The organism is Pseudomonas prosekii (genome assembly GCF_900105155.1).
GTDB classification, from domain to species: Bacteria; Pseudomonadota; Gammaproteobacteria; order Pseudomonadales; family Pseudomonadaceae; genus Aquipseudomonas; species Aquipseudomonas prosekii.
Genome location: NZ_LT629762.1, coordinates 3,817,248 through 3,867,500, shown reverse-complemented (window position 1 = coordinate 3,867,500; position 50,253 = coordinate 3,817,248). Strand labels below are relative to the sequence as shown.

Genomic DNA, 50,253 nt, shown 5'->3' with positions numbered 1-50,253 from the left:
GCGGTGCCGACCTGGGTGTTGAAACGGGCCAGACGCAATGCCGCGCCCGCAACATAAATGAAGGCGACCATCCAGCCGACCTTGCCCATGTCACCCAAGGCCCAGCCGAATGCCAGCAAGGCCGGCGCGACGCCAAAGGCAACCATGTCCGACAGCGAGTCGTACTCGGCACCGAAGGCGCTTTGGGTATTGGTCATGCGCGCAACCCGGCCATCGAGGCCGTCGAGCACCATGGCGACGAAAATCGCGATCGCGGCGAAGGCAAAATATTTGCTCGCGTTGACCGAATCGCCGGCGCTCAAGGCTGCCTGGGCACTCATCGAGTTGATGATGGAATAGAACCCTGCGAAGAGGTTCGCAGTGGTGAAAAGATTCGGCAGAAGATAGATACCACGATGCCGGACTTTACGGCCTTCAGCGTCATGCCCTTCCTCGATGTGCTCATCGATGGGCAGCAGACTTTCGGCGTCAGGAGCCTGGTTTGGCTCTTCGGGACGTTCGCTCATGGACATTACCTTGCAACAGGGTGGAAAGTTTCGACAGGTGCCTGCGACCACGGTTCGGCCGCAAACGATGCAGCTTTATACCAGAACCGGCGATCCAAACGAAAAAACGCGGCCTAGGCCGCGTTTTCCGTACAAGACTGCGACTCAGTTTTTGGCTTTGTCGACGATCTTGTTGGCACCGATCCACGGCATCATGGAGCGCAGTTGCTCGCCGATGATTTCGATACCGTGAGCGGCGTTGTTACGACGCTTGGCGGTCATCGAAGGGTAGCCGGTTGCGCCTTCGCTGATGAACATTTTGGCGTATTCGCCGTCCTGAATACGTTTCAGGGCGTTGCGCATGGCCTGACGGGATTCGGCGTTGATCACTTCCGGACCGGTCACGTACTCGCCGTATTCAGCGTTGTTGGAGATCGAGTAGTTCATGTTGGCGATACCGCCTTCGTACATGAGGTCAACGATCAGCTTCAGTTCGTGCAGGCATTCGAAGTAGGCCATTTCCGGCGCGTAGCCAGCTTCAACCAGGGTTTCGAAACCGGCTTTTACCAGTTCAACGGTACCGCCGCACAGAACGGCTTGTTCGCCGAACAGGTCGGTTTCAGTCTCGTCCTTGAAGGTGGTTTCGATGATGCCGGTACGGCCGCCGCCAACGCCGGCAGCGTAGGACAGTGCAACGTTTTTGGCGTTGCCCGAAGCGTCCTGATAGATAGCGATCAAGTCAGGGATACCGCCGCCCTTGACGAACTCGGAACGCACGGTGTGGCCCGGGGCTTTCGGCGCGATCATGATCACATCGAGGTCAGCGCGCGGAACAACCTGGTTGTAGTGGATCGCGAAGCCGTGGGAGAAGGCCAGGGTGGCGCCTTTCTTGATGTTCGGCTCGATTTCGTTCTTGTACAGCGCGGACTGGAACTCGTCCGGGGTCAGGATCATGACCAGGTCGGCAGCAGCAACAGCGGACGCAACGTCAGTCACTTTCAGGCCGTGAGCTTCGGCTTTGGCAACAGTGGCCGAACCTTTACGCAGACCGACAGTAACGTCAACGCCGGAGTCTTTCAGGTTGCACGCTTGAGCGTGGCCCTGGGAACCGTAACCGATGATGGCAACTTTCTTGCCCTGGATGATCGACAGGTCGCAGTCTTTTTCGTAATAAACTTTCATGAAATTCCCCTATATATCCAGGCCGTTCAGGCCATTCACTAATTTGGTTTAGATGCTGAGTACTTTGTCGCCGCGGGCGATACCGGTTACGCCGCTACGGACGGTTTCCAGAATCGATGCGGTGCCGATGGACTGAATGAAGCTGTCGAGCTTGTCGCTGGTACCGGTCAGTTGAACGGTATAAACGCTGGCGCTGACATCGACGATCTGCCCACGGTAAATATCGGTAGTGCGTTTGATCTCGGCGCGCTGGGCGCCAGTCGCCTTGACCTTGACCAGCATCAGTTCGCGCTCGATGTGAGCACTCTCCGAGAGGTCGACCAACTTGACCACTTCGATCAACTTGTTGAGGTTCTTGGTGATCTGCTCGATCACTTCGTCATGCCCAACCGTGGTCAGCGTCAGACGCGACAATGTCGGGTCTTCGGTCGGTGCCACGGTCAGGCTTTCGATGTTGTAGTTGCGCTGCGAGAACAGGCCGACTACACGAGACAGAGCGCCGGGTTCGTTTTCCAGAAGCAAGGAAATAATGTGCCGCATGATTAAGTACGCTCCGTCTTGCTCAGCCACATATCGCGCATGGAGCCGTCTTTGATCTGCATCGGGTAGACGTGCTCACTGGTGTCGACCGAAATATCGAGCACCACCAGGCGATCCTTCATGGCGAACGCTTCCTCCATCTTCGACTTCAATTCTTTCGAATCGGTGATGCGCATGCCGACGTGGCCATAGGCCTCCGCCAACTTGACGAAGTCGGGCAACGATTCCATGTAGGAGTGCGAGTGGCGGCTGCCGTAGCTCATGTCTTGCCACTGGCGAACCATACCCAGAACACCGTTGTTCAGGATGACGATTTTCACCGGCAAGCCATATTGCAGACAGGTAGACAGCTCCTGAATATTCATCTGGATGCTGCCCTCGCCCGTCACGCAGACGACGTCGGCATCCGGGAAGCTCAGCTTGATGCCCATGGCCGCCGGGAAACCGAAGCCCATGGTGCCCAGGCCACCGGAGTTGATCCAGCGGTTCGGCTTGTTGAACGTGTAGTACTGCGCCGCGAACATCTGGTGCTGGCCCACGTCGGAAGCAACATAGGCATCGCCCTTGGTCACTTCGCAGAGGGTTTCGACCACGGTCTGCGGCTTGATGATGCTGCCGTCGCCCTTGTCGTAAGGGAACAGGCCGCGGTCACCGCGCCACTCGTCAACTTGCTTCCACCAACTGGCAACCGAGTCCTTGTTCGGGGTCTCGCCGATTTCCTTGAGGATCGCGACCATTTCGCTCAGGACACTTTCCACCGGGCCGACAATAGGAACGTCAGCCTTGATGGTCTTGGAGATCGAAGCCGGGTCGATGTCGATGTGAATGATCTTGGCGTTGGGGCAGAACTTCGCCGGGCCGTTGATCACGCGGTCATCGAAACGCGCGCCGACTGCAAGGATCACGTCAGCGTGGTGCATCGCCAGGTTGGCGGTGTAGCTGCCGTGCATGCCGAGCATGCCGATGAACTGGCGGTCGGTGCCAGGGTAGGCACCCAGGCCCATCAGCGTGTTGGTCACTGGCAGGTTGAGCATCTTCGCCAATTCGGTCAGCGGCGCGGAGCCACCCCCGAGAATCACGCCGCCGCCGGCGTACATCACTGGACGCTTGGCCGCGAGGAGCATTTCTGCAGCCTTGCGGATTTGCCCCGAGTGACCGCGAACGGCCGGGCTGTAGGAACGCAGCTTGGCTTTTTTCGGGAAGATGTATTCGAACTTCTCGGCCGGGTTGGTCATGTCTTTCGGGATATCGACCACGACCGGGCCCGGACGACCGGACTGCGCCAGGTAGAACGCCTTCTTCATGACTTCCGGGATTTCCGAGGCGTGCTTGATCATGAAGCTGTGCTTCACGATCGGCCGGGAGATACCGATCATGTCGGTTTCCTGGAACGCGTCGGTGCCAACCATGGTGCTAGGCACCTGGCCGGAAATGATCACCATCGGAATGGAGTCCATATAAGCAGTGGCGATCCCGGTAATGGCATTGGTTGCGCCAGGACCGGAAGTCACCAGTACCACGCCGGCTTTACCGGTGGCACGGGCATAGCCGTCAGCCATATGGGTAGCCGCTTGTTCATGACGAACCAGGATGTGGGTCACTTCCGGTTCTTTGAACAGGGCATCGTAGACATGAAGAAGAGCACCACCGGGGTACCCGTAGATATATTTGACGCCTTCGTCACGCAAAAAGCGGACGAGCATCTCACCGCCAGATAAAAGCTCCACGTTGTTCACCTCTAAAACGCCAGAATACCGTCCACTCACAAGAGGACGGGTCTTAATAGGTTTACTTCTCGGCAGAGCATGAGCGACGGTGGTCGCCGACTACGTCAGCACTGACTGAGCAAGTATTGGGATCGTCCCAAGTGTTGCGGGGCTTTCCCACCCAGCGCGAGGTAACGCGTTGCGGGTGTAACAGGTCGGCGCGGGTATGCGCCTCATGATCTGCCGAGTGGGTCTGCTTCTGGCAGTCCCTCTACAGCGGACTTTGGATTCTTCTGTTTCGTCCTCTGCAAGTCAAGCCGTCTATGTGCTTTATTGTGAGTAAGCACATGAGAACGCAAGAAAAAACCCGTAAACCCCATGTGTGTGAGCTTCAATTGCGCAACTTCTGACAAGGAAATGGCATGCGTACCTTTTTCATCACCGCCAGTTTGCTGTTCACCCTGAGCCCGATGACCATGGCGGCGCAGATTTACAAATGGGTGGACGCCCAAGGCGTTACGCACTTTGACGCGCAGCCGCCGCAGGGCCAGCCCTCCACCACGGTGGTAACGCCCGCCGCGCCGACGAGCAAACCGAGCGTGCCGGCCAACAGCAACGTGATTGGCGACCAACAAGGCATCGACAAGACTGTGAAAAAGCAGGTGGCAGAGCAGCAGGCGCAGCTCAAAGTGTTCTGCGAACAGGCGCGGACGAACCTTGCGCAGTTGCAGAACAACCCGCGATTACGTGAAGAGATTGATGGGGAGATGCGCCGTTTGACTGACCAGACGCGGCAGGAGCGCATCATCGAGGCGCAGAAGCAGATTGCCGATAATTGCCAATAACTGCCTATAAAAAACCTGTAGGAGCAAAGCTTGCTCGCGATAGCGATTCAGCCGTCAACACATGTGCTGAACGTGAAACAGCTTTCGCGAGCAAGCTTCGCTCCTACAGGGGATAGGTGTCAGCGCGACGCGGTGATCAGCAGGTCGAACTCTTTGAGCAAGACCTGCAACTGCCGATCCTTGCCCTGCACATCACGCGCGGCGAAGACCATTTCGGCCATTTCCTGAATGCCCGAGGCATTGGGCAACGGCAGATCCTGTTCGAGGATCGCCTTCATGCGCGGCAGGAAAATCCATTGCAGCCACTGCTCGAAGTCCAGCGTGTCGACCGCGAACGGCTCGACACTCGACAACGCTTCAGTGCTCGGCGCGACGTCGTCCCACCAGCCCTGAATCCGCAACTCGCGTTCGATCAGCAACAACTGCTCGGCAATCCTGGGGAAACGTGCGTCCATCACAGCGCAACCTTGGCCTTCTGACGGGCCAGTGCGGCGCCGGCGGAATCGCCCTGTTTCTCACGCGCCTGAGCGATCAATTCCCACAGGTTGGCCTGCAGATCCGCGCGGCCATTGGCGAACGTCAGACCGCGACGAGCGAATTGCTCGGCTTGCGGCGCATCACCTTGAGCCATGCGCACCTGCGCCAGGCGATAAAGCACTTGCGGCTCACGCGGGGCCACACGCTGGGCACGTTCCAGGCTCGAAGACGCGCCATTCAGGTCGCCACCGGCCTGTTGCTGTTGAGCGGTGGTGAGCAACGCGAGTACCGGACCGTCCAGTTGCTCGTCGGCCGACAAACCGCCGCCGCTGCTCGCCGAAGGAATCCCGCTCGGCGTCGATGGCATGCTGTAGCTGCCCTGATTGACCGGCGCCGATTGCACCGGCGAAGTATCAATCGGACCTGGGGTGATCGGCCCCGGAGTGATCGGCGAAGTGCTGATCGGCGCCGAACTCACTGCGCCGCCGCCCGGCACCATCACCACCACACCGGTATCGCCTTGCGGGATCGCCTGGGTCTGGCCTTGCGCAGGACGTTTCACGGTGGTCTGACGGAAACCGCCATTCGCCGAAATCCGCTCACTGTTCGACACCGCGCTGCCGGAGTCCACAACCGGGATCGAACCGCGCTGTACGCTGGAACAACCGCTGAGCAAAGCTACGGCGGTAACCGCTGGAATCAACCACTTGTTCACTTGAAACCCTCTTTGCTTAATTCATCCAGCCCTTGACCCAATCCATCACCGTTTCGCCGGAAGCAGGGCTTTCGCCACCGCAAGCTGCGCCGGGAGGCGGTTCGCTGCCGCGAATATACGGCATCTGCACCGCACCTGGGCAACCGGCATCAGAGCCTTGCCCGGTGCGCGAATCTACCCACGCCTGCACGATGTTGTCCGGTTGCGGCATGTCCAGCGGCAGCGGATCGGCTTTGCGCATGAAACTGGTCCAGACCTGCAAGGCACCGGTGGCGCCGGTGAACGGCGTCTTGCCGTTATCGTCGCGGCCCAGCCAGACCACCGCCAGCAGATCCTGACTGAAACCGGCGAACCAGCTGTCACGCGAATCGTTACTGGTGCCGGTCTTGCCCGCCAGCGTCAGGGTTTTCGGCAACACGTTGTAAACCGAACTGCCGGTGCCTTCACGCATGACCCGCTGCATGGCGCTCTGGATCAGGAAAATCGACGCTGGGTCAAAACGCTGCTGAATCTGGAACGGATAACGCTTGAGCGGCTCGCCTTCCGCAGTGAGAACGCTGCGAATCCCGCGCATCGGCGTATTAAAACCGCCGTTGGCCAGGGTCTGATACATCGTCGCCACTTCCATCGGCGTCAAGGCGCCCGCGCCCAACAGCATCGACGGGAACGCCGGGAATTCCCGCGTCACACCCAGTCGCGCCAAGGTCTTGAGGACGTTCGGCACGCCCAGCTCCAGACCGAGACGCGCGGTCGACAAGTTGTACGAATGCGCCAGCCCCTGATACAGGAACACTGTGCCGTGGGAGCGACGATCGTAGTTCTGCGGTTTCCAGACTTGCCCGTCCGCACCCTTCACCGAAAAAGCGTCGTCCGACAGCCAACTGGTCAAACTGTATTGGCTCGGCTTCTCAAGCGCCGTCAGATACACCGCCGGTTTGATCAACGAACCAATCGGCCGTACCGCGTCGAGCGCCCGGTTAAACCCGGCGAAACTCGCCTGACGGCTGCCGATCATGGCTTGGACTTCACCGGTTTCCGGGTTGGTCACGACCATCGCTGCTTCGACGTCATCCGAACCCTTGCGCCCGGCCAGGCGTTTAAAGGTGTCATTCACCGAGGCCTCGGCTTTCATCTGCAGAATCGGATCGAAACTGGTGAAAATCCGCAGGCCTTCTTCGGTCAAGTCTTCGTCGCGATAGTCATCGCGCAATTGCCGTTTGACCAGATCGATAAAGCCCGGGAACGAGCTGTCCGCGAGCTTGCCGCGCGTGGTCACGCCCAGCGGCATGGCTTTCGCCGCCGCCACTTGTTCGGCCGAGGCGACGCCTTGCTGCTCAAGCACGTCGAGCACCAGATTGCGTCGTTCCAGCGCGCGCTCAGGATTGCGTCGCGGGTTGTAATAGGACGGCCCTTTGACCATGCCCACCAGCAACGCCACTTGGTGCAATTTCAGCTCGGACAATGGTTGGCCGAAGAAGAACTGGCTGGCCAGACCAAAACCGTGCACCGCACGCTGACCGTCCTGGCCGACAAACACTTCGTTGAGGTAAGCCTCAAGAATTTCGCGTTTGTCGTAATGCAGCTCCAGCAGCATCGCCATCATGGCTTCGGTGAGCTTGCGGGTCAGGCTGCGTTCGCTGGTCAGGTAGAAATTCTTGACCAATTGTTGCGTCAGCGTACTGCCGCCCTGGGTCATCTTGCCGCCCGAGGTGTTCACATAAACGGCGCGGGCAATCGACTTCGGCGACACGCCCCAGTGACTGTAGAAATCCCGATCTTCCACCGCGACCAGCGTTTCGAGCAGGTACGGCGGCACCTGATCGATCTTGATCAGAATCCGGTCTTCGAGGTTTTTCGGATAAATCCCGCCGATCATCAGCGGTTCCAGGCGCACCACCGACAGCTTCGAGCCGTTGGTCGCGGACAGCTCGGCCACGTAGTCGCCGGAGAAGCGCACGCGCACCGGCTGAGCTTTTTCCAGGCCTTCATAAAACTGGAAGCCACGGGTGTTCAGGTCGACGGTATTGCCGCTGACCGCCGCCGCGCCGGGGCCGTTGTTCACGGCTTCGCGGCGATAGCCCAAGGCATCGAGTTCGGTAAGGAAGTCTTCCTTGCTGAGCTTCTGACCGGTGAACAATTCCAGCGGCCGTGCGTAAACCTTGGCCGGAATGGTCCAGCGCTTGCCGGAAAACTTCTCCTGGACAATCGCGTCGAGGTACACCGCGAACCCGGCGAGCACGACGAGGCCGACCAGGCTGAGTTTAATGGCCCAGCTCAGCCAGGGGCTCATGCCCTTGGAAGGTGGTTTTTTTTTGCTGCGAGGGGATCGAGTACGAGTCATGGCGGCGGATTATACGCACTTTATTCATCCTCAACAGGAGCCCTCCGAGGTTTGCGTCAGGCGGACTTGCGGCCATAATGGCGACCTTGAAATTTCTCCCACTTTGAAGGATCGCCTGTGAGCCAGTCCCTGATCGCCGCCCTGCAAAACCCGGCCCTCTACCCGCATCCCGTCGACGGGTTCCAGGTTATCGAGACCCACATTTCCTGGGTCATCCTCACAGGCCCGTTTGCTTATAAAGTGAAGAAACCGGTGAATTTCGGCTTTCTCGACTTCACCAACGTCGACGCCCGCGAGCATTTCTGTGGCGAAGAGCTGCGTTTGAATCAGCGTTTGACCAATGATTTGTATCTGGAAGTGTTGCCAATCACCGGCAGCGCCGAGGCCCCGCAAATCGGCGGCGATGGCCCAGCGCTCGATTTCATGCTGAAAATGCGTCAGTTCCCGCAAAGCCAATTGCTCAGCACCCTGCAAGCCAACGGCGAACTGACCACCGCGCACATCGACGAGATGGCCGCGCAAATCGCTCAGTTCCACCTCACTGCGCCGAAAGTCCCGGCTGAACACGACGCCGGCACCCCGGACAGCGTGATGGCGCCAGTGCGGCAGAATTTCGAGCAGATCCGCCCGTTCCTCAGCGACAAGGCTGATCTGCAGCAACTCGACGCCTTGCAAGCCTGGGCCGAAAGCAGCTTCGAACGCCTCAAGCCACTGTTCGCCCAGCGCAAGGCCGATGGTTTTACCCGCGAATGTCATGGCGACATTCATTTGGGCAATGCCACCGTCATCGACGGCAACGTGGTGATTTTCGACTGCATCGAGTTCAACGAGCCGTTCCGCTTTACCGATGTTTACGCCGACACCGGTTTCCTCGCGATGGACCTCGAAGACCGTGGTCTGAAAAGCCTGGCGCGGCGTTTCATCAGCCAGTACTTGGAGCTGACCGGCGATTACCAAGGCCTCGAAGTGCTGAACTTCTATAAAGCCTATCGCGCGCTGGTCCGCGCCAAGGTCAGCCTGTTCAGCATGCCGGCCGAAGCCGATCCGGTGCAGCGCGCCACCACCCTGCGCCAGTACCGCAACTACGCGAACCTGGCCGAAAGCTACAGCACCATTCCTTCGCGTTTCCTGGCAATTACCCACGGCGTATCGGCCGTCGGCAAAAGCCGCGTGGCCATGCGTCTGGTCGAAGCGCTGGGCGCGATTCGCCTGCGTTCCGATGTTGAACGCAAGCGCCTGTTTGGCGAGCAAACGGTACAGAACGATCCGCACGCCGGCATCTATAGCGCCGACGCCAGCGCCAAGACGTACGCGCGCCTGCATGAAATCGCCGCAGTGATCCTGCACGCCGGTTTCCCGGTGGTGATCGATGCGACTTACCTCAAACGCGAGCAGCGTGACGGCGCGGCAAAGATTGCCGAGGCCACCGGCGCGCCGTTCCTGATTCTCGACTGCAACGCGCCGCAAGCCGTGATCGAAACCTGGCTGGCGCTGCGTCAGGCCGACAAACAGGACCCGTCCGACGCCAATCTGGCCGTTATCGCTGACCAGCAAGCCAGCCGTGAAGCGCTGACGCCGGCCGAGATTCTCTGCAGCAAACGGGTTCAGACCAACGAAAGCGGGACCCTCGACACCGTCGTCGCGCAGATTCGTCAGCGCATGCCAGGTCTGTAAGAAACTATTTCGACCGTGGAGCCTGCTCTGGCTTCACGGCCGTCAAATAGTGGCACTATACTGGCGTCATAAAACCAACAGGTGATGTGACATGAGCCAGCCGAAACTTCTCGACACCCCGCTTTATGCCTTGCTGCACAAAGACGACATCACAGGTTTTAACAACGAACGCCCGGCGGACGGCCCGATCGATATGGTCGGTGGCGATTTCCGTGGGCTCGACCTGCGTGAGTTGAACGCTGATGGCATCGACTTCACCGACGCCTACTTCCGTTCCGCCGACTTGCGCGGCATCGACTTTCGCAACGCATCGCTGGAGGGCGCAAGCCTGGCGCATGCGCAAATCTCCGGCGCCTATTTTCCGCCCGAGCTGAGCGCTGACGAAATCCTGATGTCGATGAATTTCGGTACACGCCTGCGCTATCGCACTCGCTGAGACACGACGCTTTCCTTGTAGGAGCGAGCCTGCTCGCGAAAGCGGTTCAGCATTCAATATGCATGTTGGCTGACACGGCGCTTTCGCGAGCAGGCTCACTCCTACAGGGGGATTGCTTTGCCCTCCCTTCCTGCGTCCGCAGAATCCTCCTACGCGTCAAAACTCCCTTTCTTAGAAGCTTTTGCGACAAAAGCGACCAAACAATCACGCTTTTCCTACTGATGGCTACACTCCTCAAAGGCTCGCCCACCCACCATTCGGCCGTCGCAAGGAGGCTTGATGAATGATGAACTGCAACACCTGAAGAATCTGGGCAAGACGTCGGCACAGTGGCTGCACGCCGTGGGCATCCACAGCGCTTCGGACTTGCGCCGCCTGGGGGCGGTGGACGCTTATCGCGCCGTGCGCACGCGCGGGTTTCGGGCGTCGAAGGTGTTGCTGTATGCGATCGAAGGCGCCTTGATGGACGTGCACTGGAACGACATCCCCGCTGAACGCAAGGAAGCCCTGAACAAACAACTCGAAGCGATCTCCTCACGCCACAAGAATTGAACAGGCGCCATCGCCATGTACCTGCTCGGGGAACAACCGGCTTACGCCGACACATTGATCAATCGCCTGCAAAATCTGCCTTCGCGCTTGCTGGAGGGTTTATCGCCCTGTGGCCCGGCCTTGGCGTTTGCGGCGGTCGATGACCTCGCCACACTGCTGCCCGACGATCAGCTGTTTTTGCTCGACAGTGGATTGCTCCACGGCTGCATCGAAGAACGCGCGCTGTTTTACCTGCATGAAGGTGATCTGCTCGGTCTGCGCCAGGACGTCGAATGGCCGTATTGGCGCCTGCGCAGCGATGGGCCGCTGTCGCTGCTTCCCTACGCGCGCGCAGAAGTGTTCCAGCATATTTATGCCGACACCGGGCGCGCGGAGTTATTCCTGCAATACCTGCTCGGCCAGACCGCCCTGCTGACCGACGCGGTCGCGCGCCTGAAGCCGCCGGAGTTTCGCAGCAACAACGGCTTCAAACGCGTGGCCAGCGGCGAAGTGCTGATCCATCAGGGCGATGTGGCGGACCACGTATTCGTCATCATCAGCGGCCACGCCGAGGCCTTTGTCGACGGCCACAAGGTCGGCGACGTGCCCAAGGATGAGATTTTCGGAGCGATGGCGGTGTTCACTGGCGAGAAGCGCAGCGCCAGTGTGATCACCTGCGAACCGAGCACAGTGATGCTGATTCCCAAGGATCAATTTCTCAGCCTGACGCAGAGCAATCCGAAGATCGCCCGCAGCTTGATCGAGAGCATGGCGCGGCGAATCGAGTTGCTGAACCAGCAAGTTACTCAACTGAGTTCGCTGAAGAAACTGGCTAAAGCCCAATGACTACGGACCTTTGAGGCCATCTGCAAATAAATGGAGAATCAGCGGTTGACTTGGTAATGAGAATCGCTATGATTATCACAACTGGTCGCGAGACTGGTCGATATTCTGAAAAGCCCTTGGTTCGGACTCTCAGATTATCTCCTCATCAGGCTAATCACGGTTATTTGACCCGGCTCTTGCCGGGTCTTTTTTTGCCTGCGATTTACCGTCCGGCAACAAGCGGTGAAAGGCTACTTGGCCATTTGCTCACGCATCTGCGCGCAATAGTCCTGCGCCGGGGTGGCCGGGGTGAACCAGACGTAATCGGCCATCGTCGGCGTCACCTGACTGCCGCGCTCCGCCAGCAGCAACACCGTCGGCGCTTCACGCTCGCCGAGGTCGAGCACATGCAGCGGCACGCCTACGTCTTTGCGCGCATGGTAAGCACCGGCGAATAACAGCGACGGCGTCGGCGCGGCGATCAATCGCTCGGCCATGCGCCGGTCACGTTGCTGCTGCACCGCGAGCATTGCTGGCATCTGCGATTTGGGCAGCAGGCCACAATGCGATTCGCTGATCTGCTCCAGCAAGACCTCCTTCACCGCCGGCGCATTGGAACGCGCCCCGCTCAACATCGGCGGCTGCTTATAAAAGGCACGCATTTGCGAGTTATCCAGATTGGCCGCCAGCAACGGATAAGGCTGGCCCAGCGCAAACCGCACAATCGGCCCGTACAAATCCCAGTCCCAACCCGGTTGCCAGACCAGCGCGCTCGGCAAATCATTCGGCAGGGTTGGCGCGCGGCGCACCGCATCGACGCGGGGTTGTTGATCGGGCGTGAGCATTTCCAGCAACAAACTGCCTTGCGGACGGCGCTGCCCCAACGCTTGCAGCAGCCACAATTGCAGTTGATGGTGATCGCGATTGTCATGTTGCTCGCCGACGATCAGCCGCTCGGGTCTGGCCAATCGCGCGAGCAACTCCTGCGCCGTCAGTGACTGACCATTGCGCAGATCGCGAATCTCCCCGGTGATCGGCGGCGGCGCCGCAACATGCTGACAAGCACTTAGCAACAACGCCGCCAACAGCAAAATCCCTCGCATGTTCTCACCTCGTGGCAATGCTCAGCGGGCGATGATCAGCGGATGCCCACGCTCCGGGTGCGGTTGCACCAATACTTCGAGACCGAATACCGCCTTCAGCAGTTCCGGTCGCAACACCTGCTCGGGCGTATCCAGCGCTACCGGGCGCCCGCCTTCGAGCAGCAACACACGGTCACAATAACGCGCCGCCAGATTCAGATCATGCAGGATCACCAACACGGCGGCGCCACGATCGGCGAACTCGCGTACGGCTTGCAACGTGGTGTGCTGGTGCAACGGATCGAGCATCGACGTCGGCTCGTCGAGCAGCAAAGTCTGCCCCGTTTCGCCCGGCCACAGTTGCGCCAACACTCGCGCCAGATGCACGCGCTGCCGTTCGCCGCCGGACAACGCCAGATAGCTGCGACCGCTCAGATGCCCGGCATCGGCAGCGCCCAACGCGGCGGAGACAATTTGCGCGTCGCGCACGCGGCCGCTCTTATAAGGCAAACGGCCCATGCCGACCACTTCCTCGACACGAAAGCCGAAATCCAGCGTCGACACTTGTGGTAACACCGCCAGTTGCTGCGCGCGCTCGACGCCGGTGCAGTGGCGCAACTCACGCTCATCGAGCCAGACGCGGCCTTCATCCGCCAGCAGTTCGCCGCACAGCGCCCCGAGCAACGTGCTTTTGCCGGCGCCGTTGGGGCCGAGAACGCCCAGCACTTCGCCCGGTTTGAGTTCGAGGGTAATGCCCGAGAGCACGGTTTTGCTGCCCCGGCGGATCATCAGGTTTTCCGTGCGCAACATCAGGCAGGCTTCCTGAGCAACAGAAACAGAAAGAACGGCGCGCCGATAAACGCCGTGACAATGCCGATCGGCAACTCGGCCGGCGCCAACGCCAGACGCGCCACCAGATCGGCGAACAGCAGCAAACTCGCGCCGGCCAGCAACGAGGCCGGCAGCAATACCCGGTGATCCGGCCCGGCGAGCAAGCGCACCAGGTGCGGCACCACCAGCCCGACAAACCCGATCATCCCCGCCGCCGCCACCGCAGCGCCGACGCCCAGCGCGGTGCAAAACACCAGTTCACGTTTAAGCCGTTCAACATCAATGCCCAAGTGACCGGCCTCCGACTCACCGAGCAATAATGCATTCAACGCTTTCGCCCGACGCGGCAACCACAGCGCAACGCCAGCCGTGACCAACAGCAACGGCCAGAGCCGTGAGTAACTGGCGCCATTAAGGCTGCCAAGGTTCCAGAACGTCAGCGTGCGCAGCGTTGCGTCATCCGCCAGATAGGTGAACAAACCCACCGCCGAGCCGGCCAACGCGGTCAGCGCGATACCGGCCAGCAACATGGTTGCAACGTTGGTCTGACCGTTCCGCCGCCCGAGCCGATAGACCAAAGCGGTCACGCCGAGCCCGCCGATAAACGCACACAACGACAGCAGATACGGCCCGAAGGCTTCCGGCAAACCGCCGAACGCCGAGCCGCCGACAATCGCGATCGCCGCGCCCAGCGCCGCGCCACTGGAAACGCCGACCAAACCGGGATCGGCCAGCGGATTGCGAAACAAGCCCTGCATCGCCACCCCGGACAGCGCCAACACGCCTCCGACCGCGAGCCCGAGCAGAGTGCGCGGCAGGCGAATTTGCCCGAGGATCAATTCAGCCTGCTCGAGCCCTTGCGGCGCAATCGGCAGACCGATCAGCCGCAGCGACGCGCGCAAGGTATCGAGCAGCGGCAGGCTCACCGGCCCCAGCGCCAACGACAACCAGATCGCCAGCAACAACAGCAGACTCAAGCCAATAAACAACGCGCGGGGTTTGACCAGCGTGGTCATTGGCCGGTCGCGCCGGGATAAAAACCGTCGGACAGCCTTTTCAGCGCCTCGGGCAACCGTGGCCCCAAGCCGCCCACCAACAATGTCGGGTCAAGTTCCATCACGCGTCCATCCTTGGCGGCGCGGGATGAAGACAGGATCGGGTTTTCCTTGAACAGCGCTGCGCGAGCGTCTTCGCCGGTGAGTGCGCGATCGGCGAACACCAGCACTTCAGGATTAAGGCTGGCCAGCGATTCGTTGGAAAAAGGTTTGTAACCGCTGTGCGTCGCCAGGTTATGACCACCGGCCTGTTGCAGCAGCCAATCGGCGGCGGTGTCCTTGCCGGCGATCATCGGTTTGCCGCCCATGTGCCCGAGCAGCAACAACACGCCCGGGGCTTTGTGTTTAACCTGCGCCGCGGTCACGCGGACTTGCTGTTGATCGAGTTGCTGTTGATAACGCTGGAAGGCTTGCGAGGCTTGGTCCTCGGCGCCGAGCAACTTACCGAGGTGCGTGAGGTTGCCCTGCAAGGCTGAAACATCCGGTTTCGCGGAAAACAATTCGACCTCGACCCCGGCGCTGCGAATTTGCGCCAGTACCGGCGGCGGGCCCATTTCTTCGGTGCCGACCAGAATCTGCGGGCGCAGGCTCAAGATGCCTTCCGCCGACAATTGGCGCTGATAGCCAATGCTCGGCAATGTTTTCAGCGATTGCGGATGCTGGCTGGTGGTGTCGACGCCGACCAGTTTCGCCTCGCCGCCCAGCGCGCTGACCCATTCCGACAAGGCGCCGCCGGCACTGACCCAGCGTTGCGGCAACTCAGCCGCAGTCGCCTGATGGCTGACGAGCAGCCCGACACATAAGCCAACGACGCGGGTACTCAGGCGCATGAACAGCTTCCTTGAAAGGTTTTCCCGGGCATCCGGCGGGCAGGCCAAGTATCCTCGGCATCCGGCGAGCGCCCCGTGGGCGGGCGGCCATTTGATAATTGTTTGCATTTGCACGTCAAGCCCGGACACATCCAGTCACGCGGCGCGACACTTGAGGATAGACATGAAGTTTCTTTGCAGAAGCGAGGAATTGGCCGACGCCAGCAGCCGCGGGTTTGATATCGATGGGCAAAAGCTCTTCGCCGTGCGCCGTGGCGCTCAGGTCTACGTCTATCTCAACCGCTGCCCGCACCGTGGCGTGAGCCTGGAATGGACGCCGGACCAGTTTCTCGACCAGAGCAACAGCCTGATCCAGTGCGCCACCCACGGCGCACTGTTTCTGATCGAGGACGGCGAATGCGTTTCCGGCCCGTGCGCCGGGCAATCGCTGACCACGGTGGCCTGCCGCGAAGACGCGCAAGGCATCTGGGTCAGCGTTTAGCCGTTGAGCAACACGTCCAGGCGCCGATCCACGAGCATTTCTTCGTAGTTCAAACGCACGCCATACGCCAGCACTTCCACCCCGCACGCCACCGCTTCACGCAGCGCGTCGGCGTAGGCCGAATCGATTTCTTCGGCAGGACGCACGGCTTCGATGCCGCTGAGATTGACGCAATACAACTGCACCGCGCGAATCCCGTCGCGGGCCAGATGCGCCAGTTCGCGCAGATGCTTGGCGCCGCGCTGGGTCACCGCGTCGGGGAATGCCGCCACCGCCGTGCCGTCGTAACCCAAGGTGACACTTTTGACTTCGACGTAGGCCGGTCCGCTCGGGTACTCGAGGCGGAAGTCGATGCGGCTGCTTTCCTGTCCGTAGGCCACTTCGCGCCTGAGTTCGGTGAAGCCGTTGAGTTCGCTGATCACGCCCGCGCGCAACGCTTCTTCGATCAAACCGTTGGCGCGCCCGGTGTTCACGCAAAACAACCGGCCTTGCGGGGTTTCGCCAATTTCCCAGGTGCCGGGCAATTTGCGTTTAGGGTCGTTGGAGCGGCTGAACCAGACTTGCCCGCCCTCGACCTGGCAATTGAGCATCGAGCCGGTGTTGGGGCAGTGAATGGTCAGCAACTCGCCGCTAACGGTTTCGATATCGGCGAGAAAACGCTTGTAGCGACGGATCAGACGCCCTTCTTCGAGGGGAGGAGAAAAGCGCATCAGCCTTGCCAACTCTTCAAGCCGCGCGCGATGCGCTCTACCGCTTCCTGCAAACGCGGGAGACTTTGTGTGTAGGCAAACCGCACGTGGTGCCCGGCCTGATAACGCCCGAAATCCAGACCCGGAGTGATCGCTACATGCTCGGTTTCGAGGAAGTGCCGGCAGAACGCGAAGGCATCGCCGCCGAACTGGCTGATATCGGCATACAAATAGAACGCGCCTTCAGGTTCGACGGCGATCCCGAAGCCGAGCTCACGCAAGGCTGGCAGCAGGAAGTCGCGACGACGGCCGAACTCGGCGCGGCGTTCTTCGAGAATGCTGATGGTCGCCGGTTCGAAGCAGGCCAGCGCAGCGTGCTGGGCCATGCTCGGGGCGCTGATGTAGAGGTTTTGCGCGAGTTTTTCCAGTTCGCTGACCGCCGCTTCCGGCGCCACCAGCCAGCCGAGGCGCCAGCCGGTCATGCCGAAATACTTGGAAAAACTGTTGAGCACGAACGCGCTGTCATCAACTTCAAGAACGCTGGCGGCATCGGTGCCGTAAGTCAGGCCGTGGTAGATCTCGTCGACCACCAAATGGCCATGCCGTTGCTTGATCGCGGCAGACAAACCGGCGAGTTCGTCGCGAGTGAGGATGGTCCCGGTCGGGTTGGCCGGCGAGGCGACCAACGCACCGACGCTGTCGTGATCCCAATGCCGCGCCACCAGGTCCGGGGTCAGTTGATAACGCACCTCCGGGCCGACCGGCACCAGTTGCGCCGCGCCTTCGACCAGCCGCAGAAAGTGCCGGTTGCACGGGTAACCGGGGTCGGCGAGCAGCCAGTGTTTGCCCGGATCGACCAGCAACGCGCTGGCCAGCAGCAACGCGCCAGAGCCGCCCGGCGTGACGAGAATCCGCTGTGGATCGATGTTCAGCCCGTAGCGCTGTTGATAAAAACCGGAAATCGCTTCGCGCAACTCGGGAATTCCGCGCGCGGCGGTGTAACGGGTCTTGCCTGCCGTCAGCGCAGCCTGCCCAGCCTGGATGATCGGCTCGGCGGTGGTGAAGTCGGGTTCGCCGATTTCCAGGTGAATCACGTCGTGACCGGCGGCCTGCAATTCATTGGCCCGCGCCAGCAACGCCATCACGTGAAACGGTTCGATCGCACGACTGCGCGCACTGTAGGGCTGAGCCATTAGCCTTCCTTCAACGGTGAAAAGAACCGATTCTACCCATGCACTGGAACGAGCGAGAACCTAAAGCGGTCAGAGCCGTTAGAACCGGGGTCATGAACGACACAAGCGAGTGTCTCAGGTTTGACTAAAATCAATATTTGATCAGGCCTCCATCACCACCAGACAAGGCTTTGCAATCATTTGCAAGCACCGCGCGCCACTACTGCGACATCCGGGAGTAGCGCGGCCCGTTTTGATCTGGTAAGTTCGCCCGCTTGCAGCCGCAGGGCCGGCAGGTGTCGGTGATGGAGCAATCCTGCGCAATGGATTACAAGAGTAGAGGCGGTCCATTTCATGCCCACCCAAGCAAAGCAGCAAAACCAGTCGATCAGCGGCTTCGAACCCTACAAAGAAGTTAAGGGCGAGGAGTACATGGGCAAGCCCATGCGCGCTCACTTCACCAAGATCCTGAATAAGTGGAAACAGGACTTGATGCAGGAAGTCGACCGTACGGTTGATCACATGAAGGACGAAGCGGCCAACTTCCCTGACCCGGCAGATCGTGCCAGCCAGGAAGAAGAATTCAGCCTTGAGCTGCGCGCCCGTGACCGTGAGCGCAAGTTGATCAAGAAGATCGACAAAACGCTGCAATTGATCGAAGACGAAGAATATGGCTGGTGCGAGTCCTGTGGCGTCGAGATCGGCGTCAAGCGACTGGAAGCCCGCCCTACCGCCGATATGTGCGTTGACTGCAAGACCCTGGCGGAAATCAAGGAAAAGCAAGTCGGCAAGTAATGGCGACTTGAACCAATAACGGAGCGTGCGAACGCTCCGTTTTTGTTTGTGAAATTCGTTGTGTCTTCAAAATCGCCATCGCGAGCAAGCTTTGCTCCTACAGGGCAGGGGCGCGGTGTCGCGCTTTTGTGGGAGCCGAGCTTGCTCGCGATGGCGGCTTCGAGCCGTGCTCAAAACGATTGAACAGCCTAATATCGGGGCTTATGACCACTATTACCTCTCCCCCCTACATCGGTCGTTTCGCTCCCACGCCCAGTGGCCATTTGCACTTCGGCTCGCTGGTCGCCGCCCTCGCCTCCTACCTCGATGCCCGCTCGGTGGGTGGTCGCTGGTTGATGCGCATGGAAGACCTTGATCCGCCACGCGAAGAACCGGGCGCGCAAGCGGCGATTCTCGATGCGCTGCACAGCTACGGTTTTGAATGGGACGGCGAACTGGTGCGCCAGAGCGAGCGTCATGACGCCTACGCCGAAGTGCTCAATCGCCTGTTCAACCATGGTTTGGCCTACGCCTGCACGTGCTCGCGCAAACAACTCGAGCCTTATCACGGCATCTATCCAGGCCTGTGCCGCAACGCCGGACATACCAGCGAAAACGCCGCCATTCGCCTGCGCGTGCCAGAGCTGGAATACCACTTCACCGACCGCGTGCAAGGCGAATTCCGCCAACACCTGGGCCGCGACGTTGGCGATTTCGTGATTCGCCGTCGCGACGGGCTCTACGCCTATCAACTGGCGGTAGTCCTCGATGACGCTTGGCAAGGCATCACCGACATCGTCCGTGGCGCCGATTTGCTCGACTCGACGCCGCGCCAGCTCTATCTGCAAGAACTCCTCGGCCTGCCGCAACCGCGTTACCTGCACGTGCCGCTGATTACCCAGCCGGACGGCCACAAACTCGGCAAATCCTACCGCTCGCCGCCGCTGGCCGCCGATCAGGCAACGCCGCTGTTGCTGCGGGCATTGCGGGCGCTGGGGCAAAATCCCGGCAGCGAACTGGCTTACGCCTCGCCGCGCGAACTGCTGAACTGGGGCATCGCGCACTGGGATGCCACGCAGATCCCGCGCACACTGACGCTGCCCGAGGCGCAACTGCTGTGATGGCGCTTGCAGTAGCGCCGCCATCCGTTACCATCGCCGCACGTTTTCGGGCACGCGCATAAACAAGAGAGGCCGGGATGTACATCTATCGCTTGGTCCTGCTTTTGGTAGTGGGGATTTACCTGTTCTCCCCGGCCATCATGGATTGGTGGATCGACGCCACTGGCGCCTGGTATCGCCCTTATCTGCTCTGGCTGATTCTGATCGTCGTGACCTTCATCCTGCAGAGCCAAAAAGATGCCGATGAGCTTTAGCCTGACCCAGATGATCCTGATCAGCGCCGCGTACCTGGCGGTGCTGTTCGGCGTAGCCTGGATCAGCGAACGGGGCATGATCCCGCGCGCGATCATTCGCCACCCGCTGACCTACACACTGTCGCTGGGGGTTTACGCCAGTGCCTGGGCGTTTTACGGCACGGTGGGTCTGGCCTATCAGTACGGCTACGGCTTCCTTTCGAGTTATCTCGGGGTCTCCGGCGCGTTTCTGCTGGCGCCGGTGTTGCTGTACCCGATCCTGAAAATCACCCGCACCTATCAATTGTCGTCGCTGGCGGACTTGTTCGCGTTTCGCTTTCGCAGCACCTGGGCTGGCGCGCTGACCACGATTTTCATGTTGATCGGCGTGTTGCCGCTGCTGGCGTTGCAGATTCAAGCGGTGGCCGACTCGATCAGCATCCTCACCCGCGAACCGGTGCAGCACCGCGTCGCCCTGAGTTTCTGTGCGCTGATCACCTTGTTCACGATTTTCTTCGGCTCGCGGCACATTGCCACGCGCGAAAAACACGAAGGCCTGGTGTTCGCGATTGCCTTTGAATCAGTGATCAAGCTGATCGCCATCGGCGGCGTGGGCCTGTACGCGTTATACGGCGTGTTCGACGGCCCGCAACAGCTGGAATTGTGGCTGCTGCAAAACCAGACCGCCCTCGCCGCACTGCACACGCCGTTGCAAGAAGGGCCGTGGCGCACGCTGCTGCTGGTGTTTTTTGCCTCAGCGATTGTGATGCCGCACATGTATCACATGACCTTCACCGAAAACCTCAACCCGCGCTCGCTGGTCAGCGCCAGTTGGGGCCTGCCGCTGTTTCTGTTGCTGATGAGCCTGGCGGTGCCGCTGATTCTCTGGGCCGGTTTGAAACTCGGCGCCACAACCAATCCCGAATACTTCACGCTGGGTATCGGCATCGCCGCCAACAGCAAGGCTTTGGCGTTGCTGGCGTACATCGGCGGGTTGTCGGCGGCCAGCGGGCTGATCATCGTCACCACGCTGGCGTTGTCCGGGATGGCGCTCAACCACTTGGTGCTGCCGCTGTATCAACCGCCGGCCGAAGGCAATATCTACCGCTGGCTGAAGTGGACCCGCCGCGCGCTGATCGTCGCGATCATCATGGCCGGTTATGGCTTTTATCTGCTGCTGGGCGCCGAGCAGGATCTGGCCAACCTCGGCATCGTCGCGTTCGTTGCCACGTTGCAGTTCCTGCCGGGCGTGTTGTCGGTGCTGTACTGGCCGACCGCCAACCGGCGCGGTTTTATCGCCGGCCTGCTCGCGGGAATCCTAGTGTGGCTGGTGACCATGCTAATGCCGCTGGTGGGCAATCTGCAGGGTTTCTACATTCCGCTGCTGAACATGATTTACGTGCTCGACGACACCAGTTGGCACATGGCGGCGATAGCCTCGCTGGCCGCCAACGTGTTGATGTTCACCTTGATTTCGTTGTTCACCAACGCCAGCCCGGAAGAGGCCAGCGCCGCCGAAGCCTGCGCCGTCGACAACGTTCGGCGCCCGCAGCGCCGCGAGCTGCACGCCGCTTCACCCCAGGAATTCGCCACGCAACTGGCCAAACCGTTGGGCGCGAAAGCCGCGCAGAAGGAAGTCGAGCAAGCCCTGCGCGATCTCTATCTGCCGTTCGACGAGCGCCGTCCTTATGCCTTGCGCCGTTTGCGCGACCGCATCGAGGCCAACTTGTCCGGTTTGATGGGCCCAAGCGTTGCCCAGGACATGGTCGAAACCTTCCTGCCTTATAAGGCGGGCGGCGAAAACTATGTGACCGAAGACATTCACTTCATCGAAAGCCGGCTCGAGGATTACCACTCGCGCCTGACCGGTCTCGCGGCCGAACTCGATGCGCTGCGCCGTTACCACCGGCAGACGTTGCAGGAATTGCCGATGGGCGTCTGCTCGCTGGCCAAGGATCAAGAGATCCTGATGTGGAACAAAGCCATGGAAGAGCTGACCGGGATTGCCGCGCAGCGGGTGGTCGGCTCGCGCCTGAGTACGATTGGCGATCCGTGGAAAGAACTGCTCCAGGGTTTTATCAATCTGCCCGACGAACATTTGCACAAACAGCATTTGGCCCTCGACGGCCAGACCCGCTGGCTGAACCTGCACAAAGCGGCCATCGATGAACCGCTGGCGCCGGGCAACAGTGGCTTGGTGCTGCTGGTGGAAGACCTCACCGAAACCCAGATGCTCGAAGACAAACTGGTGCACTCCGAGCGGCTGGCGAGCATTGGTCGACTGGCGGCGGGCGTCGCCCACGAAATCGGCAACCCGATCACCGGGATCGCGTGCCTGGCGCAGAACCTGCGCGAGGAGCGCGAGGAAGACGCCGAGCTGACCGAGATCAGCGGGCAGATTCTCGAGCAGACCAAACGCGTGTCGCGCATCGTCCAGTCGTTGATGAGTTTTGCCCACGCCGGCAGCCATCAGCACAGCGACGAACCGGTTTGTCTGGCGGAAGTGGCGCAGGATGCCATCGGCCTGCTGGCCCTCAACCGGCGCAATTTCGAAGTACAGTTCTACAACCTGTGCGACCCCGACCACTGGGTCGAAGGCGATCCGCAGCGGCTCGCCCAAGTGTTGATCAATTTGCTTTCCAACGCGCGCGACGCCTCACCGCCACACAGCGCAGTGCGGGTCAAAAGCGAAGCCGGCGAACATACGGTCGATTTGATCGTCGAAGACGAAGGCAGCGGAATTCCGAAGAACATCATGGACCGATTGTTCGAACCCTTCTTCACCACCAAGGATCCTGGCGAAGGCACCGGTCTGGGCCTTGCACTGGTCTATTCCATCGTTGAAGAGCATTATGGACAAATCACCATCGACAGCCCGGCTGATGTTCAAAGCCAACGCGGCACCCGTATCCGGGTGACATTGCCGCGTCATGTCGAAGCGACGTCCGCTGTGAACTGAGACCGTCGAGAGTATCGAATCAATGCCGCACATTTTGATCGTCGAAGACGAAACAATTATCCGCTCCGCCTTGCGCCGCCTGCTGGAACGTAACCAGTACCAGGTCAGCGAAGCCGGATCCGTGCAGGAAGCACAAGAGCGTTTCAGCATTCCCACGTTTGACCTGATCGTCAGTGACCTGCGCCTGCCTGGCGCACCGGGCACCGAGTTGATCAAGCTCGGCCAAGGCACTCCGGTGCTGATCATGACGAGCTACGCCAGCCTGCGTTCGGCCGTCGATTCGATGAAGATGGGCGCGGTGGATTACATCGCCAAGCCTTTCGATCACGACGAAATGCTCCAGGCTGTCGCGCGTATCCTGCGTGATCGTCAATCGGCGCCAGTCGTCGGTGAGCCGGTGGTCGGCAAAGCCAGCACTGGCGCAGCCAAACCGGGCATCGATAACAGCAACGGCGAGATCGGCATCATCGGCTCGTGCCCGCCGATGCAGGATCTTTACAGCAAGATCCGCAAAGTCGCGCCGACCGATTCCAATGTACTGATTCAGGGCGAGTCCGGCACCGGTAAAGAACTGGTGGCGCGCGCCCTGCACAACCTGTCGAAACGTGCCAAGGCGCCGATGATTTCGGTGAACTGCGCGGCCATCCCGGAAAGCCTGATCGAGTCCGAACTGTTCGGTCACGAAAAAGGCGCATTCACCGGCGCCAGCGCCGGGCGTGCGGGGCTGGTGGAAGCGGCGGACGGCGGCACGTTGTTCCTCGATGAAATCGGCGAATTGCCGCTCGAAGCCCAGGCCCGTCTGCTGCGCGTGTTGCAGGAAGGCGAAATTCGCCGGGTCGGTTCGGTGCAGTCGCAGAAGGTCGATGTACGCCTGATCGCTGCAACGCACCGCGACCTCAAGAGCCTGGCGAAGATCGGCCAGTTCCGTGAAGACCTTTATTACCGCTTGCACGTTATTGCCCTGAAACTGCCCGCCTTGCGCGAGCGTGGTGCCGACGTCAACGAAATCGCCAATGCCTTCCTGGCGCGGCAGAGCGCGCGGGTCAACCGCACCGATCTGAAGTTTGCCCCGGATGCCGAGCAGGCGATTCGTCACTACAGCTGGCCGGGTAACGTTCGTGAACTGGAGAATGCGGTCGAACGCGCGGTGATCCTGTGCGAAAGCCCGGAAATCTCTGCCGAGCTGCTGGGCATAGACATCGAACTGAGCGATCTGGACGATGACGATTTCATCGGCCTGCCGCCGCAACAAGGCACCGCCGCCGGTAACAGCAGCCATGAGCCGACCGAAGACCTGTCACTGGAAGACTACTTCCAGCACTTTGTCCTCGAGCATCAGGACCACATGACCGAGACCGAACTGGCGCGCAAACTTGGGGTGAGCCGCAAATGCCTGTGGGAACGCCGCCAGCGCCTGGGCATTCCGCGACGCAAAACCGGAGTGGCCAGCGAGAGCTGAACGGCACCTGTCGAGTGTGCGGGTAACACGTGACTTGCTGGAAAAACTGTTACCTCAGTTTTTTCCACGTAACAGAACCGGGGCTTACGGTAACGAAGCCCCGGTTTTTTATGCCTCGAAAAACCCTCGAAAACCGTCTAAGCCCTTGTTTTGCTGGGCATGGCAAAAGTTGGCACGCACCCTGCTATATGTTTGGTACAAGAACAATAACAAGCAATGCACAAGACAATAAAAATAAGACGAATCGACTCACGCACAATAAAAACAAGACGGCGAGAGGCGCAGCTAACTGATTCTTTTGGAGAGGCGTTGTATTTGGGGCTTGCCCCACGACCAGGCCGAGAACAACAAAAACTGTCCTAAGACAGAGCCTGAACTGGTTGGATCGCAAGATCACTGCAGCACAGCGACCAAAGCAATCCGTTTGCTCTTGGCTCCCGATTGGGAGGGTCATGAAGGAAAATCTTCATGGCGAGGGCACTTAACAAAAACAAAAAGCCCGAAACCAATAATAAAAATAGAGCATGCAACTACTTCTTGGGGAGCTTCGGCTCCCCTTGTAGTTTCTGCGATTTGATTAAAATCGCGCTTTTGACCTGCGTTTTTCCCTTGTAGCTTGCGGCTTGCAGCTCATATCTGCTGTGTCCTACACCATCCCTCGACTAAATGCTAGAATCCCGGCCCATCATGCGGTCATTCCTGGTTATGGCCGAACATTCCTTCAAACAGTGCATCCCATGCTGAAGAAGTTGTTCCAGTCACTCCGTTCTCCCAAGCGTCCTACGCAACACATCCGCAGCACGCCTGAAGTGCTCAACAGCGGCCAACATTCGCTGCAGAAGGGCCAATTCAGCCGTTACGCGGTGAATATCGTCGAACGCCTGCAGAACGCCGGTTACCAGGCTTATCTGGTCGGCGGTTGTGTGCGAGACATGATGCTCGGCATCACGCCGAAAGATTTTGACGTAGCCACCAGTGCCACCCCTGAACAGGTACGGGCCGAATTCCGCAACGCGCGGATCATTGGTCGTCGCTTCAAACTGGTGCACATCCACTTCGGCCGCGAAATCATTGAAGTCGCGACCTTCCGCGCCAATCACCCGCAAAACGATGAAGAGGAAGACAGCAACCAGTCTTCCCGCAACGAGAGCGGGCGCATTTTGCGCGACAACGTTTACGGCACGCTGGAAGAAGACGCGCAACGCCGCGACTTCACCATCAACGCCCTGTATTACGATCCGGTCAGCGAGCGCATTCTCGATTACGCCAACGGCGTGCACGACATCCGCAATCACCTGATCCGCCTGATCGGCGATCCGAAGCAGCGTTATCAGGAAGACCCGGTGCGCATGCTGCGAGCCGTGCGTTTCGCCGCGAAGCTGAATTTCGGCATCGAAAAACACAGCGCTGCGCCGATTCGCGATCTCGCACCGATGCTGCGCGAAATTCCTTCGGCGCGGCTGTTCGAAGAAGTGCTCAAGCTGTTCCTCTCCGGCCACGCCGCAGACACCTTCGAAATGCTGGTCGACTTGCAGTTGTTTGATCCATTGTTCCCGGCGAGCGCCGAGGCCCTGGAATACAACCCGACGTACACGCACACGCTGATCAGCGAAGCTTTGATCAACACTGACCTGCGGATCAAGCAGAACAAACCGGTGACCCCGGCGTTCCTGTTTGCCGCCCTACTGTGGCCAGCGCTGCCGGCGCGCGTGTTGCGCCTGCAGGAACGTGGCATGCCGCCGATTCCGGCAATGCAGGAAGCGGCGCACGAGCTGATTGCCGAACAGTGCCAGCGCATTGCGATTCCAAAACGTTTCACCATGCCGATCCGCGAAATCTGGGATATGCAGGAACGTCTGCCCCGCCGTAGCGGCAAGCGCGCCGACCTGTTGCTCGACAACCCACGGTTCCGCGCCGGTTACGATTTCCTGTTGCTGCGCGAAAGCGCCGGCGAGCAGACCGATGGCCTGGGCGAGTGGTGGACCGATTATCAGGACGCCAACGACAGCGAACGTCGCGACATGATTCGTGACCTCAGCGGCAAGGACGACGGCACTGGCGCACCGCGCAAACGTCGTCGCAGCGGCGGCGCCAAGCGTAAACGCGCGGCCGGCGCCCCGAGCGCTACGGGCGAGTAAGTGATGGAACGCATCTACATCGGCATGGGCAGCAATCTGGCTGACCCCGCCGAACAATTGCGCAGCGCCGTCGAGTCGCTGGCGCAATTGCCGCACACCGAACTGGTCGCGGTTTCGGCGTTTTATCAGAGTGATTCGCTGCTCCCCGGGCAACCGCGCTACACCAACGCAGTCGCCGCCCTCGACAGTTCACTCGCGCCGCTGGACTTGCTCGATGCGCTGCAAGCCATCGAAAACGCTCAGGGCCGCGAGCGCCTTGAACGCTGGGGGCCGCGCACGCTGGACCTCGACATTGTGCTGTTTGGCGATCGCCTGATCGACGAGCCGCGCCTCAAGGTCCCGCATTACCATCTGCAGGAACGCGCGTTTGTCCTCTATCCATTGGCCGAACTGGCGCCAGCGAATTTGCGTCTGGCGGATGGCAGAACCCTCACCGACCTGCTGGCAGCCTGCCCGTTCATCGGCCTCGAACGCATCCCACAAACTGCACACTGATCCTGTAGGAGCAAAGCTTGCTCGCGATAGCGGTCCAGGATTCAGACCCAATCCTGTCTGACCTGACGCTATCGCGAGCAAGCTTTGCTCCTACAGGCGTTTATTTCTCCGGTAACACCCCACACGTAACAACCCGGTAACACACGCAATTGACTTCCCGAGTTCTCCTCACGACTATAGGCGTCCCGCTGCCGCCAACGCGGCGCCAAGGGCGCAATCCAGGCCTTATAAGCACGACAAAAAGACCGTGCGCCTGAGTAAATGAAGAATCACGCGCGTTACTCGCAGTAGTTTCCATAGCGCCTGAACGAGGATTTCTTACATGCCAGCCATCACCCTGACCACGCTCCAGAGCCTCAAGCAGAAAGGTGAAAAGATCACCATGCTGACCTGCTATGACGCGACTTTCGCCCACGCCTGCAACGAGGCCGGTGTCGAAGTGCTGCTGGTGGGCGACTCCCTCGGCATGGTTTTGCAAGGTCACGACAGCACCCTGCCCGTGACCACCGCGGAAATGGCCTACCACGTCGCCGCCGTCAAACGCGGCAACAGCGATGCACTGATCCTCGCCGACCTGCCGTTCATGGCGTACGCGACCACCGAACAAGCCATGGCCAACAGCGCCCTGCTGATGCAGGCCGGTGCGCACATGGTCAAGGTTGAAGGCGCATTGTGGCTGGCCGATTCGATTCGCTTGCTCGCCGAGCGCGGCATCCCGGTGTGCGCGCACATGGGTCTGACCCCGCAATCGGTGAACATTCTGGGCGGCTATAAAGTCCAGGGCCGCAGCGAGAACCAGGCGCGGCAGATGCGTGCCGACGCCATCGCGCTGGAGCAGGCCGGCGCCAGCATGTTGCTGCTCGAATGTGTGCCGAGCGAACTGGCGCAGGAAATTACTCAAGCCGTCGGCATCCCGGTGATCGGCATCGGCGCCGGCAGTGACACCGATGGCCAGGTGCTGGTCTTGCACGACATGCTCGGCCTGTCGATCACCGGCCGCGTGCCGAAGTTCGTGAAGAACTTCATGGCCGGCCAAGTCAGCATTCAAGCGGCGCTTGGCGCTTACGTCACCGAGGTCAAAGCGGTGACTTTCCCTGGTATCGAACACGGATTCTCTGCATGAACACTGTTAAAACCGTCCGCGAATTGCGCGCCGCCGTCGCCCGTGCTCGCGGTGAAGGCAAGCGCATTGCCTTCGTGCCGACCATGGGCAACCTGCACAGCGGCCACGTCGCGCTGATCACCAAAGCCGCGCAACGCGCCGATTTCGTGGTCGCGAGCATCTTCGTCAACCCGCTGCAATTCGGCGCCGGCGAAGACCTCGACAAATACCCGCGAACCCTGGCGGCGGATCAGGAAAAACTGCTCCAGGCCGGTTGCCACTTGTTGTTCGCCCCGACCGTTGAAGAAATGTACCCCGACGGCATGACCGGCCAGACCCGCGTCAGCGTCCCGCAATTGTCCGAAGGCTTGTGCGGCGCCAGCCGTCCGGGGCATTTCGAAGGCGTGGCGACCGTGGTCAGCAAACTGTTCAACATGGTTCAGCCTGACTTGGCGATCTTTGGCCAGAAAGACTTTCAGCAACTGGCAGTGATCCGCGCGCTGGTGCACGACCTGAACATGCCGATCCAGATCATCGGCGAACCGACCGTGCGCGCCGCCGATGGCCTGGCGTTGTCCTCGCGCAATGGTTTTCTCGACGAAGCACAACGCGCCACGGCGCCGGTGGTGTATCGCACACTGGCGGCGATTGCCGAGGCGATCCAACAAGGTGATCGCGATTATCCGGCGCTGATCGCCGCGCAAGTCCAACAGTTGCAAGCGGCAGGTTTGCGCAGTGATTATCTGGAAATCCGTCACGCCCTGACGCTGCGCCCGGCAACTGCGCAGGATCGCGATCTGGTGATTCTGGTGGCGGCGTTCCTCGGCACCACGCGGTTGATCGACAACTTGCACCTGAACCTCGACGCATAACCCTGGCAACGCCATTCCCTGTGGGAGCAAGCTCCCACTGTGGATTTTGTATTGTCCCCCCTTCCGTTGGTCGGACGTTTTTCCCTTCGTTGTATAAAAAAGTACCGGGAACGGGTCAGACAAAGTCAAGACAGATCGCAGCGCGAGGTTTACTGTATTCGCCCTGCGCCATGAAATCGTCTCGACGCAGTTGACCGGACGCCCCACCGCAGCGCTCCGGGATTTATCGTGATCAAAAGGCCGTTCAAGTAAAAAGGAAAACCGCAGCGATGGCGTACTACCGCACTCCTCACGACGTTACCGCTCTGCCCGCCTGGCAAGCGTTGAAAGATCACCGCCAAGCCATGCAGGATTTCAGCATGCGCGAAGCCTTCAATGCCGACCCGCAGCGCTTCACTCAATTCACCCTCAGCAGCTGCGGTCTGTTTCTCGATTACTCGAAAAACCTGATCAACGCCGAGACCCGCGACCTGCTGGTGGGCCTGGCTAACGAAGTCGACCTCAAAGGCGCGATCAAAGCGTTGTTTGACGGCGAAATCGTCAACTCTTCCGAAGGCCGTCCGGCGCTGCACACCGCTTTGCGTCGTCCGGTGGGCGACAAGTTGTCGGTCAACGGCGTCAACGTGATGCCCGAAGTGCACAAGGTGCTGAACCAGATCACTGACCTCGTGGGCCGCATCCACGATGGTCTCTGGCGCGGTTACACCGAGAAGCCGATCACCGACGTGGTCAACATCGGCATCGGTGGTTCGTTCCTCGGCCCGGAGCTGGTCTCCGAAGCGCTGTTGTCCTACGCGCAAAAAGGCGTTCGCTGCCATTACCTGGCGAACATCGATGGCAGTGAGTTCCACGAACTGACCATGAAGCTGCGCGCCGAGACCACGCTGTTTATCGTTTCGTCGAAATCTTTCAACACCCTCGAAACCCTGAAAAATGCCCAGGCCGCTCGCGCCTGGTATCTGGCTCAGGGCGGTTCGGAAGCCGAGCTGTATCGTCACTTCATCGCCGTATCGAGCAACAACGCGGCGGCTGTGGCGTTCGGTATTCGTGAAGAAAACATCTTCCCGATGTGGGACTGGGTCGGCGGTCGTTACTCGCTGTGGTCGGCCATCGGTTTGCCGATTGCTTTGGCCATCGGCATGTCGAACTTCAAGGAACTGCTCTCCGGTGCCTACACCATGGACCAGCATTTCCAGAGCGCGCCGTTCGAGCAGAACATGCCGGTGCTGCTGGCCTTGCTCGGCGTCTGGTACGGCAACTTCTGGGGCGCGCAGAGCCACGCGATCCTGCCGTACGACCATTACCTGCGCAACATCACCAAGCATTTGCAACAGTTGGACATGGAATCCAACGGCAAGAGCGTGCGCCAGGACGGCACGCCGGTGTCCACCGATACCGGCCCGGTGATCTGGGGCGGCGTCGGTTGCAACGGTCAGCACGCTTATCACCAGTTGCTGCACCAAGGCACCCAACTGATCCCGGCCGATTTCATTGTGCCGATTGTCAGCTTCAACCCGGTGGCCGACCACCACCAGTGGCTGTATGCCAACTGCCTGTCGCAGAGCCAGGCGCTGATGCTGGGCAAGACCCTGGCCGAAGCCGAAGCCGAGTTGCGCGACAAAGGCGTGAGCGAAGAAGAAGTGCACAAAGTCGCTCCGCACAAGGTGATCCCGGGCAACCGTCCGAGCAACACCTTGGTGGTCGAGCGCATCAGCCCGCGTCGTCTCGGCGCACTGGTGGCGATGTACGAACACAAAGTCTTCGTGCAAAGCGTGGTCTGGGGCATCAACGCCTTCGACCAGTGGGGCGTGGAGCTGGGTAAAGAGCTGGGCAAAGGCGTCTACAACCGTTTGGTCGGCAGCGAAGAAACCCCGGCTGACGACGCTTCAACCCAAGGCCTGATCAACTACTTCCGCGGCCGTCACCGCGGCTAACGCTCCGAATCCTGTAGGAACAAGGCTTGCCCGCGATTGCGGTGGGTCATTCAGCATTAATGTTGGCTGACCTGACGCCATCGCGAGCAAGCTTTGCTCCTACAAGGCTCGTTTGTCGGCGCTCTTGATCCCTTTCTTCACTCGGCGCATCTTTATCCTTGTCGCAAAACAAGAATAAGGAACCGTCATGTTCGATATCAGCACGTTCCCCAAAGCCGATGCCGTGCGCCGGGCTGCACAATTGAGTCAGGACGACTACCAGCGCCTGTACCGACAATCCATCGAACACCCCAGCACCTTCTGGGCCGAACAGGCCACCCGGTTCCTCGACTGGAGCACGCCGTGGCAAACCGTCCAGCGCTATAACCTGAAAACCGGCGAAGCCAGCTGGTTCGCCGGTGGCAAGCTCAACGTCAGTTACAACTGCATCGACCGCCACCTCGCCGAACGCGGCGACCAAGTCGCAATCATCTGGGAAGGCGATGACCCCGCCGAATCCGCGCTGATCACCTACAAAAAACTCCACCATCACGTCTGTCGCCTGGCCAACGTGCTGAAAAGCCGTGGCGTGAAGAAAGGCGATCGCGTGTGCATTTACATGCCGATGATCGCCGAAGCCGCCTACGCCATGCTCGCGTGTACGCGCATTGGCGCAGTGCATTCGGTGGTGTTCGGCGGTTTTTCCCCGGACTCGGTGCGTGACCGCATTCTCGACGCCGATTGCCGCACCGTGATCACCGCCGATGCCGGCGTGCGTGGCGGCAAGTTCGTGCCGCTCAAGGACAAGGTCGACCAAGCGCTGCTGAGTTGCCCGAATGTCAGCACAGTGATCGTCGTCGAGCACACGCAGGGCGAAGTCGCCTGGGTCGATGGCCGCGACATCTGGTATCACCAGGCCCTGCGCGACGTCAGCGACGATTGCCCGCCCGAACCGATGGACGCCGAAGACCCGCTGTTCATCCTCTACACCTCCGGCAGCACCGGCAAACCCAAAGGCGTGTTGCACACCACCGGCGGCTATCTGCTGCAAGCGGCGATGACCTTCAAATACGTGCTCGATTACCGCGACGGCGAAGTGTTCTGGTGCACCGCCGACGTCGGCTGGGTCACCGGCCACAGTTACATCGTCTACGGCCCGCTGGCCAACGGCGCGACCACGCTGATTTTCGAAGGCGTGCCGAGCTATCCGAGCAGCTCGCGTTTCTGGCAAGTGATCGACAAACATCACGTCAACATCTTCTACACCGCGCCCACCGCCCTGCGCTCGCTGATGCGCGAAGGCGCCGAACCGCTGAAGGAAACTTCGCGCCAGAGCCTCAGATTACTCGGCAGCGTCGGTGAGCCAATCAACCCGGAAGCGTGGGATTGGTACTTCAATGCGGTCGGCGAACAGCGTTGCCCAATCGTCGACACCTGGTGGCAGACCGAAACCGGCGGCATCATGCTCAGCCCATTGGTCAGCGCCCAAAGAATCAAACCGGGCTGCGCGACCCAACCGATGTTCGGCGTGCAACCGGTGTTGCTCGATGAAGTCGGCAAGGAAATCCAAGGCCCCGGCGCCGGTGTACTGGCAATCAAATCGAGCTGGCCAGCGCAGATCCGCAGCGTTTATGGCGACCCGCAACGCATGGTCGAAACCTACTTCAAACCCTATCCCGGTTATTACTTCACCGGCGACGGCGCCCGCCGCGACGAGGACGGCGATTACTGGATCACCGGGCGCATCGACGACGTGATCAACGTTTCCGGGCACCGCATCGGCACCGCCGAAGTGGAAAGCGCGCTGGTGCTGCACGACAGCATCGCCGAGGCCGCCGTGGTCGGTTACCCGCACGACCTCAAGGGCCAGGGCATTTATGCCTTCGTCACGCCCATGAACGGCACCGATCCCAATGACGAACTGAAGAAAGAACTGTTGGCGCACGTCAGCAAGGAAATCGGCAGCTTCGCCAAACCGGACCTGATTCAATGGGCGCCGGCCTTGCCGAAAACCCGTTCGGGCAAGATCATGCGGCGGATTCTGCGCAAAATTGCCTGCAACGAACTGGACAGCCTGGGCGATACCTCGACCCTGGCCGATCCAGGCGTGGTAGCGGATTTGGTCGAGAAACGCCTGAACCAGTAAATCGCTTGTTTCAAAAAGTCTGCGCGGCCACTGCTGGCCGCGCCTTTTTTTCGCCACTGAGTTGCCATGGAATTCATTCGTACACGCATCGAAAACCAGCTAATGAGCCTGACCGGGTTGTCGCTGGGCAAACTTGATCTGGAAAACCCCAAGGGCGATCCCGGACTGTTCGGCCCCGATTCGGTGAGTTGGCAGGTGCATGGCGATTTCACCAGCATGCTCATCGGCGGGATCACTGCGCTGATGCTGCAAGCCCTGCATCCATTGGCGTTGGCCGGGGTTTGGGATCACTCGAATTTTCGCCAGGACATGCTCGGGCGCTTGCGGCGCACCAGTCAGTTCATCGCCGGGACTACTTTTGGTTCACGCAGGGACGCCGACTGGCTGATCGAGAAAGTGCGCACCATTCACCTGCAAGTGACCGGCACCGCGGCGGATGGCCGCCCGTACGCGGCGAGCGATCCGGACTTGCTGACGTGGGTGCACGTGGCCGAGGTCAGCAACTTTCTCGGCGCGCATTTGCGTTACCGCAATCCGCAGCTGTCACTGGCGGACCAGGATCGTTATTACGCGGAAATCGCCGTGATCGCCGAGCGCCTCGGTGCGCGCAATGTGCCGAAGAGCCGGCAGGCAATCGCCGATTATCTGCAACGTATTCGCCCACAATTGTTGTGCGACGCCCGCAGTCGCGAGGTGTTGCGCTTGCTCCTGAACGCGCCCGCGCCCAGCCGCATGGCCAAGCCGTTTGGCGGGATGATGATGCAGGCCGGCATCGACCTGCTGCCGGATTGGGCGAGCGATATGCTCGGCGTGCATCAGAACCCGCTGCAACGCCAGTTGATCCGCGCCAGCGTCAAACGCAGCGCGCCAATGCTGCGCTGGGCCATGCGCAACGGTTCGGTGCAACGAGCGAAGCGGCGCATGGGGTTGCTGAACTGACCGATAACCTTGTGGCGAGGGGGCTTGCCCCCGTTGGGCTGCAAAGCGGCCACAAAATCTGCGGTGTTACTGAAATCTGCCAGTGCTGCGCACTGGAACGGGGGCAAGCCCCCTCACCACAGTGTTAAACTCCCGCGCCAAATTACTTCATCCTGCAAGGCGCCCAGCATGTCTTCCTTGAATCAGGCGCTGCGCGCCGCCCTCGATCATCGCCAGGACCTGCTGGCCGAACTGCATCAGCAAGGCACCGACTGCTATCGCCTGTTTCATGGCAGCCAGGAAGGCGCCGGCGGCCTGACCATCGACCGCTACGGCCCGCAATTGCTGGTGCAAAGTTTCCACCAGGCGCTGGAACGTGACGCGCTGCTGCACATCCACCAAACAATCAATCAACACTTGGGCTTCGAAACCCTGCTGGTCTACAACGACCGCTCGCGGGGCAATTCGCGCATCGACCGCGAAGACACCGTGTACCGCGCCGACGACGCCGCGCTGCAAGACCTGATCGGCCACGAATGGGGCCTCAACTATCGGGTCCGCGGGCGTCACGCCGGGCAAGATCCGCTGCTGTTCCTCGACTTGCGCAACACCCGCGGCTGGGTCAAACAGCACAGCCACAACAAAAGCGTGCTCAACCTGTTCGCCTACACCTGCGGCGTCGGCCTGAGTGCAGCGGCCGGTGGCGCCAGCGAAGTGTGCAACCTCGACTTTGCCGAAGGTAACCTCGCGGTCGGTCGCGAAAACGGTCTGCTCAATCCGCAGCTGCCGGCCATGCAATTTATTCAATCCGATTACTTCCCGGCGATCCGCCAACTGGCCGGCCTGCCGATCAGCCAGCGGCGCGGGCACAAACTGCCGAGCTACGAACGTCTGGAACAGCGTCAGTACGATCTGGTGCTGTTAGACCCGCCGGCCTGGGCCAAGAGCGCGTTCGGCACCGTCGACCTGCTGCGCGACTATCAGAGCCTGCTCAAGCCTGCGCTGCTGACCACTGCTGACAATGGCGTGCTGATCTGCTGCAACAATCTGGCGAAAGTCAGCATGGATGACTGGCGCGAACAGGTGCTGCGTTGCGCCGAGAAGGCTGGGCGTCCGGTGCGTGAATGGTCGGTGATGACCCCGGGCGCGGACTTCCCGTCGCTGGATCAGCAGCCACCGCTGAAGACGCTGATTCTGCAACTCTGAACCGCGCGTCCGTATTCCTACGCAACCGGCTGAACAATCCTGCGCAACGGCGATCACTTCGGAACCGAAATCGCGTGCCATACTCCAAGGCACTCCGATCAGACATATGAAGCCGCACATGCCCAAAGGATTGATTCGCGCTCTCGGCGCCCTGTTGACTGCGCTGGCCCTCTACAGCCTGCTGGGATTTCTGATTTTGCCGGGCATTGCCCTGCGCATCGCCAACCAGCAGTTGGCCAATTACGCGACGACCCCTGCGCATATTCAGCGGATCGAACTCAATCCGTTCAGCCTTGAAGTGACCTTGTGGGGCCTGATCATCGGCGAACCGGGCAAGGAGCAGGTCGGCTTCGAACGGCTATACGCCAACCTGCAACTCGACAGTCTCTGGACCAAAGCGCTGCACCTCTCCGACATCGAACTGGACAAACCCAAAACGGAAATCCTCTTCGGCAAGGACGGCAAGCTCAATCTGCTGGGCCTGTTCAAAATCCCCGCCAGCGAACCAACGCCCGCCGACCCGAATGCCAAGCCGTTCCCGCTACGTGTCGAGCGCATCAGACTGGCCGGCGGCTACGTGCATTTTCAGGACGCGCGCCCGAGCGAGCCGATCGAATTCCTCTACGACAAACTCGATTTCGAGCTGAAAAACCTCAGCACCCTGCCCGACGACAACGCCGACATGACCCTGGTCGCGGCGGGGCCGGAAGGTGGGCAAATCGACTGGACCGGCAATTTCAGCCTGATCCCGATTGCTTCCGAAGGTAAGTTGAAAGTCACCGACGGGCAGATGAAAGTCTGGTGGCCATATGTGCGCGATGCGCTGCCGCTGGCCCTGGAAAACGGCGTGCTGAACCTGAGCACTGACTACAAGCTCAACCTCGCCAAGGAAACCGAGCTGCAACTGAACAACGTTGCGGTCAGCGTTGCGCCGTTCGCCATCAATGCCCCGGACGGTCGGCCGCTGGTGCGTCTGGAACGCCTCGACGTCAGCGACACCAGCATCGATCTGGCCAAGCAACAAGTGGTGGTCGGCAAGATCCGCAGCAACAAACTCGAAACCTGGGCAGCGCTGGAAGCCGATGGCCAACTCGACTGGCAGAAACTGTTCGCCAGCCAGCCGTCGAAAGCCGCCGCCAAAGCCAAGGCTGAACCCGCCAACGCCCCGGCCGCTGCCGATTCACCACCGCCAGCCGCCGCCGCGCCGAGCAAACCGTGGCAAGTGCTGCTCAAAGATGTGCAACTGCGCAATTATCAGGTGCATCTGGAGGACCGCAAGGCGCAGCCGCCGGTGCCGTTGGAAGTCGGCCCGCTGAACCTCGACCTGCAAAATTTCGACAGCCTCAACGGCTCGCCTTTCAAGCTCAAGCTCGACACCGGCGTCGGCAAGCAAGGCAAGATCACCGCAGACGGCCAGGTCAATCTCGCGCCGGTCAGCGCTAAGCTGAATGTGCAGACCAAAGACATCGACCTGCGCGTCGCGCAGTCCTACATCACCCCGTTCATTCGCCTGGAACTGCGCAGCGGCATGCTCGGCAGTGACCTCGCGGTCGATCTGAAAAGCACCGAGCCGCTGGCGTTCAGCGTGACCGGCCGTGCCCAGGTCGATCAATTGCACACGCTCGACACCCTGAAAACCCGCGACTTCCTGAAATGGCAGCAGTTGGTGCTCGAAGGCCTGAATTATCAACACGGCGACAGCCTGTCGATCGACAAGGTCAACCTGTTTCAACCCTACGTGCGCTTCATGATCAACGACGACCGCACCACCAACGTCGACGATTTGCTGGTGCCGCAACCGGCCGATTCCGCGGGCAAAACCGCTGCAGCGAAACCGGCGGCGGGCAAGGACAAAGCGCTGGCGATTCGCGTGGGCGGCGTGGCGATCAATGACGGCTCGGCGAACTTCGCCGACTTCAGCCTGACGCCGAACTTTGCCACGGCGGTGCAGCAGCTCAACGGTGCGATCGGCACCATCGACAGCCGCCAGGGGAAACCGGCCACGGTCGACATCAAAGGCAAGGTCGACCGCTACGCGCCGGTCACCATCAAAGGGGCGGTCAACCCGTTCGACCCGATGGCCAGCCTCGACATCGCGACCAGTTTCAAACGGGTCGAACTGACGACGCTGACGCCCTACTCCGGCAAGTTCGCCGGTTACCGCATCCGCAAGGGGCGACTCAATCTCGACCTGCATTACCTGATCACCAAAGGTCAGTTGAAGGCTGAAAACAAAGTAGTGGTCGAACAACTGCAACTCGGCGAAAAAGTCGACAGCCCGGACGCCGTGAGCCTGCCGCTGAAACTGGCAATCGCGTTGCTCAAGGATGTCGACGGCAAGATTTCCATCGAATTGCCGGTGACCGGCGACCTCAACAATCCGCAGTTCAGCGTGATGCCGATTGTCTGGCAGACCCTGCGCAACCTGCTCGTCAAGGCTGCTGCGGCGCCGTTCAAGATGATTGGCGGATTGATCAGCGGCGGCGGTTCGCAAGACCTCGGCACTGTTTCGTTTGCGCCGGGTTCGAGCGAATTGAGCAAGGACGCCGAGGCCTCGCTGGTCAAACTCGCCAGCGCGCTCAAGGAACGTCCGGCGCTGCGCCTGGAGATCGAAGGCACCGCCGCGCAAAACAGCGACGGCCCATTGCTCGCCGAGCAACGCCTGGAACGCGAATACCAATACAACTATTACAAGATGCTCCAGCGTCGCGGCGATAAAGTCCCGGCTCAAGCTTCGCTGCTGGAAGTACCGGACGCCGAGAAAGCGCCGTTGCTGGAAGGCATTTACCGCACGCGCCTGAAGACTCAGCCGCCGGCGGAATGGAAGGATTTGGGCAAGGAAGAACGTACGACGAAAATGCGCGCCGAAGTGATCAAGTTCTGGAGCGGCAGCGAAGTGCTGTTGCGCCAGTTGGGTCAGGAACGTGCCAGCAGCATCAAGGATTTCCTGGTCGAGAAAGCGCAATTGGCTGACGAACGTGTGTACTTTATCGACGCGCAACTCGGTCAGGCGGAAAGCGATGGCCGGGTGATCACGCCCATGCATTTGGACGCCGAATGATGAGCGCGCGATGGCTGATGGGACCGGCGCTGAGTCTGGCGCTGGCGTTGCTAGCCAGTCAGGCTGCGGCGGCTGATACGCTGCGCTGTGGCAGCCAGTTGATCAGCGTCGGCGACCGCTCCAGCGAAGTGCTGCAGAAGTGCGGCGAACCGGTCAGCCGCGACTTGCTGGGCTACAAGCGCAGCGCCAACCGCCGGGAAGAGTTTCAGGTCGAGGAGTGGACCTACGGACCGAACGGCGGGATGTACCAATACCTGCGCTTCGAAGGCAATCGGCTCCGGCAGATCAACAGCAAGCGCGGTAACTGAATCCCCCGTTACAACGGCAACACATCCCCACTGTAGGAACGCGATACCTGTAGGAGCGAGGCTTGCCCGCGAAGGCAATCTGTCAGTCAACCAGGTTTTGGATGTGCCGGCCCCTTCGCGGGCAAGCCTCGCTCCTACAGAGGTTTTGCAGCGCCACAGATGTTTTTGCAGCGCCCACAATAGAACAGGCCCCCGTCACGAATGGCGGAGGCCTGTAATGACCACGTCCTTGTGGCCTTTCGCATGAACACTTCAGAGGTGGCAGACGTATTACCCGGCCCGTCTGCCGCACCCTTCTCCCGGTTCAGGCGAGAAGTCTTGCCTTACTCGGCTTTCAGGCCGTCAGCGGATACCGCTTTGACGCCTTTGATTTTCTTGGTGATGGCAACTGCAACGTCTTTCTGCGATTCAGTCACAGCGACGGTCGACGACAGGGACACAACACCTTTGTTGGTTTCGACTTTGATGTCGGAACCAGGAATGCCTTTCTCGGTTACCAGATCAGCTTTGACTTTGGTGGTGATCCAGGTATCGGAAGTTGCTTCTTTGGCTTGTGTCACTTCACCAGCCGCCAGAGTCATCGGGGCTTGGGTAGTAGTGGTTTGTGCAAAAGCTGCACCAGCCATGGTCAGGGTCAGCGCGGTAGCAGTAGCAATAGCGAACTTCTTCATACGAGTAACTCCTGTTTTTCTATAAAGTCTGCTGAGAGTCTCTTCAGCAGGGTTACTGGATATATTGCGAACGCTGTGCCAACTTTGAGACAGGCAATAAATCCTTAAAAAACAATGAGTTATAAATTTTTGTGAATTTCGGAATCATGCAAATTGCATGAGGTGGTGATTATCGACATGCAAGTTGCAGGCTTTGACGCAGGCCTAAGGCCATGAATTGTCGGGGTTTTCTTCTATAAGGTCGGAATCGAAAAATCAGCACAAAAAAATACCCCGCCAGTCACGGCGGGGTATTGATTACACCATCAGGTTTAGACGCCTGGGCAGCTAGTAGTCGAGTAGTCCTTGGCGGCGGTAGTCGCACAGGTCCAGCCGGCCGTTGCACTTCGACTCAGGGTAATCGTCTTGCCCAATACCGGAGCCGGCGCATTAACCAATGTGCAAACGATCGTGCCAGTACCTGCTGCAACCGTACCCGTCATTGAAAGGGTGCAGTTCTGCGTCGCGGCTACACCAGCATTAACGTTTGTCAGCGTCGGATCTGCGGAACCCGCGTTGATGACATCTTCGTAAGGCACTTTGAGCGCCGACACTTCAGCAATACCCGCCGTCACTTTGGCCCGAGCCTGATACTTCGAATACTGCGGAATCGCAAATGTCGCCAGAATCCCGATGATCGCCACCACGATCAGCAGCTCGATCAGGGTAAAACCTTTTTGGTTATTCATAGACAAGCTCCATGCATGAGTCGGAATCTCATGATCTGACATAGCCCCAGCATGCTCCATGCCAAGCCCCGCGCGCCCTGCCCACAGGGCGCGAGGTTATGGCCGCGACGTTTCCTACACCTTGTAACCGCACTATCTGACACTTTTTGTCACCTCCAAGCCGCTGGTTTGGTTCATTCCGTTGACTAGGCTATAAGTCATGAACTGTCTGCGTCCGGAATCCCAATGAACGACATCGCCCTCAGCGGCCTGGCCAAGCAATTGGTGCTGGCCGAACTGCTCACTGACAAAAGCGCGCAACAGGCGTATCTGCAGGCCCAACGCAATCGCATCTCGCTGGTCAGCTACCTGGTGCAAAACAAACTGGTGCGCAGTCGTCAGGTCGCGGAGATTGCCTCGGAGCATTTCGGCATGGCCCTGCTCGACCTTAATTGCCTCGACAAGGAAACCCAGCCCAAAGGCCTGGTCAGCGAGAAACTGGTGCGCCAGCACCATGCCCTGCCCCTCTGGCGGCGCGGCAATAAATTGTTCGTGGGGATTTCCGACCCGACCAACCATCAGGCGATCAACGACATCCAGTTCAGCACCGGCCTGAGCACCGAAGCGATTCTGGTCGAGGACGACAAGCTCAGCGACGCCATCGAGAAGTTCTTCGACAGCCACACCAGCGGCCTCGAGGAAATGGCCGACGTTGACCTCGATGGCCTCGACGTCGAATCGGTCGACGACAAACACCAGGACTCGATTGCCGGGCAGGACGCCGACGATGCGCCGGTGGTGCGTTTCGTCCACAAGATGCTGCTGGACGCGATCAAAAGCGGCTCGTCCGACTTGCACTTCGAACCTTACGAAAAGAATTACCGGGTACGCATGCGCACCGACGGCATCCTGCGCGAAGTCGCCAAACCGCCGATTCAACTGGCCGGGCGCATCGCCGCGCGGCTCAAGGTCATGGCCAGTCTGGACATCTCCGAACGTCGGCGCCCGCAGGACGGGCGGATCAAGATGCGCTTGTCGAAAAGCAAATCCATCGACTTCCGGGTCAACACCTTGCCGACCTTGTGGGGCGAGAAAGTGGTGATCCGGATCCTCGACCCGTCGAGCGCACAGATGGGCATCGACGCCCTCGGTTATGAACCGGACCAGAAAACCCTGTTCATGGCCGCGCTGAAACAACCGCAAGGGATGATCCTGGTCACCGGCCCCACCGGCTCGGGCAAGACCGTGTCGCTGTACACTGGGCTGAATATTCTCAACACCGTCGACATCAACATTTCCACCGCCGAAGACCCGGTGGAGATCAACATGGAAGGCATCAACCAGGTCAACGTCAATCCCAAGCAAGGGCTGGATTTCGCCCAGGCCTTGCGCTCGTTCCTGCGCCAGGATCCGGACGTGATCATGGTCGGCGAGATCCGCGACCTCGAAACCGCAGAAATTGCGATCAAAGCCGCGCAGACCGGGCACTTGGTGCTGTCGACGCTGCACACCAACAGCGCCGCGGAAACCCTGACGCGCCTGCACAACATGGGCATCCCCGGTTTCAACATCGCCACCTCGGTCAGCCTGATCATCGCCCAGCGCCTGGCGCGCAAATTGTGCAGCCACTGCAAGAAGCCGATCGACATCCCCCGCGAAGCGCTGGTCAAGGAGGGCTTCCCCGAGGAACGCATCGGCACATTCACGATCTATGAGCCCGTCGGTTGCGATCACTGCAACCACGGCTACAAAGGGCGGATCGGGATTTATGAAGTGGTGAAGAACACGCCGGACCTGCAACGGCTGATCATGGCCGAGGGCAACTCACTGGAAATCGAGATCCAGATGCGCAAGGACGGCTTCAACGATCTGCGTACCTCGGGTTTGCTCAAGGCCATGCAAGGCATCACCAGCCTTGAAGAAATCAACCGGGTCACCAAGGATTGAACATGGCGGTCAAGGCAGCAAAAATCAGCGTGTATGCCTGGGAAGGCACGGACAAGAAAGGCACGAAGATGACCGGCGAGCTCAGCGGTCAGAACCCGGCGCTGATCAAGGCACAGTTGCGCAAGCAAGGCATCAACCCCGGCAAGGTGCGCAAGAAAAGCGTGTCGATTTTCAACCTCGGCAAGCGCATCAAGGCCCAGGACATTTCCCTGTTCACCCGGCAAATGACGACGATGATGAAGGCCGGCGTGCCGCTGCTGCAGTCGTTCGACATCATCGGCGAAGGCTTCGATAACCCGGCCATGCGCAAACTGGTGGACGAGGTCAAACAGGAAGTCGCGGCGGGTAACAGTTTCGCCGCGTCGTTGCGCAAGAAGCCGCAGTATTTCGATGAGCTGTACTGCAACCTCGTCGATGCCGGCGAACAGGCCGGTGCCCTCGATACCTTGCTGGACCGGGTGGCGACCTATAAGGAGAAGAGCGAAAAGCTCAAAGCCAAAATCAAGAAAGCCATGACCTATCCGCTGGCCGTGGTGTTTGTCGCGATGATCGTTACCGGGATTCTGCTGGTGAAAGTGGTGCCGCAATTCAAAACGGTATTCGCCGGGTTCGGCGCCGAGTTGCCGGGCTTCACGCTGATGGTGATCAGCCTTTCGGAATTCATGCAGAAATATTGGTGGATGATGCTCGGCGCACTGGTCGCGGCGATTTTCGGTTTGCGCCGTGCCTTCAAAAAGTCGCAAGCCTTTCGCGACAAACTCGACATCTGGCTGCTGAAACTGCCGCTGGTCGGCGCGCTGACCTACAAGTCCGCCGTCGCCCGTTACGCGCGCACGCTCTCGACCACGTTCGCCGCCGGGGTGCCGCTGGTCGATGCGCTGGAATCCGTGGCCGGCGCCACCGGCAATGTCGTGTTCAAGCGCGCGGTGCTGCGCATCCGCCAAGACGTGTCGACCGGCATGCAGCTGAATTTCGCCATGCGCACCTCGGGGGTGTTCCCGAACATGGCGATTCAGATGGCGGCGATCGGCGAGGAGTCCGGCGCGCTCGACGATATGCTCGACAAGGTCGCGAGTTTCTACGAGGACGACGTCGACAATATGGTCGACAACCTCACCAGCCTGATGGAGCCGTTCATCATGGTGGTGCTTGGCGTGGTCGTCGGCGGCCTCGTCGTGGCGATGTACCTGCCTATTTTCCAACTTGGCTCTGCGATCTGACATGCCCCTGAATGAATACCTGAGCCTGTATCCGCTGGCCTTCGTCATCACCGCGCTGGTGCTCGGGCTGCTGGTCGGCAGTTTCCTCAACGTGCTGGTCTGGCGCCTGCCGAAAATGCTCGAGCGCGAATGGCGCGTACAGGCCCGCGACGTGTTGGGTCTGCCGACCGAGACGCCGCTGCCGACGTACAACCTGCTGCTGCCGCACTCGCAATGCCCGCACTGCGCCCAGCCGATTCGCGCCTGGGAAAATATCCCGCTGCTGAGTTACCTGCTGTTGCGCGGGCGCTGTTCCAATTGCGCGGCGCCGATCAGCAAGCGGTATCCACTGACCGAACTGGCCTGCGGTGCGCTTTCGGCGTTCGTCGCGTGGCATTTCGGTTTCGGCTGGTCGGCGGCCATGCTGCTGTTGCTGACCTGGGGGTTGCTGGCGATGAGCCTGATCGACGCCGAGCATCAACTGTTGCCCGATGTGCTGGTGCTGCCGTTGTTGTGGCTGGGGCTGATCGTCAACAGCTTCGAACTGCTGGTGCCACTGCTCGACGCGGTGTGGGGCGCGGTGGCGGGTTATCTGTTGCTGTGGTCGGTGTTCTGGTTATTCAAGTTGATCACCGGCAAGGACGGCATCGGTCATGGTGATTTCAAGCTGCTGGCGCTGCTCGGGGCGTGGGGCGGCTGGCAGATTTTGCCGCTGACGATTCTGTTGTCATCGCTGGTCGGCGCGATTATCGGGGTGATTCTGCTGCGCTTGCGCGACGCAAAAACCTCGACGCCGATCCCGTTTGGGCCGTTCCTGGCGATTGCCGGCTGGATTGCATTGCTCTGGGGTGGTCAAATAACCGGCTTCTATTGGCAGTTTGTCGGTTTGCAATGAATACCCCTGTGGAAAAACCCTGGATTCTCGGCCTCACCGGCGGCATCGGTAGCGGCAAAAGTGCCGCAGCGCAGCACTTCATCGACCTCGGCGTGCACGTGGTCGACGCCGATCATGCGGCGCGCTGGGTGGTGGAGCCGGGGCGTCCGGCGCTGGCGAGGATCGTCGAGCACTTCGGCCCCGGCGTGTTGCAAGCCGATGGCCAACTGGATCGCGGCGCGTTGCGCAAACTGATCTTCGAAGTGCCGGAGGAACGCCGCTGGCTCGAAGCGTTGCTGCATCCGCTGATCGCCGAGGAAATCGTCGCGCACCTGGCCAAGGCACAATCGCCTTACGCGATTCTGGTGTCGCCGCTGTTGATCGAGTCCGGGCAGTACGCCATGACCCAACGCGTGCTGGTGATCGATGCGCCGCAACAACTACAGATCGAACGCACCCTGCAGCGTGACCAGACCAGCGAGCAACAGGTCCAGGCGATTCTCAAGGCCCAGTCCAGCCGCGAAGATCGCGTGAGCCATGCCGACGACGTGGTGGTCAACGACCGCGACCTCGCCTGGCTGCACAGCGAGGTCGAACGCCTGCATCACTTTTACCTTACTTTGCGTGGAGGCCAGTCATGAGCCCAATCTCAACCGTCGAATGCCCGACTTGCGGTGCACCCGTCGAATGGAAAACCGACAATGAATTCCGGCCGTTCTGCTCGGACCGCTGCAAACTGATCGACCTCGGCGCCTGGGCCTCGGAAGAACACAAGATCCCGGTCAGCCCGGACGCCGAAGACGATCTGTTCAGCGAAGACTTCGAACCGCGTCACTGATTCGCGTCTTCACTGAAAAAATCAGGGCCGCATGAAACCGTAGTCCTGAGTGTCATCGAGGTTCTCGGCGAGAAACTGCAACTCGTCCGCCAGATCCTCGACACTGCGCACCGTCTTGCTCTGCTGCACCACCGCGCTGAGCAAGGCGCGCAGGCTCAACCCCGGATCAAACCCGACCTCCTGCGCCGCCTCCAGACTGTGACGCAACTCTTGCCTTGCCCATTCGTAGACACTCATGGCGATGCTCCTGAAGATTTCCCGAAGCATGGAATCGTCAGCGGTTGGCGGGTTTGATGTGGATCAAGACTTGGGATCGTCGTCGTTCCACGGCGCCGAAAGGTAACGGGTGCGATTGAACGTCTCCAGCCATTCCGGGCTGAACACCACCAGCGCGCTGATGATCATGCCGTTGATAAACGCCTCGGGGAAAATGATCAGCCACAGGTAACCGATAAAATCCTCCAGCCAATATGGCATGGCGAACAGTTCATCCCACCACAGCAACGTCAGCGCCAGCAGCAGGCAGAGCAACGCCGACAGCGCTGCCGCAAAAAATCCGGAAACGAAGATATACACAAAGGGATTTCGCGGTTGCGCGCGCTCGACCAGAATCGCGCAGCATTCGGTGACCAGCACCGGCAGCAGAATGAACAACGCGCCGTTCACTCCGGCGGCGTCCAGATCCTGGCGACCGAGCAACACCAGCCCCGCTTGCGCGACCAGGCCGCCGACGATCGCCAGCGGCCAGTCGAGCAGCAAGGTCACCGCGGTCATGCCGATAAAGTGGTACGACACGCCGGTATCAAAATCGCGCCGCACCAGCCACAACATGAACAGCGCGAACACCGTGCCGAACAGCAAATGCTGGCGACGCCGGTCAGTGAACAGCTCGACCCACGGCGCACGGCAGATCGCCCAGATCACCACGGGCAGGTAAATCAGCCAACCGAGCGTCAGGCTCTGCGGCGACAACACCTCGGCACCGATCATGACAACGTCCCCTCGAACACCACGACTCTCTCCTTGATAGCTACGGCTCCCCGCCAGCATACACCGGTGCAAAAGTCGCTCCACTCCAAGCAAAGCTTTCTGCTTGTCGCATTTGAACGCTAAGCTTGGGCCTATGGATGACTCAGATTACTTACGCCTGCTGACCATCGCGGCCGAGCAAGCCAACGCGTTCCTGTCCAATGCCCGCAAATGGGAGCGTGAGCGTTGGGTCTGCCAACGCCTGCTGCAAGGCCTGAACATTCCTTATCGCGCTGATGAATTCGCCCCTGCCGGCGAGCCGCCGGACGTGCTGTTTCGCGACGCCAGTTTCGAGGTGTTCTTCGTGCTCGACGAAGGTCGGCGCCTCAACGACGAATGGCGCGACGAATTGCAGCGGCGGCGCAGCGCGTTTTCCCTGAGTTCGCTGGTGCGGCGTGAAGCCAAGCCACGGCGGATCCCGGCCAATGAATTCCTCCTGAGACTGGCGCCGACCTTGCGCAAAAAAGCCCACAACTACAAAGAACGCGGAATGGACCTCGGCGAGCTGGACATCATTGCCTTCGCCAGCCTCAAGCGCGAAGTGCTCGACCTCAACAGCCACTTTCCGCCGCCCACCGAGTACCTGCGCCAGGGCTGGCGCTCGCTGTCACTGGTCGGGCCAACCTTCGCCCGCGTGCTGTTCGCGCACCCGGATGCGCCGGATTTCCTGCGCAGCAACCTCGGGCGCAGCATCGTTTTTGACGTCGGGATCAGCCTGTGAACTCACCCCTGCAAGAATTGATCGCCGAAGTGCCGCAGACCGGCCGCGTGCGCTGGATCGGCGTGCGCCCCGAGCGCCATGCACCGATGATCGAGCTGGACGCCGTGGAGGCGCGGCTAGAGGCCGGATTGACCGGCGACCGTGCGCGCCCCGGCGTGCGCAATGCGCGGCAAGTGACGTTGATTCAGTGGGAACACCTGGCGGTGATCAGCTCGTTGATGGGCCGCGCCGAGGATAATCCGGTCTTGCCTGAAGATTTGCGCCGCAACCTCGTCATCAGCGGTATCAACCTGTTCAGCCTCAAGGGTCGGCGCTTCAGGATTGGCCAGGCGATTTTCGAAACCACTGGCTGGTGCCAACCGTGCGCGCGCCTGCAAAACAACCTCGGGCCGGGGACTTTCCAGGCCGTTCGCGGACATGGCGGAATCACCGCTCGGGTGTTACAAAGTGGAATCATTCGACTGGACGATACGGTCAGCGTCGAGCCGATTCCCGAGAGCGGCTATGCTCCGTTCAATGTTCGTTAAATCCGCCTGTAGCTTCTACACATTCAGCAACGTCTACTCCTGACGAGGCCCAATATGACCAGCCGCCTGAAACCAGACGACCAGAAGCATGTCGAAGAGTACCTGCACTTGTCCCAGCACCGAGTCGAGCGCCGGCCATTCCGGCCGTGGATGCTCCTTGTGCTGGTGCTGGCAGTGACCATTGGTTTGGGCCTGTTGAGCCGCCTTATCGGTTATCTGACGCTATGAGCTGCCTCGCGCTCGCTTGGGTAACCGCACCGATTTCTTTTAGCCTTGCGAGATATCCCCATGACTCATCGTATTATTATCGTCGGCGGCGGCGCCGGCGGTCTGGAGTTGGCTACCCGTCTGGGTAAGACTCTGGGCAAGCGCGGCACCGCCAGCGTGATGCTGGTCGACGCGAACCTGACGCACATCTGGAAACCGCTGTTGCACGAAGTGGCCGCCGGATCGCTGAACTCTTCCGAAGACGAACTCAATTATGTTGCCCAAGCCAAATGGAACCACTTCGAGTTTCAGCTGGGGCGCATGAGCGGGCTTGATCGCGCCGCGAAGAAAATCCAGCTGGCCGCCACTTATGACGAAGCCGGCGTAGAGCTGGTGCCGGCCCGCGAGCTCGGTTACGACTCGCTGGTGATCGCGGTCGGCAGCACCACCAACGATTTCGGCACTGAAGGCGCGGCGCAGCATTGCCTGTTCCTTGATACGCGCAAACAGGCCGAGCGTTTCCATCAGCAATTGCTCAATCACTATCTGCGCGCCCATGCCGGGCAAACGGATACCGTCGAGCAAATCAGCGTCGCTATCGTCGGCGCTGGCGCCACGGGCGTCGAACTGGCCGCCGAACTGCACAACGCCGCGCACGAACTGGCTGCTTATGGGCTGGACCGAATCAAACCGGAAAACATGCACATCACTCTGATTGAAGCCGGGCCGCGCGTGTTGCCAGCCCTGCCGGAACGCATTGGCGGGCCTGTGCATAAAACCCTGGAGAAACTCGGGGTCAATGTGATGACCAACGCGGCGGTCAGCGAAGTGACGGCGGACAGCCTGATCACCGCCGACGGCAAGGTGATCAACGCCAGCCTGAAAGTCTGGGCCGCGGGGATACGTGCGCCGGGTTTCCTCAAGGACATCGATGGCCTGGAAACCAATCGGATCAATCAACTGCAAGTGCTGCCAACGCTGCAAACCACCCGCGACGAGAACATTTTCGCTTTCGGCGACTGCGCGGCATGTCCGCAACCGGGCACCGACCGCAATGTGCCGCCGCGTGCGCAAGCCGCGCATCAGCAGGCCTCGTTGCTGGCCAAATCGCTGAAGCTGCGGATCGAAGGCAAGGCGTTGCCGGAGTACAAATACACCGACTACGGCTCGCTGATCTCGCTGTCGCGTTTTTCCGCTGTGGGTAACTTGATGGGTAACCTGACCGGCAGCGTGATGCTCGAAGGCTGGCTGGCGCGGATGTTTTACGTGTCGCTGTATCGCATGCACCAGATGGCGCTGTATGGCGCGTTTCGCACGGCGATGCTGATGCTCGGCAGCAAGATCGGACGCGGGACCGAGCCGCGTCTCAAACTTCACTAATTCACAAATCCTCCTGCAGGAGTGAGCCTGCTCGCGATAGCGGTCTGACATTCAGCACATATGTCGAATGTCAGTCCATCATCGCGAGCAAGCTCGCTCGCACATTTTTGACTCACAAGCCTGTAGATCTGTGTCTCACTGTATCTCCCCGCCGTTTCATCCCTCTCGCTTACAAACTCCCCCTCGCGCGACACAGTAGCGATACACCCGCCCGGCTAAATGGCCACACCCGAGCAAGGCACTGCCTGCTGCGGGGCACGCCGCACTCACGCGGCATCCTTTATCGAGCGGTTGTGTCGTGCAACCCAGGAGAGTTGAAATGTCCCACACCAACAATACTATTGGTCTGCTCGGCGCTGTGCTGGCCGGCGGCATGATGTTGTCCGGCTCTGTATTCGCTGCACAGCCGCTCACCCAGGGCTACCTGCTGGCCTCGGCTGAGCAAGTGGTGAAAACGCCTGAAGGCAAGTGTGGCGAAGGTAAATGCGGTGAAGGCAAAGCCGAGCAATCGGCGAAGACCCCCGAAGGCAAGTGTGGCGAGGGTAAATGCGGCGACGCCTCGATGGCCAAGACTGATACCAATGGCGACGGCAAGGTCTCGCGCGCCGAGTTCAAGGCTGTCGCGCCAAAATCCGACTTCGACAAGATCGACAAAAACCACGATGGCTTCATCGACGAGCAAGAGGCTTACGACAACGTCAAAGCCAACTTCGAAGCCAATGGCAAAAAAATGCCGAAAGGCCTATTCGAACACCTGAAAGATCAAGACGGCGTCTGATCCTCGAGGCCTGATCCTCAAAGCTCCGATCTCGAACCGCCAAGCCCCGATTCTCCATGAAGAATCGGGGCTTTTTATTGGCCGCTGATTGAAGGCGCTTTCCTGAGGACAAAAAAAAATCCCCGTATCTTTCGATACGAGGATTTTTAATATGGTCGGGGTAAGGGGATTCGAACTCCTGACATCCTGCTCCCAAAGCAGGCGCGCTACCGGACTGCGCTATACCCCGGTAAAAAAAAGGCGACCTCTCAGTCGCCTTCTTCTTCGATCAGGGCTTTTGGCCGCTGATCTTAAGATCTGATCCCAGCGTTAACTGGTTTCAAAAATGGTGGGTCGTGTGGGATTCGAACCTACGACCAATTGGTTAAAAGCCAACTGCTCTACCAACTGAGCTAACGACCCAAAAATGGTCGGGGTAAGGGGATTCGAACTCCTGACATCCTGCTCCCAAAGCAGGCGCGCTACCGGACTGCGCTATACCCCGGTTTGAAATTGGCTCCGTGACCAGGACTCGAACCTGGGACCCAATGATTAACAGTCATTTGCTCTACCGACTGAGCTATCACGGAACTACATATTTCAATTACAACATTTGAAGCTTTGTAACGTTCTCTTCGACCCGTTCGCATCGCTGCGTTCGTGTGTCTGAGGCGCGCTATTCTACAATCTTAAGCACCTCTGTCAACCCCCTAAATTGCATTCAAGTTAATGATTTGCAACTTAATTCAGATTTCCGCTTGGGGAGCAGAAACCCTTCCGGGTGACTTACTGCG

48 protein-coding genes and 4 tRNA genes (1 of these 52 cut by a window edge) are annotated in these 50,253 nt (G+C 59.9%); 31 read left to right on the top strand and 21 right to left on the bottom strand.

Annotation, left to right across the window (positions count from 1 at the left end; all coding sequences use genetic code 11):
* The 4 genes from pssA to BLU01_RS17575 all read right to left on the bottom strand — a co-directional run.
* Nucleotides 1-506: the 5' portion of a CDP-diacylglycerol--serine O-phosphatidyltransferase gene (pssA, locus tag BLU01_RS17590; RefSeq protein ID WP_092277945.1), read on the bottom strand. It extends 349 nt beyond the left edge of the window; 506 of the gene's 855 nt are visible here — the first part of the coding sequence; the start codon lies at nt 504-506; the stop codon falls past the left edge of the window.
* 144 nt (nt 507-650) lie between these two features.
* Nucleotides 651-1,667, bottom strand: a complete 1,017-nt coding sequence (ilvC, locus tag BLU01_RS17585) for a ketol-acid reductoisomerase (RefSeq protein ID WP_007948647.1) — start codon at nt 1,665-1,667, stop codon at nt 651-653.
* Between the two features lie 48 nt (nt 1,668-1,715).
* Complete coding sequence (ilvN, locus tag BLU01_RS17580) at nt 1,716-2,207, bottom strand: acetolactate synthase small subunit (protein WP_003176102.1); 492 nt, start codon at nt 2,205-2,207, stop codon at nt 1,716-1,718.
* Between the two features lie 2 nt (nt 2,208-2,209).
* Nucleotides 2,210-3,934 (bottom strand): acetolactate synthase 3 large subunit, encoded by a 1,725-nt coding sequence (locus BLU01_RS17575; RefSeq protein ID WP_092281640.1) that lies wholly within the window; start codon nt 3,932-3,934, stop codon nt 2,210-2,212.
* 401 nt (nt 3,935-4,335) lie between these two features.
* On the opposite strand from BLU01_RS17575, the gene BLU01_RS17570 reads away from it, so the two are divergent.
* On the top strand, nt 4,336-4,758 hold the full coding sequence (locus tag BLU01_RS17570; protein WP_092277943.1) for a DUF4124 domain-containing protein: 423 nt from the start codon (nt 4,336-4,338) through the stop codon (nt 4,756-4,758).
* Nucleotides 4,759-4,877: 119 nt separating this feature from the next.
* Here the strand turns inward: BLU01_RS17570 and BLU01_RS17565 are convergent, their stop codons facing one another.
* From BLU01_RS17565 to mrcB, 3 genes are read right to left on the bottom strand one after another with little or no spacing between them, the layout of a single operon-like run.
* On the bottom strand, nt 4,878-5,213 hold the full coding sequence (locus tag BLU01_RS17565) for a YqcC family protein (RefSeq protein WP_092277941.1): 336 nt from the start codon (nt 5,211-5,213) through the stop codon (nt 4,878-4,880).
* The gene (locus BLU01_RS17560; RefSeq protein WP_092277939.1) at nt 5,213-5,950 is read right to left on the bottom strand and encodes a hypothetical protein; all 738 of its coding nucleotides are present in this window, start codon (nt 5,948-5,950) and stop codon (nt 5,213-5,215) included. The genes BLU01_RS17565 and BLU01_RS17560 overlap by 1 nt, the downstream gene beginning before the upstream one ends.
* 16 nt (nt 5,951-5,966) lie before the next feature.
* Complete coding sequence (gene mrcB, locus BLU01_RS17555) at nt 5,967-8,291, bottom strand: penicillin-binding protein 1B (protein WP_092277937.1); 2,325 nt, start codon at nt 8,289-8,291, stop codon at nt 5,967-5,969.
* Between the two features lie 117 nt (nt 8,292-8,408).
* On the opposite strand from mrcB, the gene BLU01_RS17550 reads away from it, so the two are divergent.
* The 4 genes from BLU01_RS17550 to BLU01_RS17535 all read left to right on the top strand — a co-directional run bounded on the left by BLU01_RS17550 (nt 8,409) and on the right by BLU01_RS17535 (nt 11,778).
* Nucleotides 8,409-9,965 carry a bifunctional aminoglycoside phosphotransferase/ATP-binding protein gene (locus BLU01_RS17550; RefSeq protein WP_092277935.1) on the top strand — a complete coding sequence of 519 codons (1,557 nt, stop codon included), beginning with the start codon at nt 8,409-8,411 and terminating at the stop codon, nt 9,963-9,965.
* Nucleotides 9,966-10,056: 91 nt separating this feature from the next.
* Nucleotides 10,057-10,401: a pentapeptide repeat-containing protein gene (locus BLU01_RS17545; protein ID WP_092277933.1), complete on the top strand. Its 345-nt coding sequence runs from the start codon at nt 10,057-10,059 to the stop codon at nt 10,399-10,401.
* Between the two features lie 279 nt (nt 10,402-10,680).
* Nucleotides 10,681-10,953, top strand: coding sequence for a TfoX/Sxy family protein (locus tag BLU01_RS17540; protein ID WP_007971093.1), 273 nt, complete (start codon nt 10,681-10,683; stop codon nt 10,951-10,953).
* 15 nt (nt 10,954-10,968) lie between these two features.
* On the top strand, nt 10,969-11,778 hold the full coding sequence (locus BLU01_RS17535; protein WP_092277931.1) for a Crp/Fnr family transcriptional regulator: 810 nt from the start codon (nt 10,969-10,971) through the stop codon (nt 11,776-11,778).
* 230 nt (nt 11,779-12,008) lie between these two features.
* Here the strand turns inward: BLU01_RS17535 and BLU01_RS17530 are convergent, their stop codons facing one another.
* The 4 genes from BLU01_RS17530 to BLU01_RS17515 are packed head-to-tail and all read right to left on the bottom strand — an operon-like array spanning nt 12,009 to nt 15,555.
* Nucleotides 12,009-12,860 (bottom strand): ChaN family lipoprotein, encoded by an 852-nt coding sequence (locus BLU01_RS17530; protein WP_092277929.1) that lies wholly within the window; start codon nt 12,858-12,860, stop codon nt 12,009-12,011.
* Nucleotides 12,861-12,881: 21 nt separating this feature from the next.
* Nucleotides 12,882-13,649 carry a heme ABC transporter ATP-binding protein gene (locus BLU01_RS17525; RefSeq protein WP_092277927.1) on the bottom strand — a complete coding sequence of 256 codons (768 nt, stop codon included), beginning with the start codon at nt 13,647-13,649 and terminating at the stop codon, nt 12,882-12,884.
* Nucleotides 13,649-14,632, bottom strand: a complete 984-nt coding sequence (locus tag BLU01_RS17520) for a FecCD family ABC transporter permease (protein ID WP_197675596.1) — start codon at nt 14,630-14,632, stop codon at nt 13,649-13,651. The genes BLU01_RS17525 and BLU01_RS17520 overlap by 1 nt, the downstream gene beginning before the upstream one ends.
* A gap of 50 nt (nt 14,633-14,682) precedes the next feature.
* Entirely contained in the window at nt 14,683-15,555 is an 873-nt protein-coding gene (locus BLU01_RS17515) for a heme/hemin ABC transporter substrate-binding protein (RefSeq protein ID WP_092277923.1), read from the bottom strand.
* Between the two features lie 163 nt (nt 15,556-15,718).
* Here BLU01_RS17515 and BLU01_RS17510 point away from each other — a divergent pair, with 163 nt between their 5' ends.
* The gene (locus BLU01_RS17510; RefSeq protein WP_092277921.1) at nt 15,719-16,036 is read left to right on the top strand and encodes a Rieske (2Fe-2S) protein; all 318 of its coding nucleotides are present in this window, start codon (nt 15,719-15,721) and stop codon (nt 16,034-16,036) included.
* Here BLU01_RS17510 and sfsA read toward each other — a convergent pair.
* Both sfsA and BLU01_RS17500 read right to left on the bottom strand, forming a co-directional pair.
* Complete coding sequence (sfsA, locus tag BLU01_RS17505) at nt 16,033-16,746, bottom strand: DNA/RNA nuclease SfsA (RefSeq protein WP_092277919.1); 714 nt, start codon at nt 16,744-16,746, stop codon at nt 16,033-16,035. The two genes, BLU01_RS17510 and sfsA, sit on opposite strands and share 4 nt — an antisense overlap.
* Complete coding sequence (locus BLU01_RS17500; RefSeq protein ID WP_092277917.1) at nt 16,746-17,918, bottom strand: pyridoxal phosphate-dependent aminotransferase; 1,173 nt, start codon at nt 17,916-17,918, stop codon at nt 16,746-16,748. Before BLU01_RS17500 ends, sfsA begins: the two co-directional genes overlap by 1 nt.
* 333 nt (nt 17,919-18,251) lie before the next feature.
* Here BLU01_RS17500 and dksA point away from each other — a divergent pair, with 333 nt between their 5' ends.
* The 15 genes from dksA (at nt 18,252) to BLU01_RS17425 (ending at nt 38,602) form a co-directional block, all read left to right on the top strand.
* The gene (dksA, locus tag BLU01_RS17495) at nt 18,252-18,692 is read left to right on the top strand and encodes an RNA polymerase-binding protein DksA (RefSeq protein ID WP_007902025.1); all 441 of its coding nucleotides are present in this window, start codon (nt 18,252-18,254) and stop codon (nt 18,690-18,692) included.
* A gap of 203 nt (nt 18,693-18,895) precedes the next feature.
* Nucleotides 18,896-19,792, top strand: coding sequence for a tRNA glutamyl-Q(34) synthetase GluQRS (gluQRS, locus tag BLU01_RS17490; protein WP_092277915.1), 897 nt, complete (start codon nt 18,896-18,898; stop codon nt 19,790-19,792).
* A gap of 77 nt (nt 19,793-19,869) precedes the next feature.
* Complete coding sequence (locus BLU01_RS17485) at nt 19,870-20,046, top strand: hypothetical protein (RefSeq protein ID WP_003176118.1); 177 nt, start codon at nt 19,870-19,872, stop codon at nt 20,044-20,046.
* Nucleotides 20,030-22,984 carry a sensor histidine kinase gene (locus BLU01_RS17480; protein ID WP_167370434.1) on the top strand — a complete coding sequence of 985 codons (2,955 nt, stop codon included), beginning with the start codon at nt 20,030-20,032 and terminating at the stop codon, nt 22,982-22,984. The genes BLU01_RS17485 and BLU01_RS17480 overlap by 17 nt, the downstream gene beginning before the upstream one ends.
* Before the next feature lie 22 nt (nt 22,985-23,006).
* Nucleotides 23,007-24,443, top strand: a complete 1,437-nt coding sequence (locus BLU01_RS17475) for a sigma-54-dependent transcriptional regulator (protein WP_092277911.1) — start codon at nt 23,007-23,009, stop codon at nt 24,441-24,443.
* Nucleotides 24,444-25,180: 737 nt separating this feature from the next.
* Nucleotides 25,181-26,581: a polynucleotide adenylyltransferase PcnB gene (locus BLU01_RS17470; protein ID WP_092277909.1), complete on the top strand. Its 1,401-nt coding sequence runs from the start codon at nt 25,181-25,183 to the stop codon at nt 26,579-26,581.
* Between the two features lie 3 nt (nt 26,582-26,584).
* Complete coding sequence (gene folK, locus BLU01_RS17465) at nt 26,585-27,076, top strand: 2-amino-4-hydroxy-6-hydroxymethyldihydropteridine diphosphokinase (RefSeq protein ID WP_092277907.1); 492 nt, start codon at nt 26,585-26,587, stop codon at nt 27,074-27,076.
* 322 nt (nt 27,077-27,398) lie between these two features.
* Nucleotides 27,399-28,199, top strand: coding sequence for a 3-methyl-2-oxobutanoate hydroxymethyltransferase (gene panB, locus BLU01_RS17460; protein WP_092277905.1), 801 nt, complete (start codon nt 27,399-27,401; stop codon nt 28,197-28,199).
* Nucleotides 28,196-29,050, top strand: a complete 855-nt coding sequence (gene panC / locus BLU01_RS17455) for a pantoate--beta-alanine ligase (RefSeq protein ID WP_092277903.1) — start codon at nt 28,196-28,198, stop codon at nt 29,048-29,050. Before panB ends, panC begins: the two co-directional genes overlap by 4 nt.
* Before the next feature lie 269 nt (nt 29,051-29,319).
* Nucleotides 29,320-30,984 carry a glucose-6-phosphate isomerase gene (gene pgi, locus BLU01_RS17450; RefSeq protein ID WP_092277901.1) on the top strand — a complete coding sequence of 555 codons (1,665 nt, stop codon included), beginning with the start codon at nt 29,320-29,322 and terminating at the stop codon, nt 30,982-30,984.
* Between the two features lie 187 nt (nt 30,985-31,171).
* Nucleotides 31,172-33,109, top strand: a complete 1,938-nt coding sequence (acs, locus tag BLU01_RS17445; protein WP_092277899.1) for an acetate--CoA ligase — start codon at nt 31,172-31,174, stop codon at nt 33,107-33,109.
* A gap of 66 nt (nt 33,110-33,175) precedes the next feature.
* The gene (locus tag BLU01_RS17440; RefSeq protein WP_092277897.1) at nt 33,176-34,048 is read left to right on the top strand and encodes an oxygenase MpaB family protein; all 873 of its coding nucleotides are present in this window, start codon (nt 33,176-33,178) and stop codon (nt 34,046-34,048) included.
* A 168-nt stretch (nt 34,049-34,216) separates the two neighbouring features.
* The gene (locus tag BLU01_RS17435; RefSeq protein WP_092277895.1) at nt 34,217-35,233 is read left to right on the top strand and encodes a class I SAM-dependent rRNA methyltransferase; all 1,017 of its coding nucleotides are present in this window, start codon (nt 34,217-34,219) and stop codon (nt 35,231-35,233) included.
* Between the two features lie 106 nt (nt 35,234-35,339).
* Nucleotides 35,340-38,294, top strand: coding sequence for a DUF748 domain-containing protein (locus BLU01_RS17430; protein WP_092277893.1), 2,955 nt, complete (start codon nt 35,340-35,342; stop codon nt 38,292-38,294).
* Nucleotides 38,294-38,602 carry a DUF2845 domain-containing protein gene (locus BLU01_RS17425; RefSeq protein WP_092277891.1) on the top strand — a complete coding sequence of 103 codons (309 nt, stop codon included), beginning with the start codon at nt 38,294-38,296 and terminating at the stop codon, nt 38,600-38,602. Before BLU01_RS17430 ends, BLU01_RS17425 begins: the two co-directional genes overlap by 1 nt.
* A gap of 323 nt (nt 38,603-38,925) precedes the next feature.
* Here BLU01_RS17425 and BLU01_RS17420 read toward each other — a convergent pair whose 3' ends face one another.
* Both BLU01_RS17420 and BLU01_RS17415 read right to left on the bottom strand, forming a co-directional pair.
* Nucleotides 38,926-39,273, bottom strand: a complete 348-nt coding sequence (locus tag BLU01_RS17420; protein WP_092277889.1) for a BON domain-containing protein — start codon at nt 39,271-39,273, stop codon at nt 38,926-38,928.
* Nucleotides 39,274-39,584: 311 nt separating this feature from the next.
* Complete coding sequence (locus BLU01_RS17415) at nt 39,585-40,001, bottom strand: pilin (RefSeq protein ID WP_092277887.1); 417 nt, start codon at nt 39,999-40,001, stop codon at nt 39,585-39,587.
* A 225-nt stretch (nt 40,002-40,226) separates the two neighbouring features.
* On the opposite strand from BLU01_RS17415, the gene pilB reads away from it, so the two are divergent.
* From pilB to yacG, 5 genes are read left to right on the top strand one after another with little or no spacing between them, the layout of a single operon-like run.
* Complete coding sequence (pilB, locus tag BLU01_RS17410) at nt 40,227-41,927, top strand: type IV-A pilus assembly ATPase PilB (RefSeq protein WP_092277885.1); 1,701 nt, start codon at nt 40,227-40,229, stop codon at nt 41,925-41,927.
* Nucleotides 41,928-41,929: 2 nt separating this feature from the next.
* Nucleotides 41,930-43,147 carry a type II secretion system F family protein gene (locus BLU01_RS17405; RefSeq protein ID WP_092277883.1) on the top strand — a complete coding sequence of 406 codons (1,218 nt, stop codon included), beginning with the start codon at nt 41,930-41,932 and terminating at the stop codon, nt 43,145-43,147.
* Between the two features lies 1 nt (nt 43,148).
* Nucleotides 43,149-44,021 carry a prepilin peptidase gene (locus BLU01_RS17400; RefSeq protein ID WP_092277881.1) on the top strand — a complete coding sequence of 291 codons (873 nt, stop codon included), beginning with the start codon at nt 43,149-43,151 and terminating at the stop codon, nt 44,019-44,021.
* Entirely contained in the window at nt 44,018-44,641 is a 624-nt protein-coding gene (gene coaE / locus BLU01_RS17395; protein ID WP_092277879.1) for a dephospho-CoA kinase, read from the top strand. The genes BLU01_RS17400 and coaE overlap by 4 nt, the downstream gene beginning before the upstream one ends.
* Nucleotides 44,638-44,838, top strand: coding sequence for a DNA gyrase inhibitor YacG (gene yacG / locus BLU01_RS17390; RefSeq protein ID WP_092277877.1), 201 nt, complete (start codon nt 44,638-44,640; stop codon nt 44,836-44,838). The genes coaE and yacG overlap by 4 nt, the downstream gene beginning before the upstream one ends.
* Before the next feature lie 21 nt (nt 44,839-44,859).
* Here the strand turns inward: yacG and BLU01_RS17385 are convergent, their stop codons facing one another.
* Nucleotides 44,860-45,075, bottom strand: coding sequence for a hypothetical protein (locus BLU01_RS17385; RefSeq protein ID WP_092277875.1), 216 nt, complete (start codon nt 45,073-45,075; stop codon nt 44,860-44,862).
* 63 nt (nt 45,076-45,138) lie between these two features.
* Nucleotides 45,139-45,828 (bottom strand): energy-coupling factor ABC transporter permease, encoded by a 690-nt coding sequence (locus BLU01_RS17380; protein WP_092277873.1) that lies wholly within the window; start codon nt 45,826-45,828, stop codon nt 45,139-45,141.
* Nucleotides 45,829-45,961: 133 nt separating this feature from the next.
* Here BLU01_RS17380 and BLU01_RS17375 point away from each other — a divergent pair, with 133 nt between their 5' ends.
* The 5 genes from BLU01_RS17375 to BLU01_RS17355 all read left to right on the top strand — a co-directional run bounded on the left by BLU01_RS17375 (nt 45,962) and on the right by BLU01_RS17355 (nt 49,480).
* Nucleotides 45,962-46,588 carry a DUF1780 domain-containing protein gene (locus tag BLU01_RS17375; RefSeq protein ID WP_008154887.1) on the top strand — a complete coding sequence of 209 codons (627 nt, stop codon included), beginning with the start codon at nt 45,962-45,964 and terminating at the stop codon, nt 46,586-46,588.
* The gene (locus tag BLU01_RS17370) at nt 46,585-47,115 is read left to right on the top strand and encodes an MOSC domain-containing protein (RefSeq protein WP_092277870.1); all 531 of its coding nucleotides are present in this window, start codon (nt 46,585-46,587) and stop codon (nt 47,113-47,115) included. Before BLU01_RS17375 ends, BLU01_RS17370 begins: the two co-directional genes overlap by 4 nt.
* A 54-nt stretch (nt 47,116-47,169) precedes the next feature.
* Nucleotides 47,170-47,343, top strand: a complete 174-nt coding sequence (locus tag BLU01_RS17365) for a DUF3094 family protein (RefSeq protein WP_092277868.1) — start codon at nt 47,170-47,172, stop codon at nt 47,341-47,343.
* Nucleotides 47,344-47,403: 60 nt separating this feature from the next.
* Nucleotides 47,404-48,702 carry an NAD(P)/FAD-dependent oxidoreductase gene (locus BLU01_RS17360; RefSeq protein WP_092277866.1) on the top strand — a complete coding sequence of 433 codons (1,299 nt, stop codon included), beginning with the start codon at nt 47,404-47,406 and terminating at the stop codon, nt 48,700-48,702.
* A gap of 319 nt (nt 48,703-49,021) precedes the next feature.
* Nucleotides 49,022-49,480 (top strand): HvfA family oxazolone/thioamide-modified RiPP metallophore, encoded by a 459-nt coding sequence (locus BLU01_RS17355; protein WP_092277864.1) that lies wholly within the window; start codon nt 49,022-49,024, stop codon nt 49,478-49,480.
* A 152-nt stretch (nt 49,481-49,632) separates the two neighbouring features.
* On the opposite strand, the gene BLU01_RS17350 is transcribed toward BLU01_RS17355, so the two are convergent.
* From BLU01_RS17350 to BLU01_RS17335, 4 genes are all read right to left on the bottom strand, one after another.
* Nucleotides 49,633-49,709: transfer RNA gene (locus tag BLU01_RS17350), tRNA-Pro, on the bottom strand.
* Nucleotides 49,710-49,806: 97 nt separating this feature from the next.
* Nucleotides 49,807-49,882: transfer RNA gene (locus BLU01_RS17345), tRNA-Lys, on the bottom strand.
* A gap of 5 nt (nt 49,883-49,887) precedes the next feature.
* Nucleotides 49,888-49,964: transfer RNA gene (locus tag BLU01_RS17340), tRNA-Pro, on the bottom strand.
* A gap of 9 nt (nt 49,965-49,973) precedes the next feature.
* Nucleotides 49,974-50,049, bottom strand: a tRNA-Asn gene (locus BLU01_RS17335).
* Nucleotides 50,050-50,253: the final 204 nt, after the last annotated feature.

What these genes read in the sequence shown, in the direction of transcription:
- ilvC (WP_007948647.1), bottom strand. Translation starts at nt 1,667, where the DNA reads ATGAAAGTTTATTACGAAAAAGACTGCGACCTGTCGATCATCCAGGGC.
- ilvN (WP_003176102.1), bottom strand. Translation starts at nt 2,207, where the DNA reads ATGCGGCACATTATTTCCTTGCTTCTGGAAAACGAACCCGGCGCTCTG.
- BLU01_RS17570 (WP_092277943.1), top strand. Translation starts at nt 4,336, where the DNA reads ATGCGTACCTTTTTCATCACCGCCAGTTTGCTGTTCACCCTGAGCCCG.
- BLU01_RS17565 (WP_092277941.1), bottom strand. Translation starts at nt 5,213, where the DNA reads ATGGACGCACGTTTCCCCAGGATTGCCGAGCAGTTGTTGCTGATCGAA.
- mrcB (WP_092277937.1), bottom strand. Translation starts at nt 8,291, where the DNA reads ATGACTCGTACTCGATCCCCTCGCAGCAAAAAAAAACCACCTTCCAAG.
- BLU01_RS17545 (WP_092277933.1), top strand. Translation starts at nt 10,057, where the DNA reads ATGAGCCAGCCGAAACTTCTCGACACCCCGCTTTATGCCTTGCTGCAC.
- BLU01_RS17540 (WP_007971093.1), top strand. Translation starts at nt 10,681, where the DNA reads ATGAATGATGAACTGCAACACCTGAAGAATCTGGGCAAGACGTCGGCA.
- BLU01_RS17535 (WP_092277931.1), top strand. Translation starts at nt 10,969, where the DNA reads ATGTACCTGCTCGGGGAACAACCGGCTTACGCCGACACATTGATCAAT.
- BLU01_RS17530 (WP_092277929.1), bottom strand. Translation starts at nt 12,860, where the DNA reads ATGCGAGGGATTTTGCTGTTGGCGGCGTTGTTGCTAAGTGCTTGTCAG.
- BLU01_RS17525 (WP_092277927.1), bottom strand. Translation starts at nt 13,649, where the DNA reads ATGTTGCGCACGGAAAACCTGATGATCCGCCGGGGCAGCAAAACCGTG.
- BLU01_RS17515 (WP_092277923.1), bottom strand. Translation starts at nt 15,555, where the DNA reads ATGCGCCTGAGTACCCGCGTCGTTGGCTTATGTGTCGGGCTGCTCGTC.
- BLU01_RS17510 (WP_092277921.1), top strand. Translation starts at nt 15,719, where the DNA reads ATGAAGTTTCTTTGCAGAAGCGAGGAATTGGCCGACGCCAGCAGCCGC.
- sfsA (WP_092277919.1), bottom strand. Translation starts at nt 16,746, where the DNA reads ATGCGCTTTTCTCCTCCCCTCGAAGAAGGGCGTCTGATCCGTCGCTAC.
- BLU01_RS17500 (WP_092277917.1), bottom strand. Translation starts at nt 17,918, where the DNA reads ATGGCTCAGCCCTACAGTGCGCGCAGTCGTGCGATCGAACCGTTTCAC.
- dksA (WP_007902025.1), top strand. Translation starts at nt 18,252, where the DNA reads ATGCCCACCCAAGCAAAGCAGCAAAACCAGTCGATCAGCGGCTTCGAA.
- gluQRS (WP_092277915.1), top strand. Translation starts at nt 18,896, where the DNA reads ATGACCACTATTACCTCTCCCCCCTACATCGGTCGTTTCGCTCCCACG.
- BLU01_RS17485 (WP_003176118.1), top strand. Translation starts at nt 19,870, where the DNA reads ATGTACATCTATCGCTTGGTCCTGCTTTTGGTAGTGGGGATTTACCTG.
- BLU01_RS17480 (WP_167370434.1), top strand. Translation starts at nt 20,030, where the DNA reads ATGCCGATGAGCTTTAGCCTGACCCAGATGATCCTGATCAGCGCCGCG.
- BLU01_RS17475 (WP_092277911.1), top strand. Translation starts at nt 23,007, where the DNA reads ATGCCGCACATTTTGATCGTCGAAGACGAAACAATTATCCGCTCCGCC.
- BLU01_RS17470 (WP_092277909.1), top strand. Translation starts at nt 25,181, where the DNA reads ATGCTGAAGAAGTTGTTCCAGTCACTCCGTTCTCCCAAGCGTCCTACG.
- folK (WP_092277907.1), top strand. Translation starts at nt 26,585, where the DNA reads ATGGAACGCATCTACATCGGCATGGGCAGCAATCTGGCTGACCCCGCC.
- panB (WP_092277905.1), top strand. Translation starts at nt 27,399, where the DNA reads ATGCCAGCCATCACCCTGACCACGCTCCAGAGCCTCAAGCAGAAAGGT.
- panC (WP_092277903.1), top strand. Translation starts at nt 28,196, where the DNA reads ATGAACACTGTTAAAACCGTCCGCGAATTGCGCGCCGCCGTCGCCCGT.
- pgi (WP_092277901.1), top strand. Translation starts at nt 29,320, where the DNA reads ATGGCGTACTACCGCACTCCTCACGACGTTACCGCTCTGCCCGCCTGG.
- acs (WP_092277899.1), top strand. Translation starts at nt 31,172, where the DNA reads ATGTTCGATATCAGCACGTTCCCCAAAGCCGATGCCGTGCGCCGGGCT.
- BLU01_RS17440 (WP_092277897.1), top strand. Translation starts at nt 33,176, where the DNA reads ATGGAATTCATTCGTACACGCATCGAAAACCAGCTAATGAGCCTGACC.
- BLU01_RS17435 (WP_092277895.1), top strand. Translation starts at nt 34,217, where the DNA reads ATGTCTTCCTTGAATCAGGCGCTGCGCGCCGCCCTCGATCATCGCCAG.
- BLU01_RS17430 (WP_092277893.1), top strand. Translation starts at nt 35,340, where the DNA reads ATGAAGCCGCACATGCCCAAAGGATTGATTCGCGCTCTCGGCGCCCTG.
- BLU01_RS17425 (WP_092277891.1), top strand. Translation starts at nt 38,294, where the DNA reads ATGAGCGCGCGATGGCTGATGGGACCGGCGCTGAGTCTGGCGCTGGCG.
- BLU01_RS17420 (WP_092277889.1), bottom strand. Translation starts at nt 39,273, where the DNA reads ATGAAGAAGTTCGCTATTGCTACTGCTACCGCGCTGACCCTGACCATG.
- BLU01_RS17415 (WP_092277887.1), bottom strand. Translation starts at nt 40,001, where the DNA reads ATGAATAACCAAAAAGGTTTTACCCTGATCGAGCTGCTGATCGTGGTG.
- pilB (WP_092277885.1), top strand. Translation starts at nt 40,227, where the DNA reads ATGAACGACATCGCCCTCAGCGGCCTGGCCAAGCAATTGGTGCTGGCC.
- BLU01_RS17405 (WP_092277883.1), top strand. Translation starts at nt 41,930, where the DNA reads ATGGCGGTCAAGGCAGCAAAAATCAGCGTGTATGCCTGGGAAGGCACG.
- BLU01_RS17400 (WP_092277881.1), top strand. Translation starts at nt 43,149, where the DNA reads ATGCCCCTGAATGAATACCTGAGCCTGTATCCGCTGGCCTTCGTCATC.
- coaE (WP_092277879.1), top strand. Translation starts at nt 44,018, where the DNA reads ATGAATACCCCTGTGGAAAAACCCTGGATTCTCGGCCTCACCGGCGGC.
- yacG (WP_092277877.1), top strand. Translation starts at nt 44,638, where the DNA reads ATGAGCCCAATCTCAACCGTCGAATGCCCGACTTGCGGTGCACCCGTC.
- BLU01_RS17385 (WP_092277875.1), bottom strand. Translation starts at nt 45,075, where the DNA reads ATGAGTGTCTACGAATGGGCAAGGCAAGAGTTGCGTCACAGTCTGGAG.
- BLU01_RS17380 (WP_092277873.1), bottom strand. Translation starts at nt 45,828, where the DNA reads ATGATCGGTGCCGAGGTGTTGTCGCCGCAGAGCCTGACGCTCGGTTGG.
- BLU01_RS17375 (WP_008154887.1), top strand. Translation starts at nt 45,962, where the DNA reads ATGGATGACTCAGATTACTTACGCCTGCTGACCATCGCGGCCGAGCAA.
- BLU01_RS17365 (WP_092277868.1), top strand. Translation starts at nt 47,170, where the DNA reads ATGACCAGCCGCCTGAAACCAGACGACCAGAAGCATGTCGAAGAGTAC.
- BLU01_RS17360 (WP_092277866.1), top strand. Translation starts at nt 47,404, where the DNA reads ATGACTCATCGTATTATTATCGTCGGCGGCGGCGCCGGCGGTCTGGAG.
- BLU01_RS17355 (WP_092277864.1), top strand. Translation starts at nt 49,022, where the DNA reads ATGTCCCACACCAACAATACTATTGGTCTGCTCGGCGCTGTGCTGGCC.